The sequence below is a fragment of the Streptomyces capparidis genome (assembly GCF_054782095.1).
The window spans coordinates 57,672-103,326 of record NZ_BAAGTD010000031.1; the positions used below are offsets into that span (position 1 = coordinate 57,672).

Genomic DNA, 45,655 nt, shown 5'->3' on the forward strand with positions numbered 1-45,655 from the left:
GGGTGATGCTGGTCCACCACGAGCAGGCCCGCCTGCCGGAGCTCGGCACGCTCACCCCCGTCCCGACCGGGGCGGCCAGGGCCGAGCTGACGCTGAGCTTCTACGAGCCGGTGGGCCCGGGCCCGGTGGACTGCGTGCTGACGTACGCGGACGGCCGGGTGGACCGCGCGGCGGCGGAGCGACTGCGGGACGACCTGCTCCGGGTGCTGGGCGCCGCGGTGCGGGCGCACGGCGGCGGTGACGGGACGGCCGACGGGAGGGCCGAGGCGGCCGGGTGAGCCGGAGAACCGGGAAGAGCGATGGAACCGAGGAAACCGAGGAAGAGGACCGACCCATGACGAACCCGTTCGAGGACAAGGACGCCGCCTACCTGGTGCTGGTCAACGACGAGGACCAGCACTCCCTGTGGCCCGCGTTCGCCGAGGTGCCCGCGGGCTGGACGGTGGCGTTCGGCGAGGCGCCCCGTGAGGCGTGCCTGGAGTACGTCGAGGAGCACTGGACCGACCTGCGGCCCAAGAGCCTGCGCCTGGCCATGGACGGCGGGGCCGCGAAGTAGCCGCCGCCGGGGGGGCGGGCCCGCGGGCCCGCCCCCGGGCTCAGCCCTGGACGGCCATCCGGACGCCGAGGGCCACCAGCACCCCGCCGGAGACCTGCTCCATCCTGCGGCGCACCGAGGCGCGGCTCAGCACCGCGCGCATCCGGCCGACGAACCACACGTAGCAGCCGTAGTAGCCGACCTCGTACACCGCCCACACGGCGGCCAGCAGCACCATGGTGGGCAGTTGCGGGGCGCCCGAGGGCACGAACTGCGGCAGGAACGACATCGCGAACACGGCCGCCTTGGGGTTGGCGAGGTTGACCGCGAGCGCGGACCGGTAGGACCGCCATCCGCCGCCGGGCCCGGGCTGCTCGGCCGCGACGGCCTCGGCGCCGCCGCGCCTGGCGGCGCGCAGCGCCTGCACGCCGAAGACGACGAGGACGACGGCGCCGACGTAGCGCATCACGTCGTAGGCGACCTCGGAGGCGGCCAGCAGGCCGGTGAGGCCGAAGGCGGCGACCAAGCCCCAGACGAACACCCCGGTCTCGTTGCCGAGCACCGCGGCGAACCCGTTCCTCCTGCTGTGCAGGGAGTGCCGGATGATCAGGACGGTGCTGGGCCCGGGGGACGCGGCGACCAGGGTGCAGGCGCCGATGAAGGCGAGAAAGGTGTGCAGCATTGGCCCATCCTGGAACCGGCCGCGGCCTCCTGCCACCGGATTACCGCCGTCCCCTTCCCCGCCCGGCCGGGCGGGGGCCCGCCTCGGGGCGGCGCACCGCCCGCTTTTGTAGGCCACACCAACGGTCTCGCTAGAATCCGCCCATGGAGACGACCGACGAGTACCGCCCGCCCACCCGGCTGCGGACCACCCCGAGCTGGCTGATCACCCACACCGCCACGCACGCCTCCCGGCTCTCCGGCGAGGCGTTCGCCGCCACCGGGGCGCGCCGCTACCACTACGCGCTGCTCTCGGCCCTGGCGGAGTTCGGCCCGTCCAGCCAGGCCGCCCTCGGCCGCAGGTGCGGGATCGACCGCTCCTACGTGGTGGAGGCCGTCAACGAGCTGGCCGCCGCGGGCCTGGCCGTGCGCTCCCCCGACCCGTCCGACCGGCGCCGCAACGTCATCAGCATCACCGCCGCCGGGCAGGAGCAGTTGCACCGCATCGGCGAGGCCGTGGCCAGGGCCCAGGACGAGCTGCTCGCCCCGCTGTCCCCCGGGGAGCGGGAGCAGTTGACGGAGCTGCTGGGGCGGGTGCACGAGCATCTGACGCGCCACTGAACGCTCCCACCCGTCGCATCGCCCGCCACTGGGGTGGCGGGCGGGGCGACGGGTGGGCGGGCGGGGCGACGGGCGGGCGGGGCGGCAGGTTCACCGCTGCGCCGACCACGCCCCCCACAGGGTCGCGTAGCGGCCGCCCGCGGCCACCAGGTCGTCGTGGGTGCCCGTCTCGACCACGCGGCCCTCGTCCAGGACCACCACCCGGTCGGCGGTGACGGCCTGGGTGAGCCGGTGGGCGACGATCAGGGCGGTGCGGCCCTCGAGGGCGGCGGTGGCCGCCCGCTCCAGCACCCGCGCGCCCGCGCTGCCCGCCTCCGCGGTCGCCTCGTCCAGGATGGCGACCGGCGGGTCGGCCAGCACCAGCCGGGCCAGGGCGAGCTGCTGGGCCTGGGCCACCGTCAGACGGTGGCCGCCGTCGCCGACCACGGTCGCCAGGCCCTCGGGCAGCTCGAGCGCCCACTCCAGCGCGCCCACCCGGTCCAGGGCGGCCCGCAGCTCGTCGTCGGACGCCTCGGGGCGGGCGAGCCGCAGGTCGTCGGCGAGCGGGCCGGCGAAGACGTGCACCTCCTGGGTGATCAGGGCGACGGTGCGCCGGGTGGCCGAGGGGCCGAGCGCGGCGGGCTCGCGGCCGCCGAGCAGCACGGTGCCCCGGGTGGGCTCCTGCACGCCCGCGATCAGCTTCGCCAGGGTGGTCTTGCCCGCGCCGCTGCCGCCGACCAGCGCCACCTTCTCGCCGGGCGCGATGCGCAGCCGCACGTCGCTCAGCACCTCGTGGCCGGGCACGTAGGCGTGGCCGAGGTCCACCACCTCGACGGAGGCGTCATCGGGCGCCGCGGGCCGCTCCGGCTCGGCGGGCGGGGCCAGGTCGGCGACGCCCACCAGGCGGGCCAGGCCCGCCGTCGCGGTCTGGGCGTCGTCCAGCAGCGACAGCGCGGCGTTGACCGGGCCGAACAGGCTGTGGAAGTACAGCGCGGCGGCGGTCGCGGTGCCCAGGGAGGCCGAGCCGTCGCGCACCAGCAGGTACCCGGTGACCAGGACGGCGGTGAGCCCGGTGAACTCGGCGATGTGCAGCCGGGAGTAGAACCGCAGCACCAGGCGGATCCCGGCGAGCGCCAGCTCCACCGCGGCCGAGGACCGCTCGGCCACCCGCGCGGTGTGCCGGTCGGCGAGCCGGAACGCCCGCACGGTGGCGGCGCCGCCCACGGTGTCCAGGAGCTGCTGCTGCTGGGCGCCGGTGGCCACCCGCTGACGGGCGTACAGCGGCCCGGCGCGGCGCACGTACCAGCGCGCGGTGTGCAGTTGCACCGGCAGGGCCAGCAGGGCCGCGAGCAGGAACCGCCAGTCGAGCACCGCGAGGCCCGCCAGGGTCAGCAGGATGGTGAGCAGGGAGCGGGCCAGCTCCGGCAGGGCGTTGCGGACGGCCGCCGCGATCAGGGCCACGTCCCCGGTGACCCGCGAGGTGAGGTCGCCGGATCCGGCGCGCTCCACCTGGTGCAGCGGAAGGTGCAGGGCACGGGCGATGAATCGTTCCCGCAGCCGGGCGAGCATGCCCTCGCCGAGCCGGGCCACCAGGGCCAGGCCGAGCACGGTGGCCGCGCCCTGCACCACGGCGACGGCGGCCAGCGCGGCGGCCAGGCCCGCGATGTCGCCGGTCGCCCCCTCGGCGGCGGCGTCCACGACGCGGCCGAGCAGCGGGGCGACCAGCATGCCGGTGGCGGTGGCGGCCACCATGACGCCGAACGCGGCGGCGGCCAGGCCGCGGTGCGGGCGCAGCAGCTCGACGACGGCGGCGCGGGCCCGGGCGGGGGTGGCGGTGGGCAGCAGGGCGCGCTCCGGCTCGCCGGTGCCCGGCTCCCGCGCCGGGTGCGCCGTGGAGGTGTCCGTCATGCCAGGACCGCCGTCCGGTAGTCGTGGTGGCGGGCCACCAGCTCGGTGTGGGGGGCGACGTCGGCGACCGTGCCGCCGTCGAGCAGCACCACGCGGTCGGTCACCGCGAGCAGGGCGGGGCTGCTGGTGACCAGCACCGTGGTGCGGTCCCGGCGCACCCCGCGCAGCCGGGCGGCGATGCGGGCCTCGGTGACGGCGTCCACGGCGGTGGTGGGGTCGTGCAGGACCAGCACGGGCGGGTCGGCGGCGAGCGCGCGGGCGAGGGCGACCCGCTGCCGCTGGCCGCCCGACAGGGACCGGCCGCGCTCGGAGACCAGGGTGTCCGCGCCGTCCGGCAGGACCCGGCACACCTCGTCGGCGCCCGAAGCGGCCAGCACCGCGGCGAGGTCCACGCCGGGGCGGGCGGTGCCGGTGATGTTCTCGTGCACGGTGCCCTCGAACAGGTCGGCGTCGTGCGCCGCCACCAGGACGGCTTCGCGCACGGCCAGCGGGTCGAGCCCGGACAGGGGCGTGCCGTCCAGCTCCACCGCCCCCTCCTCCGGGTCGGCCTCCCTGGCCAGGCAGCGCAGCAGGTCCTTGGCCGCCGCCGGGTCGGTGGCCACCACGCCGATCAGCTCGCCCGGGGCGGCCTCGAAGTCCACCCGGCGCAGTTGCCCGCGGGTGACCTCGCGCAGCCGCAGCCGGCCGCGCACGGGCGGCCGCGGCGCGGCCCGGCCGCCGTCCACCGCCCAGGGCGCGGCGAGCACGGAGGCGATCCGGGCCGCCGAGGCCCGCCCGGCGGCCAGCTCGGTGTTGCACCAGGACAGCACCCGCAGCGGGGAGATCAGGAACTGCGCCAGGCCCACCGCGGCGACCAGTTCGCCGACGCTGATGTCGCCTTCGGCGGCGAGCCGGCCGCCGACCAGCGCCACGGCGGCGATGACCAGCCCGGTCATGAACAGCACCGCGCCGTCGTGCCCGGCCTCGGCGCGGGACGAGCGCAGCGTGGCCGCCAGGGCGTCCTGGCTGGTGCGGCGGTAGCGGGCGACGGCGGCGGGCTCCGCGCCCAGGCCCTTGAGCACCCGCAGGCCCGCCACCAGGTCGGCGGCCACGCCCGAGGCGTGCGCGGCGCGCTCCTGCTCGGCGGCGCTGCGCCGCTCCAGCGGGCGGCCCAGCAGGTGGGTGAGCCACAGCATCAGCGGGACGCCGAGCAGGACCAGCAGCCCGAGCGGCAGCGACACCCGCAGCAGGGCGACGGCGCCGACCAGCAGGCCGGTCAGGGCGGCGACGGCGGCCGGCACGGCCATGGTGGCGCGGCCGACGCGGCGGGCGTCCTCGGTGGCGATGTTGGCCAGCGCCCCGGGCAGCCGCCCGGCTTCGGCGCCGCCGCGGGCGTGCAGCACCCGCCGGGTCAGGCGTATCCGCACGGTGTGCCCGGCCCGCTCGGCCGCCTGCTCCCCGAACCTGATGCCGTACCGGAAGGAGAACGACAGGACGACGAACAGCGCCCCGAGGACCGCGATCCAGGTGAGCAGCCGCTGCCCGTCCCCGGTGGCGACGGCCTGGTCGATGACGACGCCGACCAGGACGGGGACGAGGGCCTCGGCCGCCTGGTGCCCCCCGGCGAGCCCGGCGCCCGCGGCGAGCGGGCGCCACTGGCCCCTGACGGCGCCCGCGAGCAGGGCGGGGCCGGTCGCCGGGAGCGCGGCCCGCTCGTCCGGTGCGGCGTCCACCGGTTCGCCGGGCCGGCCCTGCGGTTCGCCGGGCCGGTCCCGCGGTGACGGCTCGGCGCGCTCCTCGGGATCCCGGTGCTCCCGGGAGACCCGCGTCCCCCCACTGCCCACGTTCGATCCTCCGGTCCCTGCGCCCTCGGCGCCTCAGGCGACTGCACGGAACTTAGGTAAGGCTAGACTAAGCCGGTCTCCGCCGGGGCGGCGGGTGCGGACGGCGGCGGAGCGCACGGCTCGGCGACGGGCGCGCGGGGCGGCGGACACGCCCGGCGAACCGGCCGGGCCGCCGCGGAACCGGCGGCACGTCAGCCCACCGCCCGTCAGGCCACCACCCGTCAGCCCCACCGCCGTCGAGCCCGTGCCCTCCCGCGCCCTCACCCCCGGCCGTCGTCCGCCGCCAGCCCCACGCCGGCCGCCAGGCGGGACACCGCGTCGGCGAAGAACGCGTCCCCGGCCTCCACCACCCTGTTGAACTGCCCGAACACCTCGAAGCCGACGAGGCCGAACAGTTGCGCCCACGCCGCTACCAGCGCGATCGTCGCCGCGGGCGGCAGGGCGGGGTCGCCCTCGTCCGCGAGCCGCACGACGTCCTCGTGCAGCGCCCCGGCCGGCACCGGCCCGTCCGGGACCCGCAGCTCCCCGTCGCGGTGGGCGTCCCGCACCACGCCGATCAGGGCGAGGCCCACCCGGGACGCCGGTCCGACGGTGTCCAGGGGCGCGGAGTAGCCGGGCACGGGCGAGCCGTAGATGAGGGCGTACTCGTGGGGGTGGGCCAGCGCCCAGCTCCGCACGGCGGAGCACACCGCGCCGAAGCGGGCGGCGGGGGCCGCGCCGGACGACGCCCGGGCGGCCCGCTCGGCGGCTTCGCCCACGGCGTCGAAGGCGTCCACGATGAGCGCGGTCAGCAGGTCGTCGCGGCTGGGGAAGTAGCGGTAGAGCGCCGACGAGACCATGCCCAGCTCCCGGGCGACGGCGCGCAGGGACAGCTTGGCCGCCCCGTCGGCGGCGAGCCGCCGCCGGGCCTCCTCCTTGATGGCCCCCGTCACCTCGATGCGGGCCCGTTCCCTTGCTCCTCGGATCGTTGCCATGGGCGGCAGTCTGCCACCGATCAGAGCAATGACCAAAAACAAGAGCACTGCTCTTGCCGCGGAGCGCCGTTCCGTGTCACCATCGCTCCACAACGAGAGCAGTGCTCACACACTGCTCCACCACGACGGGGAGCCTCCCATGAGCAAGCCGAACGAGCGGAACGAGTCCACCCAGCACGCGATCAAGCCCAACTGGGTCATGGTCAACGTCGTCAACCGGTCCATGGCCTGGGTCACCCGCCGGGGCATCAGCCTGCGGGGCTCCCGCATCCTTGCCGTGCGCGGGCGCAGCAGCGGCCAGTGGCGCCGCACCCCGGTCAACCTGCTCACGGTGGACGGGCAGCACTACCTCCTCGCCCCGCGCGGCCACGTCCAGTGGACGCACAACATGCGGGCCGCGGGCGGCGGCGAGCTGAGCCTCGGCAAGCGGGTGGAGGTCTTCACCGCGCGGGAGGTCGCCGACGACGACAAGCCCGAGCTGCTGCGCGCCTACCTCCAGCGCTGGAAGGCCGAGGTCGGCGCCTTCTTCGACGGCGTCGGCCCCACCTCGTCCGACGAGGAGCTGCGCCGCGTCGCCCCGCGGCACCCGGTGTTCCGGATCACCGTCACCGCCACCCGCACCGACGGCTAGGCGGTGTCCGACAATCCGCGTCGGATCAGCGCGCGGCGTCTGGTGCGGTGCCTCGCAAGGCGGAGGATCTCCCGCGTACTGGGCGTACTCGGGTGATCCGACAACGCGGCGAGGCGCCGTGCCAGGCGTCGCGCGCCCGGCGGGGATTGTCGGACACCGCCTGGGGCCTCGACGAAGGGACCGGGGCCCCTCGCTATGCTCGCCGCCCGGGCCGGGCGCGGTGGACGCGGTCGGCGGCGAGGCAGCCAGCGACCCATGAGGGACCCACGTGTTCGAGTACGTCAAGGACGGGGCGGAGATCTACCGCAGGTCCTTCGCCACCATCCGCGCCGAGGCCGACCTGGGCGGGCTGCCCCCGGACGTCGCCCGCGTCGCCGTGCGGATGATCCACGCCTGCGGGATGGTGGACCTCGTCCGCGACCTGGCCTGGTCGCCCGAGGTGGTGGCCCGCGCCGGGGAGGCGCTGCGCGCGGGCGCGCCGGTGCTGTGCGACGTGGCGATGGTCGCCAGCGGCGTCACCCGCTCCCGGCTGCCCGCCGGCAACGAGGTGGTGTGCACGCTGTCCGACCCGCGGGTGCCCGACCTGGCCCGGCGCCTGGGCACCACCCGCAGCGCCGCCGCGCTCGAACTGTGGCGGGACCGGCTCGACGGCGCGGTGGTGGCCGTCGGCAACGCGCCCACCGCCCTGTTCCGGCTGCTGGAGCTGGTCGCGGAGGGCGGGCCCCGGCCGGCCGCGGTGGTCGGCGTGCCGGTGGGCTTCGTCGGCGCCGCCGAGTCCAAGCAGGCCCTGGCCGCCCACCCGGCGCGCCTGGAGCACCTGGTGGTCCACGGCCGCCGCGGCGGCAGCGCCCTGGCCGCGGCGGCCGTGAACGCCCTGGCGAGCGAGCAGGAGTGAGCCCGGCGGGGGCCGGGGACTCCTGCCGGCCCGCGTGCGGGCGGGTCAGCGTCCCAGCAGCGCGCGCAGCCACGCCACCGCGCCCGCCACGTCCGGGGTCACCGCGGTGCCCGGGGGCGCGGGCGGGCGGCGGATCACCACGACGGGCAGGCCCGCGGCGCGGGCGGCGGTCAGCTTCGCGGCGGTGGCCGCGCCGCCGCTGTCCTTGGTCACCAGCACCTCGATGCGGTGCCTGCGCAGCAGCTCCGCCTCGCCCTCCACGGTGAACGGGCCCCGCGCGAGCAGCACCCGGGTGCGCGGCGGCACCGGCGGCTCGGGCGGCTCCACGCTGCGCACCAGGAACCACTGCCGGTCCAGGCCCGCGAAAGCGGCCAGGCCGAGCCGTCCCGTGGTGAGGAACACCCGCTCCCCCAGCGAGGGCAGCAGTGCGGCCGCGGCATCGGCCGAGGCCACCGGGTGCCACCGGTCGTCCTCGCCCGGCACCCAGCCGGGGCGGCGCAGGGCGAGTAGGGGAACATGGACCGACGACGCGGCGAGGGCCGCGTTGCGGCTGATCACCTCGGCGAAGGGATGGGTGGCGTCGATGAGCGCGTCCGCCTGGTGCTCGCGCAGCCAGCGGGCCAGGCCCTCGGCTCCCCCGAACCCGCCGGTGCGCACCTCGCCCGCGGGCAGCCGGGGCCGGGCGACCCGCCCGGCGAGCGAGGTGGTGACGCGCACCGGGCCCGCGGCGCCCGCGGCGAGCTCGTCCGCGAGGCGGCGGCCCTGCGCGGTGCCGCCGAGCACCAGCACGTGCGGGGCCCTCACCGGGCACGCTCCCGCGGGGGCGTGCGGTGGCTGAGGACGCGCGGCGCGGGCTGCGGTACGGCTGGACCACGGGCGCCTGCGCGACCGCCGCGGCGAAGGCCGCCTGCACGGCGCTGCTCGGCGGGGACTTCCCCGACCCGGTGGTGATCACCCTGCCGAAGGGGCAGCGCCCGGCGTTCGCCCTGGCCGTGGAGGAGCGCGGGGAGAACTGGGCGATGGCCGGGGTGGTCAAGGACGCGGGCGACGACCCGGACGTCACCCACGGCGCGTTGGTGCGGGCCACGGTGCGGCCCGCGGCGCCGGGGGCGGGCGTGGTGTTCCGGGCGGGCCCCGGCGTGGGCACCGTCACCCGGCCGGGGCTGCCGCTGGCGGTCGGCGAGCCCGCGATCAACCCGGTGCCCCGGTCGATGGTGCGGCAGGCCGTCGCCGAGGTGGCGGCGCGGCTCGGCGGCACGGGCGACGTGGAGGTGGAGATCGCGGTGGACGGCGGCGAGGAGCTCGCCCGCCGCACCTGGAACCCGCGCCTGGGCATACTCGGCGGCCTGTCGATCCTGGGCACTACGGGTGTGGTGGTGCCGTACTCGTGCTCGGCGTGGATCGACAGCATCCGGCGCGGCGTGGACGTGGCGCGGGCGGCCGGGCGCACCCATGTCGCGGGCTGCACCGGTGCCACCTCCGAGCGGGTGGCCGCCCGCCTGCACGGGCTGCCGGAGGACGCCCTGCTGGACATGGGGGACTTCGCCGGGGCGGTGCTGAAGTACCTGCGCCGCCACCCGGTGCCCCGGCTGACCGTGGCCGGGGGCTTCGCCAAGCTGTCCAAGCTGGCGGCGGGCCATCTCGACCTGCACTCCTCACGCTCCCAGGTGGATCGGGGCCTGCTCGCCGACCTGGCCAGGCGCGGCGGCGCGGACGAGGAGCTCGCCGCGGCCGTGGCCTCGGCCAACACCGGCCTGGAGACCGTACACCTGTGCGCGGCCAGGGGGGTGCCGCTGGGTGACCTGGTCGCCGAGGCGGCCCGCGGGACGGCGCTCGGGGTGCTGCGGGGGGCGCCGGTGGCGGTGGACGTGCTGTGCGTGGACCGTGCGGGCGCGGTGGTGGGGCGGGCCGCGCCGCGGGGTCCCGGCGGGGTCGTGAATCGGTAGACGGTGCCGTCCGGCGGCGGACGGTGCCGTCCGCGGGAGGGGGCAACGGGACGCGGCGGCCCCGCTGTCCCCGAGGGTGCGCGCGCCTCAGGCCGGGTGGGGGCGGCGGGCGGGCACCAGCGCGTTGTACAGCTCGGTGACCTTCGTGTCGAAGGGCGGCGCGCCAATGTCCTGGGCGGCGGGGATCACCTTCTCGCGCAGGAAGCGCTGGTGCAGGTCCGCGGACTCCCAGACGTCGATCACCTGCCAGCCGCCGTCCTCCCGGGGCGCGGCGTAGTGGGCGATGAGCCCGGTCGGCGGGGTGTCGGGATCCGGTATGACCCGGTCCAGGCACGCCTGGTAGAGCTCCTGGTTCCAGTCGGGGCTGTAGTGGACTGCCAGAATCGACATGGTCGGCACTCCTTCCGGTGCGCTGGTCGCGTCTTTGCTGGCGACGCTAGGCCGGAGGGGCGGGGGCGGCGACCTGGGCTACGCCATGTGAGTGACCCCCGGGCCCGGGGGCGGCCGGACCGGGTCACCCCGCCGCGCCGTCCGGCTTGGCCACCGCCCACTGCGTCACCGGCATCGCCTGCCGCCACCCGGTGAACTCCCCCACCGGCACGGCCCTGGCCACCGCGATCCGCACCAGCTCTCCCCCGTGGGCGGCGTGCCAGCGGGCGAGCAGCGCCTCGGACTCCAGGGTCACCGTGTTCGCCACCAGACGGCCCCCGGGCGGCAGGGCGTCCCAGCAGGCGGACAGCAGGCCCGGCTCGGTGAGGCCGCCGCCGACGAACACCGCGTCCGGCGCCGGGAGCCCGGCCAGGGCCCCGGGCGCGGACCCGGTGACCACGCGCAGACCGGGCACGCCCAGCGCGGCGGCGTTGCGGACGATGCGCGCGGCGCGCTGCGGGTCGCGTTCGACGGACACCGCGCGGCAGGAGCGGTGGGCGCGCATCCACTCCACGGCGACGCTGCCCGAGCCGCCACCGACGTCCCACAGCAGCTCGCCCGGCGCGGGCGCGAGCGCGGCCAGGGTCGCCGCGCGCACATGGCGCTTGGTCAGTTGCCCGTCGTGCTCGTACGCCTCGTCGGGCAGCCCGGGCACGGCGGGCAGGCGCGCGGCGCCGGGGGCGGCGCGGCACTCCACGGCCACCACGTTGAGCGGGTCGCCCGGCGGGTGGTCCCAGGTGTCGGCGGCGCCGGTCAGGCAGCGCTCGCGGTCCGAGCCGAGCTGCTCGTACACCCGCATCCGGCTGGGCCCGAAGCCGCGGTCGCGCAGCAGCTCGGCGACCTGGCCCGGGGTGGCGGCTCCCGAGCTGAGGACGAGCAGGCGCCGCCGGTCGTGCAGCGCGGCGGCGAGCGTGGGCACCGGCCGCCCCACCAGGCTGACCACCTCGGTGTCCTCCAGCGGCCAGCCCAGCCGGGCGCAGGCGTGGGAGACGGACGAGGGGTGGGGCAGCACCCGCAGCCGGTCGGCCCCCAGCTCCTCGGCCAGCGCCCGCCCGATGCCGTGGAACATGGGGTCGCCGCTGGCCAGCACGGCCAGGCGCCGCCCGGCGTGGGCGGCGAGCAGCCCGGGCAGGGCGGGGCGCAGCGGGGAGGGCCACGCGACGCGCTCGGCGGTGCACGACGCCGGGAGCAGGGCGAGCTGGCGGGGGCCGCCGAGCACCACCTCGGCCCGGAGCAGACGCGTCTGCGCGGCGGCCGTCAGGCCGGTCCAGCCGTCGGCCCCGATCCCGACGACGGTCACGGGGGCGGCGTCACCTGGCGGCGGGGCGGAGCTCACGGGGCACCTCGGGGTGGGGCGGCGGGGCGGCAGTGCACGGACCGGCGCACTCTACTCAACGGCGCGCCGTGCGCGGCCCTCGGGCCGGTCGCGGCGCAGGCCGCAGTCGCCGCACAGGGCGCCGCCCGGCACCCGGTAGTACAGGCAGCAGCTCCGGCGGCGGAAGACGGGGCCGGGCAGCAGCGCGCCGGTGCCGCGCAGCTCGGGTTCGGCGAGGAGGGCGCGGGTGAGCGCGACGGCGCGGTCGGCGGCCCGCGGGCGGCCCGTCCCGCGGCACCAGCCGCCCAGCACCCAGGCGCTGCCGACGAGCGCGGACGCGGCGTTGCCCCACAGCAGACCGGGCGCGACGGGGCAGACCTGCCGGACGGCGCGGTGCAGCGGCAGCAGGTGGGCGTCGAGGACGGCGGCGCGCAGGGCGGCGGCGGTGCCGCCCGGCGCCCCGGGCCGTGCGGCGGGCCGGGGCAGCCACAGGTCGTCGGGGGCGGCGCCGTCCGGGTCCCAGTGCAGGCGGGCGGGGTCGAGGTCGGGCACCAGGCCGGTGAGGGCGGCGGGGCCGAGGGCGACCGACCACAGGCGCCCGGCCAGGCCCTGGAAGGCGACGGACGCGGCGACCCGGGTCTCGTCGTGGCGCAGTCGGGCGCCTACGGACGCGATGTGCCGGGCGAGCCTGCCGGGGTGCCGGTGGTCCTCGGCGAACGGCCGGAGGCCGCGGCCCGCGCCGGGCGGGGCCGCGCGGACGGCGAAGAACGGCCCGGCGGCCGCGGCCGCCTCGAGGGCGGCGGCCATGGAGGTCGTCACGACTGGCGGGCCTTCCTCCTTCGGCGCGGCTGCCCGCCCGAGCCTACGCCGCGCGGCTCCCCGGGCACCCGGCGGGCGGGACCGTTCACACCGGGAGGCGTAGGGCAGGGTCCCGTCCGCCGGGCACGAAAGAGGGGTGCCGCGGTCTCATGTGGCCAGCATCACCGAGCGTGCGCGCGACCGCCAGAGGTCGAACGGAAGGAACGTGGCCGGTTTTCCCGGCGCCGCCTCACGGCTTCACGGCCACGGCCGCGTAGCAGGCGGCCTCCGTGTCGGTGACGGCGGCGTCGCGGGGGTCGTCGGGGCGCCAGCGGTGGGAGAGGGTGACGCCGGGGGCGGTCAGCCGCCAGCCGTCGAAGAAGCGGGCGACCTCCCGCTTGGTGCGGAAGCGCAGCGGCGTGCCCGCGTCGGCCCGGTAGACGGCGGCGACGCGGGCCATGGCCTCGGGGGCGAAGTCGCAGGTGGCGTGGGTGATGGTCAGGGCGCTGCCGGGGGCAAGGGCGGCCTTGAGGTGCTCGACGATCTCGTGGGCGTCCTCGGGGACGAAGTGCAGCAGGGCGTTGAGGCTGAGCGCGACGGGCTCGCCGAGGTCCAGGGTGTCGCGCACCCGCGGGGTGGCGAGGACCGCGGCCGGGTCGCGGACGTCGGCCTCGGCGTAGGCGGTGCGCCCCTCGGGGTGGCTGCGGAGCAGGGCCCGGGCGTGGGCCAGGACGATGGGGTCGTTGTCGGTGTAGACGACGCGGCACGCCGGGGCGACGGCCTGGGCGACCTCGTGGAGGTTGGGCGAGGTGGGGATGCCGGTGCCGATGTCGAGGAACTGCCGGATGCCTCCGCCGGCGAGGTGCCGGGTGGCGCGGTGCATGAAGGCCCGGTTGAGGCGGGCGGCGACGGGGGCGGCGGGGAAGACCGCGAGGACCTTGGCGACGGCCTCCCGGTCGGCGGGGAAGTTGGTGGTGCCGCCGAGGCAGTGGTCGTACATGCGCGCGGGGTGCGGCCGGTCGAGGTCCAGCTCCACCGCGCTGTCGTCCGTGCCCATGTGCCGACTCCCCCCTCGTCCCGTCGCGCCGCCGCGGCGCGCCCCCCGGTCCGCCGGGGTGCCTGCCCACCGCCCGCCGCGCCCAACCCCCTCGCCCCGCGCCGGAGCGGGCCGCACGGCGCCCGCACGCCCCCGCGCCGCCCGCCGCCGGACCGCCCCGAACCGCACCGCCGTCCCGCACCCCGCCGCGCCCGGAACCACCGCTCCGAACCACCGCTCCGGACCACCGCGTCCGGCCCGTGCCGCCGCCCGGCCGGACTCCCGTGCCGGGCCCGGCTCACCTCGCCGCACCGGGCCCTCGTACCGGACCCGGAACCACCAGTACGGTAATCACTCCATTACGGTACGGAATAATTCATCGAGTGCACGTTGCACGACGGCCCCCTTTGTCCGGTTGGGTGACAGGTGACGCACATACGGCTCCCGCACCCTCCCGGCGCCCCACCACGGCGCCAGGGGGCGGTGCCCGACCCCGAGGACGACAGCCCGGTGGACAACGCACCCATCACCCTGGCGGCGCCCGCGGTCGCCCGGCGCGCCTCCGGCGGCGCCATACCGCAGGCCGGCCCCGGCGCGCGAGGCGCGGCGGCCCGTCCGGCGCCCGCGCCGGCGCGCGACGACGGCACGACGGGTGCGGCGGCCCCGGGCCGGCCCGGCGGGAGGCGCACCCCGTGACGGACGCCCGGCGCACCGGGGACCGGGCGGTGCCGGTGCGCGTCCCCGACCGGCGCCTGTCCCTGACCTTCGAGGCGTTCCACGACGCCCACCACCGGGCCTGGCTGCGCTTCGCCCACCTCCAGGTCGGCGACCGCTCCGCCGCGGAGCACGTCGTGGAGGCCGCCGCCGCGCGGCTCGCCGAGAACTGGACGCACGTGCTCGGCCAGGAGGCCATGCAGGCGTACGCGTGGGGCGTGCTCAAGGAGCACGTCGCCGAGTGGCTTCAGGCGCGCGGGCGCCCGTCGGCGATGGTGGAGACCGCCGCGTTCGCCGCCGCCGTCTCCCGGATGCTGGACGTCTCCCGGGAGCGGTTCGCGGTCCTGGAGAGCCGGATTGGCCTGTACTCGGCGATCTCCCGGCTCCCCGAGCGCCAGTACGACGTGATCGTGCTCCGCTATGTGCTGGGCTACTCCGATCCGAAGGTGGCCTGGTTCCTCGGCATCCAGGAGAACACGGTCCGCTCGCACGCGCGGTGGGCCAAGCGGCGGCTGTCGAAGGAGCTGGGCGTGGCCTGGCGGGACGGCGAGCCGGACGGGCGCCCCGGGGCGGGGCGCGACGGCGGGCGGACGGAGGAGCGGTGAGGGTGCGCGGGGGCGGCCGGGCGGGCGGGGCCGGGATCGAGGCTGCGCTCGAGGAGGCGGAGGTGCTCTCCGAGGAGTACCGCGACCACGACGCGGCCGCGGCGCGGGAACGCCTCGCCCGGCGCCTGGCCCGCCCGCTGGCGCCCCGCCCGCCGTCCCCCTTCGTCTCCGACCAGGAGCGGGCCGGGCACGAGCTGGGCCTGGCCTGCACCCTGGTGGTCCGCGCCCCGGGGGCGGCGCGCAGCCTCGCCCGCCTGATGGACACCCGGCACCCCGAGCCCGCGGGCGCCCTGGTGTTCGCCTGCCTGCTGCACCTGGCCGGACGCGGGGAGGCGACGCGGTTCTGGTGGCAGTTCGCCGCGGGAGGCGGCAGCCGCACCGCGGCGTACTGCCTGTACCTGTACCACCGCGGGCGCGCGGAGTTCCGCGACGCCGGCCACTGGCGGGCCCAGGCCCGCGCCTTGGACCCGCCGGGCGGCGAGGCGGCCGGCGGCGACGGCGGGGACCGGCCGCTGCTGCCGCCCCGGGTCAGCGACGACCTGCTGGAGCGGTGCCACCGCGGCAAGCCGCCGCGCCTGCCCGTGGGCCTGGCGGAGATCCTCGACCGCCTCCAGGCGCACGGGGTGGACGAGTACCTCGGCGCGATCCCGCGGCCGTCCGCCCACCTGGCCGCCGATCTCACGAACTGCCCGCCCCGGCCGGACTGCCCCTGCTGAACCGGGTACCCGGTCCTCCGCGCGGACGCCGTCCGGCACCGGAGGTCCTCATGCCCGAACCCGTCACCGCGGGCGTCGACGGAACGCCCGAGAGCCTGGCCGCCGCGGACTGGGCGGCCCGGGAGGCGCTGCGGCGCGGGCTGCCGCTGCGCCTGCTGCACGTCGTGCCGGAGGAGGGCGCCGGGCCCGGCGGCGACCCGCTGCCGCAGGCGGCCGGGGAGCTGCGCAGCCTCTACCCGGGTCTGCCGGTCGGGACTCGGCAGGCGGCGGGACGGCCGGAGCGGGTGCTCGCGGAGGTCACGGAGGGCGGCGGGACGCTGGTGCTGGGCTCGCGCGGGCTCGGGGCCGTGACCGGGTTCCTGCTGGGCTCCGTCGGCATGCACGTGCTGGCCAGGGCGCACGGCCCGGTGGTGCTGGTGCGCCCCGGGGAGCGGGCCGCGGTGGAGCGGCCCGGGGAGGAGGTCGTGGTCGGGGTGGGCGAGCTGCGGGAGGCGGGCGGGCCCGTGCTGGGCTGGGCGTTCGAGGCCGCGCGGGCGCGCGGGGCCGCGGTGCGGGCGGTACGGGCGTGGAACCTGCCGCCGGTGCTGGGGTACGACCCGCTGGCGCTGCGGCTGCTGACCGAGCAGGGCGCGCTGGACGCGAACGAGCGGCAGGCCTTGGCGGAGGCGCTGCTGCCGTGGCGGGAGGGGTACCCGGGGGTGCCGGTGATCGAGCAGGTGGAGCTGGGCAGCGCGTCGGCGGCGCTGCTGCGGGCCGCCACGGGGGCGGACCTGGTGGTGGTCGGGCGCCGCTCCCGGCACTTGGGGCCGCGGATCGGCCCGGTCGTCCACGCCGTCGTCCACCACGCGGCCTGCCCGGTCGCGGTCGTGCCGCACGGGTGAGGGGCGGGGCGGCGCGACCCCGGACACCGCCGCTGTCATGGCGACGACATGCGCGCCGGCACGCGCACCGGCGCGGGAACGGCCGCCCGGCGCCGCAACCGCGGGGAAGCGGAACGCGTCACCACCAAGTGATCGACGTCCACCTATGATCAAGGACGCCGTCCCGGCCGGACCGGGGCGGCCACGGGTGGAACACGGGGGAAAGGCGCAGGACATGTCCAGGACACGCGGTTCCCGCTCCCGGCCGGCGCTCGCCGCCGCGGCGCTGCTGTGCGCGGCGGTGCTCACCGGGTGCGGCGGCGACTCGGGCGGCGAGGACGCCGGGACGGGCGGCTCGCCCGAGGAGCGGCAGACGGCCCGGCAGGACCGGGCGGACGGGGAGCAGGGCCAGCGCGACGGGCAGGACGAGCGGGACGGGCAGGACGAGAAGGGCAACCCCCTCACGTCCGGCGGCGAGGAGCCCGCGGGCGGCCCGGAGGTCGCCGAGCCCGAAGGGCCGAAGGCGCGCGGGCCCGTGCTGCACGTCAAGGAGGGCGACTACCCGCACACCGTGCAGATCGTGGACGCGGAGACCGCTCCGAGCGTCCCCATGGACGGCGACGAACCCGCGCCGTCGGGCCTGACGTACATCCAGTTGGTGGTGAAGGTGCAGGCGGCGGAGCCGGGCCGGGACATCAAGGCGCCGCACCCCTCCCACTGGATCGTCAGGTACCCCGGGTGCGAGGAGGACAGGAAGGAGACCTACAAGATCAGTTGCGGTGTGATGGACGGCGGCAGCGACTACTGGACCGCGGCCGGTCTCGACTCCGGGGCCGAGGGCGGCGTGGGCCTGTTCGGCACCCTGCGCGCGGACACCCCGTACTACTCCCGCGCCTGGCAGCTCGCCTCCGAGGACGCCGACCTGTCCGGCGCCGAGCTGTGCGAGGCCGGGGCGGAGGACAACTGCATCCCGGTGGGGGAGATCCGCGAGGGCACCCTCCCTCCCGGCGACCCCGGCGCTCCCGCGGCCGGCTAGCTCCCGGGCCCGCCCGCCGCGGGCGTCACCGGCCGCCCGCGGCGCGGCGCCCACCGGCCAGCGCGACCGCGGCGGCGGCCGCGGCGCCCACCGGTGCCGCGGCGGCGGCAGTGGCAGTGGCGGTGGCGGCCCGGGACGGCCGCGGGGGCCGCTCGGCCCGCGGCACCCGGCCGCGCAGCCCGGCCGCCAGCACCTCGGCGAGGTGGACCGGCACCGCGCCCGGGCCGAGCTGCTCCACCTGGGTGCGGCAACTGAAGCCGTCGGCGACCACCAGCGCGCCGTCGCCCGCGGCGCGCACGGCGGGCAGCAGGGCGTGCTCGGCGCAGGCCGCGGACACCTCGCGGTGGCCGCGGACGAACCCGAAGTCGCCCGCGAGGCCGCAGCAGCCCGCGTCCAGCACCCGCGCCCGCAGCCCCGCGCGGTCCAGCAGCGCCCGGTCGGCGTCGAAGCCGAGCACCGCGTGCTGGTGGCAGTGGCGCTGGACCAGCGCGGTGGCGTCCACCGGCGGGGGCGCCCAGTCGGGGGCGCGCGCGGTGAGCAGCTCGGCCAGGGTGTGGGTGCGGGCGGTGAGCCGCCGGGCGCCGGCGTCGCCGGGCAGCAGGTTCGGCAGGTCGCCGCGGAAGACGGCGGCGCAGCTCGGTTCGAGCACGGCCACCGGCACACCGCGCCGCAGGTCGTCGTCCAGCACGCGCAGGTCGTCGTCCAGCACGCGCAGGGTGCGGCGCAGCACCCGCCGGGCGACGCCGAGCTGCCCGGTGGAGATCCAGGTCAGGCCGCAGCACACCGGTCGGCGCGGCACCCTGACGTGGAAGCCCGCCGCCTCCAGCACCTCGACGGCGGCGCGGCCGACCGCGGGCTGGAAGGCGTTGGTCCAGGTGTCGGGCCACAGCAGCACCTCGCCGCGCCGGCCACCGCCCCGGGTGCCGCCGCGCGAGGCCCACCAGCGGGTGAACGGCTCCCCGGCGAACACCGGGATCTCCCGGGCGGGGTCCACCCCGGCGAGCCGGCGCACGGCACGGCCGGGCAGCCCGGCGTGGGTGACGGCGTTGACCGGGCCGGCCGCCCGGGTGGCGCCGCGGGCCCACAGCGGCAGCCAGCCCATCGACCAGTGGGCGGCGGGGCGGGGCCGCCCGGCGTAGTGGTGGTGCAGGAACTCCGCCTTGTAGGTGGCCATGTCCACGCCGACCGGGCAGTCCTTCGCGCAGCCCTTGCAGGCCAGGCACAGGTCCAGGGCGTCGCGGACCTCGGTGGAGCGCCAGCCGTCCCGCACCGGCGAGTCGCCGCGGACCATCTCGAACAGCAGTCTGGCCCGGCCGCGGGTGGAGTGCTCCTCCTCCAGCGTGGCCCGGTAGCTGGGGCACATCACCCCGCCCTGGAGGGAGCGGCACTTGCCGACGCCGACGCACCGCCCGGCGGCCCTGCTGAACCGGCCGTCGTCACGCGGGTAGGCGAACGCGGTCGGCGGCTCCCACGGGTCGTGCCCGGCGCGAAGGCGCAGGTTCTCGTCCAGCCGGTAGGGCGCGACGACCTTGCCGGGGTTCATCCGGTCGTCCGGGTCGAACAGGGCCTTCAGCCGCCCGAACGCCTCGACAAGCTCGGGCCCGAACATCCGCGTCAGCAGCTCGCCGCGGGCCTGCCCGTCGCCGTGCTCCCCCGAGAGGGAGCCGCCGTACCGGGCGACCAGGTCGGCGGCCCGCTCCAGGAACTCCCGGGTGCGGGCGACGCCCCGCGGCGAGGCGAGGTCGAACGGGATCCTGGTGTGCACGCAGCCCTGCCCGAAGTGCCCGTACAGCGAGGGCTCGCCGTACCCGGACTCGGCCAGCAGGGCCTTCAGGTCGCGCAGGTAGTCGCCGAGGCGCTCGGGCGCCACCGCGGAGTCCTCCCACCCCTCCCAGGTGTCGGGCATGCCGGGGACGTGCGCGGTGGCGGCGAGCCCGGACTCGCGGACGGTCCACAGCTCCCGCTCCCGCTCCGGGTCGTCGTACCGGGCCGCGGTGGCGCCGCCCGGCGGGTCGTCCAGCAGGGCCCGCGCCCGGTCGCGCGCCTCGTCGCGGTCCTGCCCGGCGAACTGCACCATCAGCCAGGCCCTGCCCTCGGGCAGCAGGGCGAGTCCCTCCGGGTTGAGGCGGCTTCCGCTCTCGAAGCCGACCAGGCGGTCGTCGATGCCCTCCAGGGCGTGCGGCCGGTGCCGGACGACCGCGGGGACGTGGTCGCCCGCGGTGGCCACGTCGGGGAAGCCGAGGACGACCAGCGACAGGTGCTCGGGCACGGGCACCAGCTCGAGCTCCGCCCGCAACACCGTCACCAGGGTGGACTCGGAGCCGACGAGCAGGGCGGCGAGGTCGGGCCCCGCGTCGGGCAGCAGCGCGTCCAGGTTGTAGCCGGACACCCGGCGCGGGATCCGCGGGAAGCGCCGCCGCACCAGGTCGCCGTACGCGTCCCGCAGCGCGGCGAGACCGCGGTGGATCTCCCCGGCGCGGCCCGGCTCGGCGCACCGCCGCGCCCACTCCCGCGGGTCGGTCCTGCCCACCCACATCCGGGTGCCGTCGTAGGTGAGCACCTCCAGGCGGCTGACGTTGTCCGCGACCTTGCCGTACGCCTGGGCGGTGGCGCCGCAGGCGTTGTTGCCGACCATGCCGCCGACGGTGCAGTTGGCGTGGGTGGAGGGGCGCGGCCCGAACTGGAGGCGGTGCCCGGCGAGCGCGCGGTTCAGCTCGTCGAGCACCAGCCCCGGCTCGGCCACGCAGCGGCGCCGCCCGGGGTCCACGGACACCAGGCGGTGGCAGTACTTGCTCCAGTCGATGACCACCCCGGTGTTGCAGCACTGCCCGGCCAGGCTGGTGCCGCCGCCCCGGGACAGCACCGGCGCCGCGTACTCGCGGCACACCGCGACGGCGGCCACGGCGGCGTCCACGGTGCGGGGCAGCACCACGCAGAGGGGCACCTGGCGGTAGTTGGAGGCGTCGGTGCTGTAGACGGCGCGGCTGCCGCGGTCGAACCGCACCTCCCCGTCCACCCGCCGCCGCAGCTCCCGCTCCAGCCCTCGCGTGTCCACCTCCGGCGCCCGTTCCCGCCGCACCACGGGCATGGGCAGATCGATCGCGGCCAACCGCTCGCTCCCTCCTGATCGGCCCCCGTGCCCCCGCACCCCGGCCTCCGGACCGGGGCGCGGTGCCGGGTAACCCGGAGCGGGCGGGCGGAAACGTGACGGGGCGGCGGGCGGGGGCGGCTCGCGGCGCGGCGGGCGGCGCGCGGGGGGCGTACGTCCCGCGGGCCGGTGCCGGACGGCCCGCGGAAGCGGGCGCCCGTCCCGCCGCCCCGGCGCCTTCCCGGCCCCCGCTCCCCCGCCCCCGTCTCCGCGCCGGGCCCGCTCACCCCCGGCCGACTCCCGCCGGCCGGCGGGGCTCCCCCTGCTCGTGGTCGTAGAGCTGGGTGGCGATGGAGTTCAGGGCGCGGTCCAGGACGCGGCGGTCCTCGGCCTGCGGGTAGTCGCGGCCCAGGCGGCGGGAGAGCCAGTCCTTCCAGGCGGCGCTGATCCGGTCGGCCTCCCACCGGCCGCGGGTGGTGAGGGTCACCCGGTCCCCGTCCAGGCCGAGGAACCCCTCCCGCTCCATCGCGGCGAACGCGGGCCGCAGCACGTCGGGCGGCAGGTCGTGGTGGTCGGCGACGGCCCGCAGGGAGGCGTGGCCGCCGACGGTGGAGCGCCAGTGGACCTCGCGGATCACCCACGCCTCGCCGAGGCCGAGCGCGCTGCCTGAGGCGGCCAGCACCTCGGGGGCGGCCCGGCGGCGCTCCCGGAACAGCAGGGCGGCCACGGCCTGCTCGAGCTGCCGTTCCGAGTCGGCGGTGGTGGGCGCGGAGAAGCCCTCGCCGATGTCGGAGGCGGCGGACTGGAACGGGTCGCGCAGCGCCACCTGCTTCAGCATCAGGGCGACCACGAGGCCGAGCAGCGCCACCGGCGTCACCCACTGGAACACCGACGCGATGGTGTCGGCGTACGCCTCGATGACCGGGCGGGCGGCGGCGGCCGGCAGGGTGTGCAGCGCCTCGGGGTCCTGCGCCTGCTCGGCGGTGACGCCGGGGGTGCGGGCGAGGGCGTCGTCCAGGTTGGGCTCCAGCCGGGAGGCGTACAGGGTGCCGAAGACGGCGGCGCCGAAGCAGTTGCCGAGGGTGCGGAAGAACGCCACGCCCGAGGTGGCCACGCCCAGGTCGTGGTAGGGCACGGTGTTCTGCACGGTGATGGTGAGCACCTGCCCGGCGCAGCCGATGCCGAGCCCGAGCACCAGGATGTACAGCGCCTCGGTGAGGGGCGTGGTGCCGACGTCCATGGTGGACATCAGGAACAGCCCGGCCGCCATGACGGCCGTGCCGAGCACGGGGAACACCTTGTACCGCCCGGTGCGGCTGACCAGGACCCCGCTGACGAAGGACGTGGCGAGGATCCCGGCCTCCATCGGCAGGATCCTGACCCCGGACATGGTCGCCGTGTCGCCGTCCACGAACTGGAGGAACGTCGGCAGGTAGGTCAGGGCGCCCAGCATGGCGAAGCCGACGACGAAGCTGAGCACGGCGCACACGGCGAACACCGGGTTGGCGAACAGGTGCATGGGCAGGGTGGGTTCCCTGGCCCGCAGCTCGACGGCGGCGAACACGGCGAGGATCACCGCGGCGGCCGCGAACAGGCCGATGATCACCGGGGAGTTCCACGGGTGGATGGTGCCGCCCCAGCTCGCGGCGAGGATCAGCGCGGCCGTGCCCGCCGCGATCAGGGCGATCCCCGGGTAGTCGATCACCGGTTTGCGGCCGGTGCGGATCCGCGGCAGCCACCGCTCGGTCATGGCGAGCATGACCACGGCCATGGGGACGTTGACGTAGAAGCACCACCGCCACGACAGGTTGTCGGTGAGCACACCGCCGAGCAGGGGCCCGCCGACCGTGGCGGTGCCGAAGACCGCGCCGATGGCGCCCTGGTACCTGCCGCGCTCCCGCAGCGGGATGATGTCGGCGATCAGCGCCATGGCGGTGACCATGAGGCCGCCGCCGCTCAGGCCCTGGACGACGCGGGCGCCGATGAGCACGGGCATGCTCTGGGCGAGCCCGGCGACGACGGATCCGGCGACGAACACCAGGCCGTTGACCTGGAACACCGGTTTGCGCCCGAGCAGGTCGCCGAGCCGGCCGACGAGGATGGTGCCGACGGCCTCCGCCAGCAGGTAGGCGGTGACGACCCAGGACATGTGCCCGCCGCCGCCGAGGTCGCCGACGATGCTCGGCAGCGCCGTGGACACGATCGTCGTGTCGATCGCGGCCATCAGCATGCCCGCGGCGATGGCCACGAACACGATGTTGGCGCGGCGCCGGTCGAACTCCGGCGGGGCGTTGCGGGCCGGTGCCGTCCCGGTGGTCATGGTCATTGCGGTTCACGCTCCTCGGGAGCGGGCACTGGTCGGCGTGGCGGTGGCGCCGGGCCGGGGGCCGCCGGTCAGAACCGGTCGGCGTCCCACAGGACCCAGTCGCGGGCGGGCAGCAGGGCGCGCAGCGGCTCGGGGGCCGAGTCCGGCGCGCCGCCGAGCATCAGGCGGGCGAGCCCGGCCGGGGAGCAGTGCAGCGGGTCGGTGACGGCGGGCTCGGGCAGCAGCCGCACACCGCTCGGCGCGGCCCGCAGGAACAGCAGGGCCGGGGTGGGCGGGAGGGGATGGGCCGGGGTGGGCGGGAGGAGAGGGGCCGGGGTGGGCGGGCCGACGGCGATGTCCAGGGCGGGCATGCCGGTGTCGGCCATCCGGGCGCTGAGCACGCTCGCGAGCGCCCCGGTGAGGGCCTGGGGGCTGAGCACGCGCAGCATCGGTCCCGGGACGGTGGTGGTCAGCGGGTTTCCGTCGGGTTCGAGCAGCAGCCGCTGGGACGGCGGGAACGGGCCGCGCACCGCGCCGCCGGGCGCGACGGCGGTGAGCAGGGCGCGGGCGGTGTCCCGGTCGCCGCGCAGCACGGCGAGCTCCCGCACGTCGGTGTGCGGCCCGTCCGGGGTGCGGCGGGCGCGGACGTAGCCGGTGAGGGCGCCGGAGCGGTCGTGGGCGAGCAGGAAGCCCGCGGTGTCCTCGCCGGGGCCGCAGAGCTGGGCCCGCCACAGGGCGGTGTCGCGGACGGTGGTGCCGGACAGGGCGGCGCCGTAGCGGCGGGCGAAGCGCTCCACCCGCGGCAGGTCGCGCTCGGCGTGGAACGCGGTGACGGACTTGCCCCGGGCGCGGTGCGGCGGCAGGCGCGCGGTGGTGGTCTCCAACTGGAGGGTGTCGAAGCCGTGCGCGGTGTACGGGTCCGGCCGCTCGGGCCACACCAGGGCGAACGCGTGCCGCCGCGCGGCCGCGCAGGCGGCGAGCGCGGCGGCGAGCAGCCTGCCGGTGTGGCCGTGCCCGCGGTGCCCGGCGGCGGTGACGGCGTCGCCGATCCCGGCCACCGGCAGCCGTCCGCCGCCCACCCGCAGCACACGGGGGTGCAGCCGCAGGTGGGCGACGAGGGAGCCGTCGTCGGCCGTGGTGATCCAGGAGTGCTCGGGCCGGTACCCGCACTCGGGCAGGTAGCGGGGTTCGACGTGGGAGCGCGGCGGGCCGTGCCGGGTGAGCAGGTCCACGATCCGCTCCACATCCTCGGCGCGCGCCGGGCGCGGTCCGCCGGTCAACCCGCGCCCCCGGGGGCGGGGCCGTGCCGGGCCGGGGCGGGCGGCGCCGGGGTCCGTGCGGCGCCGCCCGGCGGGGCGGGTTCCCGGGTCGGACGGGCCATGGCTGCTGCTCCCTCGCTCGTCGGCCGGTGCGGTGTGCGCCACCGCCGGGTCGCCGCCAGGTCGGGCCGGCACCTCGTCGGGGCGTGGAGTCGCCGGGCCGGGGCGGCCGTGCGGGCGTGCGGTGTTCCCGCCCGGGGCGGCTCCGGCGCGCGGGGCTACGCGGCGGCCACCGGCGCGGCGTGTCCCGGCCGCCCGTGTCCCGCCGCCCGTGCCCCGGCACCCGGCGTCGCGCGCCGGGCCCGGCACCGCCGTCGCGGCGGCGGCCCGCCGCCCGCCGGTGCGCACCGGCCAGGGCTCTTCCCCAGCAGTACAGCAGAGATCCCGCGACTTCGCCGCGCGCGGCGAGCCCCGCGGGCGGCGCCCGGATCGGCCAGCGCGCCGCCGCGTCCGGCCGCCGCCCGTCCTCCGGCCGGCGGGGCGGCTCGCGGGGCCGCCCCCGCCCGCCCTCACCCGTTCGGGCGAACCGGCCGCCGTCGCGGCGTCAGCCGGGGTGCGGCCCCGTGCGGTTCTCGGCCGGCTCCCGCGCCCCCGGGGGCGCCGCGGGCTGCGGGGTCCGGGGTCCTGGCGGGGCCGGGGCGTGGCGGGCGGCGGGTGCCCGGGTCACCGTTCGAGGACGAGGGCCAGGCCCTGGCCGACGCCGATGCACAGCGCCGCGAGCCCGGTGCCGGAACCGGCGGCGGCCAACTGGTGGGCGACGGCCCCGGCGAGGCGGGCGCCGGACGCGCCCAGCGGGTGGCCGAGGGCGATGGCGCCGCCGCGGGGGTTGACCACGGCGGGGTCCAGGTCGGGCCAGTGGGCCAGGCAGCCGAGCGCTTGGGCGGCGAACGCCTCGTTGAGCTCGAAGGTGGCCAGGTCGCCGAAGCCGGCGCCGGCCCTGGCCAGCGCCCGCCGGACGGCCTCCACCGGGCCCAGGCCGAAGAGCTGCGGCTCGACGCCGGTGACCGCGCTCGCCCTGACCCGGGCCAGCGGCTCGCGTCCGACGGCGCGCAGCCCCGCCTCGTCGCACAGCAGCAGCGCGGCGGCGCCGTCGTTGAGCGGCGAGGAGTTGCCCGCGGTGACGGTGCCGCCCTCGGCGCGGAAGGACGGCTTGAGCTTGGCGAGCTTCTCCGGCGAGGTGTCGTCGCGGATCGACTCGTCCCGCGCCGACTCCACGCCCGGGTACGGCACGACCTCGTCCGCGTAGGCGCCCTCGGCCCAGGCCCGCGCCGCCTTGCGGTGGCTGTCCAGCGCGAACGCGTCCTGCTCCGCCCGGCCGATGCCGTGCTTGTCGGCGATCAGCTCGGCGCCCTCCCCCAGTGGGACGGTCCACTCGGCGGGCATCCGCGGGTTGGTCATCCGCCAGCCCAGGGTGGAGGAGTACAACTGCTGGTGGCCCGCGGGGAAGCCCTTCTCCGGCTTGGGCAGCACCCACGGGGCGCGGCTCATCGACTCCACTCCCCCGGCCAGCACCACCGACGCGTCGCCGACCGCGATCGCGCGGGCCGCCTGGATCACCGCCTCCAGGCCAGAGCCGCACAGCCGGTTGACGGTGGTGCCGGGCACGGTGACGGGCAGGCCCGCGAGCAGCACCGCCATCCGGGCGACGTCCCGGTTGTCCTCGCCCGCCCCGTTGGCGTTGCCGAACACCACGTCGTCGATCCGCTCCGGGTCGAGGGCGGGGCTGCGCCCGACCAGCGCCCCGACCACGTGCGCGGCCAGGTCGTCCGGACGGACCCCGGCGAGCGCGCCGCCGTACCTGCCGATCGGGGTGCGGACGGCGTCGACGATGTACACGTCGCGGAGCCGGTCCTGGTCACTCATCGGGTTCCTTCCGTCGTGGCGGCCTTCAGCGCGCGCAGGTGCGCGAGCTCTTCCTGGGTGGGCGGCGGGGTGGTGCCCACGGTGGCGGCGCACCTCAGCTCCCAGCCGGTGGCGGCCCGCACCCGCTCCACGGTGACACCGGGGTGCACGTCGGTGAGGACCAGCTCGGCGGTGGCCGGGTCGGGCCGCAGCACGCCGAGGTCGGTGATGACGGCGACGGGTCCGGCGCCGGGCAGCCCCAGTCCGGACCGGTCCCGCGGCCCGGAGCCGTGGCCCGGCGTGGTGACGAAGTCGATCCGCTCCACGAAGCCGCGCCGGGAGTGGCGCAGCACCATCAGCACCTTCCCGCAGTTCGCGGCGATCTCCGGGGCACCGCCCGCGCCGGGCAGGCGTCCCTCGGGCCGGTCCGGGCCGCGGTCGATGACGGTGGTGTTGATGTTGGCGAACCGGTCCACCTGGGCGGCGCCGAGGAAGCCCACGTCGATCCGGCCGCCCTGGAGCCAGTAGTTGAACATCTCCGGGACGGAGACCACGGCGTCGGCGGTGTCGGCGAGCTCGCCGTCGCCGATGGACAACGGCAGCCGGGTCGGCTTGGAGCCGATGGCGCCGGACTCGTAGACCAGCACCAGGCCGGGGTTGACGGTGCGGCGGGCCAGGTTGGCGGCGGTGCTCGGCAGGCCGATCCCGACGAAGCAGGTCCGCGCGCCCGCCAGCGCGCGGGCGGCGTTCACCTCCATGACCTCGTCGGGGGTGACCTCCTCCGCCGCCAGCGGGCCTGTTATCCGCGTCATCTCGGGGTCGCTCCCGCCGCCTCGCGCACGTGCTCCTCCAGCCAGGCGGTGAACGTCTCCCGATCCCGGGAGATCGCGTCCCACTGCCGGTAGAAGGCGTTGTCCCGCACCGAGTACCCGCTCGCGTACGAGGGGGCGGCCCCGCCCGGCACCACGGCGACCGCGGTGACCACCCAGCCCGGCAGCACGATCGCGCCGGGCACCGGCCCCAGGTCGTCCACGAGCTCCTCCACGGTCACCAGCACCCGCCGCGCGGCCAGCGCGGCCTCCTTCTGCACCCCGAGCAGCCCCCACAACTGCACATTCCCGCGGCGGTCGGCGCGCTGGGCGTGGATCACCGTGACGTCCGGGTTGACCGCCGCCACCGCGGCCAGCTCCTCGCCGGTGAACGGGCAGGTCACCGTGGCGACGGTGTCCGTGCGCCCGGGGATGTCGCTGCCCCGGTACCCGCGCAGCACGGCGAACGGCAGCCCGGAGGCACCGGCCACATACCTGTTCGCCATCCCGGCGTGGCTGTGCTCGTCCAGCTCCAGGGGCCGGGGCCACCCGTTCTCCACGGCGTCCCTGAACCGGTGCAGGGACCCGACGCCCGGGTTGCCGCCCCAGGAGAACACCAGCTTCCCGGCTGCCCCCGCCCCGATGAGCTGGTCGTAGATCACGTCCGGGGTCATCCGGACCAGGGTGAGATCCGTGATCCGCTGCCGGATCACCTCGTGCCCCGCCGCGAAGGGGATCAGGTGCGTGAACCCCTCCATCGCGACGGTGTCCCCGTCGTGGACCAGCTCGGCGACGGCGTCGCGGAGCGTACAGATCTCAGCCATCGGCCACTTCCGTTCCCGGTTCCCTCTCGCGCTCGCCGGTGGCGAGGCTCCCGGTCGCGCGGTTCTCGGCGGCGCGGGCCTCGGTCACGCGGTTTCCGGTCGCACGACTTCCGGTCGCACGACTTCGGGCCCCGTTCGCCCAGTGAACTTAAGTTCACAACATGCGGGAGCCAGTCTCGTCCGGCCCGACGCCCCTGTCAACGCCCCACACCCGAAACCGGCCCACCGCGCCGGACGGCGACCGCCCGCGCCCCGGGCGCGGGCCCACCCGCACGAGCGGCCGGCAGGCGCGCCCCCGCTCGAACATCCCAGCGCCCCGGACCCCCTCCGAGCGGATTTCGGGGGTGGCGGGCTTTGTTCGTTCTTGACGGTCGCTTGACCCGGGTATGAATGGGCGGGCTGCCGCGGGAAAGGCGTCCCTCAGGCGGCCAACACCCCAGCGAAAGAGGGAGAGCATGCCCCCTGGCGTCACCGTCACGCGGTCAGTGATCGACTCCGGGCCGGGCCGGGCGCCCTGTGTCGGGTATCTGTTCCTCCCCCGGGAGGCCCCCGCGCCGGTGCCGTGCGTGGTGCTGGGGCACGGCTTCACCGGCACCCAGGACCGGCTGCGCGGCAGCGCCGAGCACTTCGCCGCCCGCGGCATGGCGGCGCTGACCTTCGACTACCGGGGCTTCGGCGAGAGCGGCGGCGAGCCCCGCCAGGTCGTCAGCGTCAAGGCCCAGCTCGCGGACTTCCGCGCCGCCGTCGCCCACGTCCGCGGCCTTCCGGGGATCGACCCGGACCGGGTCGGCGTGTGGGGCAGCTCCCTGGGCGGCGGCCACGCGATCACGCTCGCCGCGGAGGACCCGCGGATCGCCGCGGTGGTGGCGCAGGTGCCGTTCAACGGGTTCCCGAAGCGGGTGGAGGGCCGCCCGGCGGCGTCCACCGCGAAGCTGCTCGCGGCGATGGTCAGGGACGCGGTGCGGGGCCGGCTCGGCCGTCCCCCGCTGTATGTGAAGGCCGTCGGGTCGGAGGGCGAGCCGGCGGTGATGGCCGGTTCCGAGGCGCGGCGGACGATCGAGGCGATGGACAGCGAGCAGTGGGAGAACCGGGTCGCCCCGCGGTCCCTGCTGGAGATGATGCGGTACCGGCCGGGCCGGGTGGCGCGCCGGATCACCGCGCCCGCGCTGGTGTGCGTGGGCGAGTTCGACCGGGAGACCACGAGCCGGTCGCAGCGGCAACTGGCCGAGGGGCCGCGGGCGGAGCTGAGGCGGTACCCGGTCGCCCACTTCGACTTCTACCGGCCGGATATGCGGGAGAGGCTGCTGGAGGAGCAGGCGGACTTCTTCGCGAAGGCGCTGCTGGCGTGAGCCGCGCCGCCGGCGTGCGGTTCGCCGCTCCCGCCCTGCGCGCCCGCGGGGGGCCGGCCGCGCAGGGGTGCGCGGCCGGCGGGTCACCGTGCGGCGCGCTCGGCCCGGTGCTTGCGCCACTCGACCACGATGTCGTCGAGCTTGGGCATGACGAACAGCGCGAAGTCCTGGATGTCGGTGAGCCGCTGCCTGGCCCCGGGGCCGAGGTCCCCGATCTGCTCGATGTCGCGCAGGGCGCCCTCGGCGAAGTCGCGCATCCAGCGGCTGCGGATGCCGAGGACCGCGGGCCAGGGGTCGTCCCTGAGGCAGTACAGGTCGCGGCGCGACCCGGGCACGGTCTCCCGGGTGATCAGGCCGATGCGCACCAGGGTCTGCACGGCGGTGGAGACCGTGCCGGAGCTGATGGACAGCCGCTCGCCGATCTCGGCGGCGGTGAGCGCGCCGTCGGGGGAGGCGATGAGGGCGGCGAACACCCGGGCCGACATCCTGGGCAGGCCGACCTCGGCGAACCTGCCGCCGAGGTACTCCACGGCCCGGCTCTCGCCCTTGGCCGGCGGCTCCGCCTCAGGGCCGGCGGGCCGCTGCCCTGCTCTGTTCGCTCGGCTGTTCGCCTGACTGCTTGTGGACACGGTGCCACCTCCTGCCCCACACCCTAACCGACGCTTCGATCTCTTCGAATTCTCGCAGATTTCTGAAAGCTCCACTATGCTGCGGCCATGACGACGCCCATCTCCATATCCTCACTGGTCAAGGCGTTCGGCCCCACGCGGGCGCTTGACGGCCTGGATCTGACGGTCCGGGCCGGTGAGGTCCACGGCTTCCTCGGGCCCAACGGCGCCGGCAAGACCACGACGATCAGAATCCTGCTCGGGCTGCTGCGCGCCGACTCCGGGAGGGTGTCGCTGCTCGGCGGCGATCCGTGGCAGGACGCGGTGGAGCTGCACCGGCGGCTGGCCTACGTCCCGGGGGACGTCACGCTGTGGCCGAACCTGTCGGGCGGCGAGGTCATCGACCTGCTGGGCCGGCTGCGGGGCGGGGCCAGCGCGCAGCGCAGGGACGAGCTGATCGCGCGGTTCGAGCTCGACCCCACCAAGAAGGGCCGCGCCTACTCCAAGGGCAACCGGCAGAAGGTCGCCCTGGTGGCCGCCCTCGCCTCCGACGTGGAGCTGCTGATCCTGGACGAGCCGACGTCGGGGCTCGACCCCCTCATGGAGTCGATCTTCCAGGACTGTGTCGCGGAGGAGCGGCGCAGGGGCCGGACGATCCTGCTGTCCAGCCACATCCTGTCCGAGGTGGAGAAGCTCTGCGACCGGGTGAGCATCATCCGCGGCGGCCGGACCGTCGAGTCGGGCACCCTGACGGAGCTGCGGCACCTGACGCGGACGTCCATCCAGGCCGAGCTGGACGGGCCGGCGGACGACCTGTCGCGGCTCCCGGGGGTGCACCAGGTGCACGTGGACGGCAACCGGGTGAAGTTCGACGTCGACTCCGGTGAGCTGAACAACGCCGTGCGGCACCTGACGACGTTCGGCCTGCGCAGCCTGGTCAGCCAGCCGCCGACGCTGGAGGACCTGTTCATGCGCCACTACAGCACCGCGGCCGACGAGCCCGCCCGTGACGTGGAGGCGGCGCGTTGAGCGGGGACTACGCCGGCACGGCCGCGCTGCTGCGGCTGGCCGTGCGGCTGGACCGGGTGCGGGCGACCGCGTGGATCTGCGGCATCACCCTGTTCACCGTCGCGTCGGCCTCCAGCAACAACGACCTGTACGCCACCGCGGAGGAGCGGGCGGAGTTCGCCGAGAGCGTGGAGGCCAACCCGGCCATGCTGGCGCTGGGCGGGCGGGCCTTCGACCTGTCCACCGAGGGCGGCATCAACGCCTATCAGCTCGTCGCGTTCATGGGGACGCTGATCGGTCTGATGAGCGTGCTGCTCGTGGTGCGGCACACCCGCGCCGAGGAGGAGAGCGGCCGGGCGGAGCTGGCCGGGTCCGCCGTCGTCGGCCGCAAGGCGTGGCTGGCCAGCGCGCTGCTGCTGGTGACGGGCATCAACCTGGTGATCGCGCTGCTGACGGCGCTCGGGCTCATCGGCATCGGCCTGCCCGCGGGCGGGTCGTTCGCGTACGCGGCGGGGTGCGCGGGCATCGGCGTGTTCTTCGCCGTCACCGCGGGCGTAACCGCCCAGCTCACCGACCACGGGCGGGCCGCCAACGGCCTGGCCTGCGCGGTGCTGGGCCTGGCGTATCTGCTGCGGGCGACGGGTGACGCGGCCAGCGGGTCGGACAACGGGGTCCTGTCCTGGCTGACCTGGCTGTCCCCCGTGGGCTGGGCGGAGATGGCACGCCCCTACGCCGACGAGCGCTGGTGGGTGCTTGGCCTGTTCGCCGTGGCGGTGGGCGTGCTGGTGGCGGCGGTGGGGGTGCTCGCGGACCGGCGGGACATCGGCGCCGGGGTGCTGCCGCCGAAGCTGGGCCCGGCGACGGCGGCGCCTTCGCTGAACGGCCCGCTGGCTCTGGCGTGGCGGCTCCAGCGCGGCTCGGTGCTGGGCTGGGCGGCGGGCTTCGCGGTGGTCGGCGCGGCCTTCGGGGCGGTCGCCGACAGCATGGTGAACATCGCCGAGGACAACCCGGACATCGACGAGCTGCTGCGGGACCTCGGCGGCAGCGGCGACATCGTGGACGTCTTCCTGGCGACCATCGCGTCCCTGATCGGCATCGTCGCGGGCGCCTACGCGGTGCAGTCCGCGCTGCGCCTGTCCGGTGAGGAGTCCACCCACCGGGCGGACCCGATCCTCACCACCCCGGTCCGGCGGGTGCGCTGGGCGGCGAGCCATCTGGTGGTGGCCGCGCTGGGCACGGTGGTGATGCTCACCGTCGCGGGTCTCGCCGCCGGGCTCGCGCACGGCCTCAACAGCGGTGACCTGGGCGGTGAGCTGCCTCGGCTGCTCGGGGCGATGCTGGCGCAGGTGCCCGCGGTGTGGACGCTGGTCGGCCTGTCCGCGCTGCTGTTCGGGTTGCTGCCGAGGTATGCGGCGGTGAGTTGGGCGGTGCTGGCGGTGGTGCTGGTGATCGGCCAGTTCGGTGAGCTGCTCCAGTTGGACCAGGCGGTGCTGAACCTGTCGCCGTTCACCCATGTGCCGGACCTGCCCGCGGCGGACTTCGACACCGTGCCGCTGCTGTGGCTGACCCTGCTGGCGGCGGCGCTCACCGCGGCCGGGCTGGGCGGCTTCAGGCGGCGCGACGTCGCCTGACGGCCCGCGATCACCTGTGGTCGCGGGAGGGCCCCGGTCCCGGCGGTGTGTCACCGTCCGGGACCGGGGCCCTCGCCGTGTGCGGGCGGCGGGTCAGCGGGCGACGGTGCCGCCCGCCTTGACGAACTGCCGCATCTGCGCGGCGATGGCCCGGCTGATCCGCCGGTCGTGCTCGGTCTCCGGCGGCAGCGCGGTGAACAGCGCCTTGGCGCGGGCGGCGAGCGGCTCGGCCATGCTGCGGTCGGTGATGATGTGCAGCTTGCCCGCCTTCACTCCGGCGACGAGCATCGCCCCGACCTCGTCCGGCGGCAGCCCCAGGTGCCGCAGGTAGTTCTCCTGCTCGGCCAGCAGGGCCTCCCGCGCCGCGGCCTGCTCCTCGCTCAGCCCCGCCACCGGGACCCTGCTGCCCGCGGCGCGCCCGGTAGCCACCATGTTGGACGCCACCGGCCCGGGGCACAGCACCGACACCCCGACGGGCAGGCCCTCGTGGTGCAGTTGCTTGGCCAGGGCCTCGGACAGGCCGATCACCCCGGCCTTGGACCCCTCGTACATGTAGCCGGTCTGCCCGCCGGTGGGGGCGAGCCCCGCGGCTGAGGCGGTGTTGACGACGTGTCCGGGCCCGCCCCGCCGGATCATGCGGGGCAGGAACGTCTGGATGCCGTTGACGACGCCGCCGAGGTTGGTGCCGAGGATCAGGTCCCACAGCTCGTAGCTCATGGCCGACACCGGGTAGCCGCCGCCCACTCCGGCGTTGTTGCACAGCAGCGCCACCGGGCCGAGCCGTTCCTCGGCCGCGTCGGCGGCGCGGGCCCAGGCGGCCCGGTCGCCGACGTCCAGGGTGAACGTCTCCACCCGGGTCACCGGGGCCAGCTCGGACCTCGCCGCCTCCAGCGCCGCCTCGTCGATGTCCGCGAGGGCCAGCCGCATGCCCTCCCGGGCGAGGTTGCGGGCGATGCCCAGGCCGATGCCCTGGGCGCCGCCGGTGACGAAGGCGGTCCTTCCAGCGAGATCCTGCACGTGTCGCTCCTCTTCGTTCCGTCCTGTGTCGGTCAGCCGTGGGACCGCTCGGTGAGCCACTGGTCGACGGCGTGGGCCGCGCCGACCGCGTTGTGCCCCTCCATGACCGTGAAGTGGTCGCCGGGCACGTCGGCCGCGGTGTGCGGGAACGGCCACTGCGCGCGCCGCCCGGCCACGTCGGCGTCCTGGCTCAGCGGGTCGGCGGCCCGCACCAGCAGGGTGGGCGCCGCCACCTGCCGCTGGGCGAAGTCCATGGCCAGGTAGCGGGCGCGGGCGGTCACCCAGGCGTCGCCCCAGTTCTCGCCCTGCCGGTCCTCCTGCCCGATGCGGTCGAGCAGCCCGGCGAGGATGGTGGACGACCAGGTGTCCAGGTCGAAGCCGCCGGCGGTGTCCCACCAGTGGGTGTCGATCATCACCAGGCCCGCGGGCCCGTGCCCGGTCTCCTCCAGGTGCCGGGCGACGGCGGCGGCGATCAGGCCGCCGCTGGAGTAGCCGAGCAGCGCGAACGGCTCGTCGCCGGTGTTCTGCCGGATCGCCTCCGCCTGGACGCGCACCAGCGCGTCCAGGTCCGCGGGCAGCGCCTCCCCGGTGGTGAACCCGGGCAGGGTGGCCACCGACACCGTCCTGCGGTCGGCGAACGCGGACGCGAACGTGACGTACTGGTAGGCGCTGGGCTTCCACGCGAACGAGGGGAAGCACACCAACTGCGGCGCGGCGGAGCCCCTGGCCAGCCGGACCAGTTGCGGCAGTTTCGTCAGCTCCTCGGGCGAGGAGAACGACGGCCGGAACTCGGCGGCGGTCCGCAGCACGGCCCCGATCTCCGGGAACCTGCCCTCCCGGCACGCCTGGAGGAACAGCCCGCTGAGCGAGTCGGGCGCGGTGCCCTCGGCGGGCGCGGCGACCGGCGGCGCCGCGGCGGCGGGCCCGCCCGCGGGCGCGGCGCCGCCCAGTTCGCGGCCCAGGTGGTCGGCCAGGGCGGCCGGGGTGGGGTGGTCGAAGATCAGCGTCGCGGCCAGTTCCAGGCCGGTGGCGGCCTTCAGCCGGTTGCGCAGCTCGACCGCGGTCAGCGAGTCGAAGCCCAGCGACAGGAACTCCCGGCCGGTGTCGAGCGCCGCCGGGTCCGGGTGGCCGAGCACGGCTGCGACGTGGTCCCGGACCAGGGTGAGCAGCGCCCGCCCCCGGTCGTCCGCGCCGAGCCCGGCGAGCCGCCCGGCCAGGTCGGACGGGGACTCGGCCGCGCCGGTCGCCACCACCGCCCGCCGCCTGGCGGGACCGGCCAGCTCCCGCAGCAGCGGCGGCACCGCCCGCCCGCCGGGACCGCCGCGCAGCGCGGCCACGTCCAGGGCGGCGGTGACCGCGCACGCCTCGTCGGAGCGCACCGCCGCGTCGAACAGGGCGAGCCCCCGCTCCGTGGTCAGCGGCAGCAGCCCGCCCCGCGCCATGCGCGCCTGCTCCTGCCGACCCACCTTGTCCGTCATGCCGCTGGCCTGCTCCCAGTAGCCCCAGGCGAGGGACGTGGCGGGCAGGCCGTGGGCGCGGCGGTGGTGGGCGAGGGCGTCCAGGAAGACGTTGGCGGCGGCGTAGTTGGCCTGCCCGGGCCCGCCGAAGACACCGGAGGCGGAGGAGTACAGGGCGAACATGCCCAGGTCGGCGTCCCGCGTCAGCTCGTGCAGGTTGACGGCGGCCTCGACCTTGGGCCGCCACACGCGGGCGAGCTGGTCGGGGGTGAGGGAGGTGAGCACACTGTCGGCGAGGACGCCCGCGGCGTGGACGACACCGGTGAGGGGACGGTCGTCGGGGATGGCGGCAAGGAGGGCGGCGAGCCGGTCGCGGTCGGCGGCGTCGCAGGCCACCACTTCCGCTCGGGCTCCCGACGACGCGAGTTCGGCGACGAGCTCCGCCGCGCCCGGCGCGTCCGGGCCGGAACGGCTCGTCAGCAGCAAGTTCCGCACCCCGTGCTCGGTGACCAGGTGCCGGGCCAGCAGCGAGCCCAGGGTGCCCGTCCCGCCGGTGACCAGCACCGTCCCGTCCGGGTCCAGCGCACGCGGCATCGTCAGCACGACCTTGCCCACATGCCGGGCCTGACTCATGAACCGGAACGCCTCAGGCGCCCGCCGCACGTCCCACGTCCGCACCGGCAGCGGGGTCAGCACACCCCGCTCGAACAGGTCGGTGAGTTCGCGCAGGGTCTGCCGGATCCGCTCCGCGCCCGCCTCGCTCAGCTCGAACGCGGTGTAGGCGACGCCGGGGTGGTCCTGGGCGACCTGCGCGGGGTCGCGCAGGTCGGTCTTGCCCATCTCCACGAACCGGCCGCCGCGCGGCAGCAGGTCCAGGGAGGCGTCCACGAACTCCCGGGCCAGGGAGTTGAGCACCACGTCCACCCCGCGCCCACCGGTGGCGGCCAGGAACTTCTCCCGGAAGTCCACATCCCGCGAGTTGGCGATCTCCGACTCGGCCAGGCCGAGCGAGCGCAGAACGTCCCACTTGCCGGGGCTGGCCGTGGCGAACACCTTCGCACCGAAGTGCCGGGCCAACTGGATCGCCGCCATGCCCACCCCACCGGCGCCCGCGTGCACCAGCACCGTCTCCCCGGCCTTGACGCCCGCCAGGTCCACCAGGCCGTAGTACGCCGTCAGGAACACCACCGGCACCGACGCGGCCTGCTCGAACGACCAGCCGTCGGGCACGGGGACGACGACGCGCGGGTCCGTCACCACCAGGGGGCCGTAGCCCTGTGTCATCAGGCCCATCACGCGGTCCCCCGGCGCGAAGTCGGTGACGCCCTCGCCGACCTCCACGACGACACCCGCGCCCTCGCTGCCCAGCACCGGCTTGCCCGGGTACATGCCCAGGCTCAGCAGGACGTCGCGGAAGTTCACGCCCGCGGCCCGTACCGCCACCCGGATCCGGCCGGGGGCCAGTGGCGCCGCCGCCTCGGGCGCGGGCACCAGGGCCAGGCCCTCCAGGGTGCCGGAGCCGGTGGTGTCCAGCCGCCAGGCGGGCTCGCCCGCGGGCGGCGCCAGGGCGCCCCCGGAGGCGGCCCGCGCCAGCCGGGGCACCAGCACCTCGCCGCCCCGGATCGCGGCCTGCCACTCCCCGGTGTCCAGCGCGGCCGTGACCGCGGCGGGCACCAGGTCGGCGGCCACCCCGCCGTCCTCGGCCGGGTCCAGGTCCACGAGGACGAACCGGCCCGGGTGCTCCGAGTGCGCGGAGCGCAGCAGGCCCCACACGGGAGCCGCGGCCAGGTCCGTCACGTCGGCGCCGCCGCTCGCGGCGACCGCGCCCCGGGTGACGACGACCAGCCGCGACTCGGCGAGGCCCTCCTCGGCCAGCCACTCCTGGAGGACGCCGAGCACCTGCGCCGTGACCTGCTCGGCGGCCTGGGCGGTGCCGTGCTCGCCGGACGGCGCCGCGGGCACGTACAGCGCCACCTGCGGCGCGGGCACGCCCCACTCCAGCACCTCCCGGACCCCGGCGACGTCCGGGTAGGCGTCCAGCGCGAGGCCCGCCCCCTGCACGGCGGCGCCCAGGCCGAACGCGTCGTCGCCCAGCACCGCCCAGATGGCGTGCCGCACCGCCTCCGGGTCGCAGAGGGCCGGCGCCCACCTGACCCGGAACAGCGCGTCCCGCTCGGGCGCGCCGGCCGCCGCCAACTGCCGTGCCGTGACCGGGCGGACCAGCAGCGACTCCACGGCGGCGACCGGGGCGCCGGTGCCGTCGGCCAGGTCCAGCGCGAGCGCGTCGGCGCCGGTGGCCCTGATCCGCACCCGCAGCCGGTCGGCGCCGGTGGCGAACAGGGTCACGCCGGTCCAGGAGAACGGCAGCCTGAGCGTGCCGCTGCCCGCCGCGCCGCCGAACCCGTTGGCCTGGAGCGCCGCGTCGAGCAGCGCCGGGTGGAGGCCGAACCGGCCCGCCGACTCCCCGTGCCGCCCCTCGGGCAGGGCGACCTCGGCGAAGATCTCCGCGCCGCGCCGCCACACGGCCCTCAGCCCCTGGAACGCCGGGCCGTAGCCGTAGCCGGCCGCCTCCGCCGCCGCGTAGAACCCGGAGACGTCCTGCGCCTCGGCCCCGGACGGCGGCCACTGCTCCAGGACGGCCGCCGGGGCGGGCGGGTGCTCGGCGGTCAGCGTGCCCTCGGCGTGGCACGTCCAAGGGCCGCCGGTGCCCGCCGCCTCGGGGCGGGAGTGCACGGTGAGCTGCCGCCGCCCGGTGTCGTCGGGGGCGCCGACGACGACCTGGAGGTGCACGGCGCCCTGCTCGGGCAGGATCAGCGGGGCCTGGAGGGTCAGCTCCCGCAGGTGCGGGCAGCCCACCTCGTCCCCGGCGCGGACGGCCAGCTCCACGAACCCGGTGCCGGGGAACAGCACGCTCCCGGCCACGGCGTGATCGGCCAGCCACGGGTGGGTGCGGGTGGACAGCCGCCCCGTGAGGATGAGCCCGCCGTCGGCGGCGAGGCTGATCGCCGCGCCCAGCAGCGGGTGATCAGCCGCGCCCTGGCCGAGCCCGGACGGGTCACCGGCACCGGTCCGGCCCTGAAGCCAGTAGCGGCGGCGCTGGAAGGCGTAGGTGGGCAGGTCAACGGGGTTGACGGGGCGACCGGCGTAGACGGCCGTCCAGTCGACGGAGGTGCCGCGCACCCACAGCTCGGCCGCGTTGGCGATCAGCCGGGCGGGCTCGTCCTCCTCACGGCGCAACGAGCCGACAACCACGGCCCTGGCTCCGGCGGCCTCGGTGATGGCCTGGATGCCCATCACCAGCACCGGGTGGGCGCTGACCTCGACGAAACGGCTGTGGCCGGAGGCGAGAGCCTGCTCGACGGCATCCGTGAAGCGGACCGGCTGACGCAGGTTGGTGAACCAGTACTCCGCGCCCATCGCGGTGGTGTCCAGCACCTCGCCGGTGACGGTGGAGATCAGGGGCACTCGGGCGGGCTGCGGGGAGACCTCCGCCAAGGCGGCCAGAAGGCGGTCCTTGATGTCCTCCACGTGCGGGGAGTGGGACGCGTAGTCCACCGGGACCATCCGCGCCCGCACCCCGGCCGCCTCAGCGGTGGCCGCGATCTCCTCCAACGCCGCAGGCTCACCGGCGACGACGGTGGCGGCAGGGCCGTTGAACACCGCCACCGACACCCGGCCCTCATACGCCTTCAGCCAGGTCTCCACCTGATCGGCGCCGGTGGCGATCGACAGCATCCCGCCCCGACCGGCCAACTCCTCACGGATCGCCGCCGACCGCAGAGCAACGACCCGGGCCCCGTCCTCCAGGCTCAGGGCACCGGCCACCACAGCGGCGGCGATTTCACCCTGCGAATGCCCGACCACGGCAGCGGGCTTCACGCCGAGCGACTCCCACACGGAGGCGACCGACACCATCACGGCCCACAACACCGGCTGAACAACGTCCACCCGCCCCAACCAGGCGTCATCGTCCCCGGCCAGCACCTCACCCAACGACCAGTCCACAAACGGCCGCAGAGCAGACTCGCACTCCGCCAACCGAGCCGCGAACACCGGCGAGGAGGCAAGCAGACCCCGCCCCATCCCCAACCACTGCGACCCCTGCCCCGGAAACACGAACACCGCACCGGAACCGGCCTCGGCCTCCGCGGCGCCAGTGACCACGTTGGCCGCCACGCTGCCGGACGCCAGGGCGTCGAGGCCGGAGCGCAGTTCCCCGGTGGCGCTCCCCCACACCACGGCCCGGTGGTCGAGCACGGCGCGGGAGGACACCAGGGACCATCCGACGTCCACCGGGTCGGCGGTGGCCGCTTCGGAGCCGGACAGACGGTCGGCCTGGGCGGCCAGCCCGTCCGCGGTGCGCGCCGACACCGGCCACGGGATCGTGGCGGAGCCGGACAGCACGGCATCGCCGGGGGCCACGGCCGGGCCCGGCTCGGCGTCGGCGGCCGGGGGCTCCTCCAGGATGACGTGCGCGTTGGTGCCGCTGATGCCGAAGGACGACACCCCGGCGCGGCGCGGGTGGTCGTCGGCCGTCCACTCGCGGGCCTCGGTGAGCAGAGAGACGTGCCCCGCCGACCAGTCCACGTGCGGGGTGGGCTCGTCCACGTGCAGGGTCGGCGGCAGCACCCCGTGCCGCATCGCCATCACCATCTTGATCACACCCGCCACACCGGCGGCGGCCTGGGTGTGACCGATGTTGGACTTCACCGAGCCGAGCCACAGCGGCCGGTCCTCGTCCCGGCCCTGCCCGTACGTGGCCAGCAGCGCCTGCGCCTCGATCGGGTCGCCCAGCGTCGTGCCGGTGCCGTGCGCCTCCACCGCGTCCACCTCGGACGCGGACAGACCGGCGCTGGCCAGCGCTTGGCGGATGACGCGCTGCTGGGAGGGGCCGTTGGGGGCGGTCAGGCCGTTGGAGGCGCCGTCCTGGTTGACGGCGGAGCCGCGCACCACCGCCAGCACCCGGTGCCCGTTGCGGACCGCGTCGGTGAGCCGTTCCACCACCAGCACGCCCACGCCCTCGGCCGGGCCGAACCCGTCGGCGGCTCCGGCGAACGCCTTGCACCGGCCGTCGGCGGCCAGGCCCCGCTGGCGGCCGAACTCCACGAACGTCGCCGGTGTGGGCATCACCGTGACCCCGCCGGCGAGCGCCAGGGAGCACTCGCCCTGCCGCAGTGACTGGATGGCGAGGTGCAGCGCCACCAGCGACGACGAGCACGCCGTGTCGACGGAGACCGCCGGGCCCTCCAGGCCCAGGGTGTAGGCGACGCGGCCGGACGCCACGCTGATCGCGTTTCCGGTGCTGAGGTAGCCCTCGAGTCCTTCGGGGACACGGCCGAGGGCGGAGACGTACTCGGAGGAGGGCGAGCCGGTGAAGACGCCGGTCTGGCTGCCGCGCAGTGACGCCGGGGCGATACCGGCGCGTTCGACCGCCTCCCAGGAGGTCTCCAGCAGCAGCCGCTGCTGCGGGTCCATCGCCAGGGCCTCACGCGGGGAGATCTCGAACAGCTCCGCGTCGAAGTCGGCGACGGACCGCAGGAAACCGCCGCCCTTGACGTAGGTCTTGCCCTGCGCGTCGGGGTCCGGGTCGTACAGGCTCTCCAGGTCCCAGTCCCGGTCGTCGGGCAGGGGCGAGATCGTGTCGACGCCCTCGGCGACGACCCGCCACAGGTCCTCGGGCGAGGAGATCCCGCCCGGGTAGCGGCAGGCCATGCCGACGATCGCGATCGGCGGCTGCTCCTCCAGTTGCTTCACCCGGCGCCGCGCCTGGCGGAGGTCGGCGGTGGCCCGCTTGAGGTACTCCCGCAGCTTCTGCTCGTTGTTCATTCCCGCGTCATCCATCCAGGCTTGTGGTCGAGGTCGAGAAGTCGGTCACGGGGTCCCCAGCTCTTCGTCGAGGAGGTCGAACAGCTCGTCGTCGGAGGCGCTCAGCAGGTCCTCGTCGTCGGCCGCCTCCGCCGCCGGGGCGGCGCCGTCCAGCCTGGCGAGCAGTGCCCGGAGGCGGTCGGTGATGCGGTTGCGGGCGATGTCGTCCGCGGTGGCCGAGGCGATGACCCCTTCGAGCCGCTCAAGCTCGGTGGCCAGCGACGGTGTGTCCACCGTCTCGGAGACCAGCACCTGGGAGCGCACGTGCTTGGTGAGCGCGGCGGGCGTGGGGTGGTCGAAGACGAGGGTGGCGGGCAGGCGCAGGCCGGTGGCGGTGTTGAGGCGGTTGCGCAGTTCCACCGCTGTCAGGGAGTCGAAGCCGAGGTCCTTGAACGGGCGTTCGGCGTCGATGGACTGCGGGTTGGTGTGGCCGAGGACCGCGCCGACGTGGCCGCGCACCAGGTCGAGCAGGAACCGCTCCCGGTCCGCCTCGGCGAGCCCCGCCAGCCGCTGCTCCAGGGACGGCCCGTCCGTCCCGGGCCGCGAGGCGCTGACCACGCGGCGGCCGGACACCCGCACCAGGCCCCGCAGCAGCGGGGGCACCCCGGCGGAGGCGGCCTGGGTCCGCAGCCCCCGCAGGTCGATGGGGCTGGCGAGCAGGACCGGCTCGTCCACCGTCAGGGCCTGGTCGAACAGGGCCAGTCCGGATTCGGAGGTGAGCGGGACCAGTCCGCCCTGGGAGAGCCGGGCCTGGTCCTGGCGGCCCATGTGGCCCGTCATGCCGCTGGCCTGCTCCCAGTAGCCCCAGGCGAGGGACGTGGCGGGCAGCCCGTGGGCGCGGCGGTGGTGGGCGAGGGCGTCCAGGAAGACGTTGGCGGCGGCGTAGTTGGCCTGCCCCGGGCTGCCGAGGATGCCCGCGCCGGAGGAGTAGAGGGCGAACAGGGACAGGTCGGTGTCGCGGGTGAGCTCGTGGAGGTTGACGGCGGCGTCGGCCTTGGGCCGCCAGACGCGCTCCAACTGCTCGTCGGTCATGGATTCGACGACGCCGTCGGCGAGGACGCCCGCGGCGTGGACGACACCGGTGAGGGGACGGTCGTCGGGGATGGCGGCCAGGAGGGCGGCGAGCCGGTCGCGGTCGGCGGCGTCGCAGGCCACCACTTCCGCTCGGGCTCCCGACTCGGCCAGCTCGGCCACCAGCTCCGCCGCGCCCGGGGCGTCCGGGCCGGAGCGGCTCGTCAGCAGCAGATTCCGCACCCCGTGCTCGGTGACCAGGTGCCGGGCGAGCAGCGCGCCCAGGGTGCCCGTCCCGCCGGTGATCAGCACCGTCCCGTCCGGGTCCAGGGATCGCGGCATCGTCAGCACGACCTTGCCCACATGCCGGGCCTGACTCATGAACCGGAACGCCTCCGGCGCCCGCCGCACATCCCACGTCCGCACCGGCAACGGAGCCAGCACACCCCGCTCGAACAGCTCCAGGATCGTGCCGAGGATCTCCCCCATCCGCTCAGGACCGGCCTCACCGAGTTCGAACGCGGAGTAGGTGACGCCGGGGTGGTCCTGGGCGAGCTGCTCGGGGTCGCGCAGGTCGGTCTTGCCCATCTCCACGAACCGGCCGCCGCGCGGCAGCAGGTCCAGGGAGGCGTCCACGAACTCCCGGGCCAGGGAGTTGAGCACCACGTCCACCCCGCGCCCACCGGTGGCGGCCAGGAACTTCTCCCGGAAGTCCAGGTCGCGCGAGTTGGCGATCTCCGACTCGTCCAGGCCGAGCGAGCGCAGAACGTCCCACTTGCCGGGGCTGGCCGTGGCGAACACCTTCGCACCGAAGTGCCGGGCCAACTGGATCGCCGCCATGCCGACCCCACCGGCGCCCGCGTGGACGAGCACGGACTCGCCCGCCCGCAGCCCACCCAGGTCCACCAGGCCGTAGTACGCCGTCAGGAACACCACCGGCACCGACGCGGCCTGCTCGAACGACCAGCCCTCCGGCATCCTGGCGAGCATCCGCGCGTCGGTGACGACCGTCGGGCCGAAGCTGCGCGGGATGACGCCGAGCACCCGGTCGCCGGGCGTGACGTGGGTGACGCCCTCGCCGACCTCGACCACCACGCCGGCGCCCTCGCTGCCGAGGATCGGGTGACCGGGGTACATGCCCAGGCTGATCAGCACATCGCGGAAGTTGACCCCGGCGGCCCGGACGGCGACCCGTACCTGCCCGGCGGCCAGCGGCGCGGCGGCCTCCGGCACCGGCAGCAGGGCCAGCCCCTCCAGGGTGCCCGAGCCGGTGACGTCCAGGCGCCAGGCGGGCTCGCCCGCGGGCGGCACCAGGGCGCCCCCGGACGCGGCCCGCGCCAGCCGGGGCACCAGCACCTCGCCGCCCCGGATCGCGGCCTGCCACTCCTCGGCGTCCAGTGCGGCCGTGACCGCGCCGGGCACCGGCTCGGCGTCCGCCTCCGGATCCAGGTCGAGCAGCATGATCCGACCGGGGTTCTCCGACTGCGCGGAACGCAGCAGACCCCACACCGGAGCCGCCGCCAGATCCGCCACATCCCCGCCGTCGGTGGCCACCGCACCACGCGTCACCACCACAAGACGCGACTCCGACAGGGCATCGAGAGCCAACCACTCCCGCACCACACCCAACACTTCACCCGTCACCCGCCGCGCCGCATCCGCCTGCCCCACGCCGGAGACGGCCGACGGGGAGAAGAACACCACGTCGGGGGCGGGCACCCCGGCCTCCAGCACGGAGCGCAGCGCCGCCAGGTCCGGGTAGGCGTCCACCGGGACACCGGCGCCCTGCACCTCGGCGCCGACACCGAACCGGTCGTCCTCGCCGAGCACGGCCCAGGCGCCGACGGCCGTCACCTCGGCGGCGGCCGGGAGCGCCGTCCAGTCCAGGCGGAACAGCGCGTCCTGGCCGCTGCCGCCGCCGTGCAGTTGCTCGGCCGTCACCGGGCGCAGCACCAGGGACCGCACCTGGGCCACCGGCTGCCCGAGGGTGTCGGCGGCATCGACGGTCAGCGCGTCGTCCCCGGCCGCGGCGATCCGCACCCGCAGCCGGTCCGCGCCCGCGGCGAACAGCGACACTCCCGTCCAGGCGAACGGCAGCCGCAGCGTGTCGTGGGCCTCGCCGAAGCCGCCGTAGCCGTTGGCGTGCAGGGCGGCGTCGAGCAGCGCCGGATGGATGCCGAACCGGGCCGCGTCACCGCGCTGCCCCTCCGGCAGCTCCACCTCCGCGAACACCGCGTCGTCCCGCCGCCACACCGCCTTCAACCCCCGGAACGCCGGACCGTACCCGTAACCGGCCGCCTCCGCGTCCGCGTAGAACCCGGTCACGTCCACCGGCTCCGCACCAGCGGGCGGCCAAGCCACCAGCTCAGCCGCGGGCTGGGGCGCGGGCTCCGGGCTGAGGACACCGTCCGCGTGCCAGGTCCACGGCTGGTCCTGCTCGGCGCCCTCGGGGCGGGAGTGCACGGTGACGGTGCGCTGCCCGGTGTCGTCGGGGGCGCCGACGACGACCTGGAGGTGCACGACGCCCTGCTCGGGCAGGATCAGCGGGGCCTGGAGGGTCAGCTCCCGCAGGTGCGGGCAGCCCACCTCGTCCCCGGCGCGGACGGCCAGCTCCACGAACCCGGTGCCGGGGAACAGCACGCTCCCGGCCACGGCGTGATCGGCCAGCCACGGGTGGGTGCGGGTGGACAGCCTGCCGGTCAGGACCAGGCCGCCGTCCGCGGCCAGGCTCACCGCCGCGCCCAGCAGCGGGTGACCGGCCGCACCCAGGCCCAGCTCGGCGGGGTCACCGGAGCCCGCGGGCGCCTTGAGCCAGTAACGCTGACGCTGGAAGGCGTAGGTGGGCAGGTCAACGGGGTTGACGGGGCGTCCGGCGTAGACGGCCGTCCAGTCCACGGAGGTGCCGCGCACCCACAGCTCGGCCGCGTTGGCGATCAGCCGGGTGGGCTCGTCCTCCTCGCGGCGCAGGGAACCCACCACGACGGCGTTCGATCCGGCGGATTCGGCGATGTCCTGGATGCCCATCACCAGCACCGGGTGGGCGCTGACCTCGACGAAACGGGTGAGGCCGGAGGCGATGGCCTGCTCGACGGCGTCGGTGAAGCGCACCGGCTGACGCAGGTTGGCGAACCAGTACTGGGCGCCCATGACCGTGGTGTCCAGCGTCTCGCCGGTGACCGTGGAGATCAGGGGCACTCGGGCGGCCTGCGGGGAGACGTCGGCGAGTGCGGCCAGGAGGCGGTCCTTGATGTCCTCCACGTGCGGGGAGTGGGACGCGTAGTCCACCGGGACCATCCGCGCCCGCACCCCGGCCGCCTCGGCGGCCTCGGCGATCTCCTGCAACGCCGACGGCTCACCGGCCACCACCGTCGCGGCAGGGCCGTTGAACACCGCCACCGACACCCGGTCGCCGTAAGCCTTGAGCCACTCCCGGACCCGCTCCGCACCGGCGGCGATCGACAGCATCCCGCCCCGACCGGCCAGCTCCTCACGGATCGCCGCCGACCGCAGGGCGACGACCCGGGCGCCGTCCTCCAGGCTCAGGGCACCGGCCACCACAGCGGCGGCGATTTCACCCTGCGAATGCCCGACCACGGCAGCGGGCTTCACGCCGAGCGACTCCCACACGGAGGCGAGCGACACCATCACGGCCCACAGCACCGGCTGAACGATGTCCACCCGCCCCAGCCAGGCGTCGTCGTCCCCGGCCAGCACCTCACCCAACGACCAGTCCACGAACGGCCGCAGCGCCGCCTCGCACTCGGCCAACCGAGCCGCGAAGACGGGCGACGACGCGAGCAGCCCGCGGCCCATCCCCAACCACTGCGACCCCTGCCCCGGGAACACGAACACCGCACCGGCATCCGTGCCCGCCGTCCCCGTGACGGCGTTCCCCGCGACACCGCCGGAGGTGAGGGCGTTCAGCCCCGACACCAGTTCGCCGGTCCGGCTCCCCCACACCACGGCCCGGTGCTCGAACACCTGCCGCGACGACAGCAGCGCCCATCCGACGTCCACCGGGTCCGCGTCGCCGGCTGCCTC

At 76.4% G+C, this 45,655-nt stretch carries 30 protein-coding genes and 2 pseudogenes (1 of these 32 running past the window's edge); 13 read left to right on the forward strand and 19 right to left on the reverse strand.

Annotation, left to right across the window (positions count from 1 at the left end; all coding sequences use genetic code 11):
* Window positions 1–278, forward strand: partial view of an amino acid adenylation domain-containing protein gene (locus tag ACYVO2_RS23790; protein WP_461009985.1) — the end only. Its footprint begins 14,440 nt before the window's first position; only the last 278 of its 14,718 coding nucleotides appear in the window; the start codon falls outside the window, past its left edge; the stop codon is at window positions 276–278.
* A 56-nt stretch (window positions 279–334) separates the two neighbouring features.
* Window positions 335–556, forward strand: coding sequence for an MbtH family protein (locus ACYVO2_RS23795; protein WP_461009986.1), 222 nt, complete (start codon window positions 335–337; stop codon window positions 554–556).
* A gap of 40 nt (window positions 557–596) precedes the next feature.
* Here ACYVO2_RS23795 and ACYVO2_RS23800 read toward each other — a convergent pair whose 3' ends face one another.
* The gene (locus ACYVO2_RS23800; protein ID WP_461009987.1) at window positions 597–1,217 is read right to left on the reverse strand and encodes a LysE family translocator; all 621 of its coding nucleotides are present in this window, start codon (window positions 1,215–1,217) and stop codon (window positions 597–599) included.
* Window positions 1,218–1,360: 143 nt separating this feature from the next.
* Between ACYVO2_RS23800 and ACYVO2_RS23805 the strand changes: the two genes are divergently transcribed.
* On the forward strand, window positions 1,361–1,816 hold the full coding sequence (locus ACYVO2_RS23805; RefSeq protein WP_461009988.1) for a MarR family winged helix-turn-helix transcriptional regulator: 456 nt from the start codon (window positions 1,361–1,363) through the stop codon (window positions 1,814–1,816).
* A 90-nt stretch (window positions 1,817–1,906) separates the two neighbouring features.
* On the opposite strand, the gene ACYVO2_RS23810 is transcribed toward ACYVO2_RS23805, so the two are convergent.
* The 3 genes from ACYVO2_RS23810 to ACYVO2_RS23820 all read right to left on the reverse strand — a co-directional run bounded on the left by ACYVO2_RS23810 (window position 1,907) and on the right by ACYVO2_RS23820 (window position 6,500).
* Window positions 1,907–3,703 carry an ABC transporter ATP-binding protein gene (locus ACYVO2_RS23810; RefSeq protein ID WP_461009989.1) on the reverse strand — a complete coding sequence of 599 codons (1,797 nt, stop codon included), beginning with the start codon at window positions 3,701–3,703 and terminating at the stop codon, window positions 1,907–1,909.
* Window positions 3,700–5,364: an ABC transporter ATP-binding protein gene (locus tag ACYVO2_RS23815; RefSeq protein WP_461010016.1), complete on the reverse strand. Its 1,665-nt coding sequence runs from the start codon at window positions 5,362–5,364 to the stop codon at window positions 3,700–3,702. Before ACYVO2_RS23815 ends, ACYVO2_RS23810 begins: the two co-directional genes overlap by 4 nt.
* Before the next feature lie 422 nt (window positions 5,365–5,786).
* Window positions 5,787–6,500 carry a TetR/AcrR family transcriptional regulator gene (locus ACYVO2_RS23820; RefSeq protein WP_461009990.1) on the reverse strand — a complete coding sequence of 238 codons (714 nt, stop codon included), beginning with the start codon at window positions 6,498–6,500 and terminating at the stop codon, window positions 5,787–5,789.
* 139 nt (window positions 6,501–6,639) lie between these two features.
* Here ACYVO2_RS23820 and ACYVO2_RS23825 point away from each other — a divergent pair, with 139 nt between their 5' ends.
* Both ACYVO2_RS23825 and ACYVO2_RS23830 read left to right on the forward strand, forming a co-directional pair.
* Window positions 6,640–7,131 carry a nitroreductase family deazaflavin-dependent oxidoreductase gene (locus ACYVO2_RS23825; protein ID WP_461009991.1) on the forward strand — a complete coding sequence of 164 codons (492 nt, stop codon included), beginning with the start codon at window positions 6,640–6,642 and terminating at the stop codon, window positions 7,129–7,131.
* Window positions 7,132–7,399: 268 nt separating this feature from the next.
* Window positions 7,400–8,026 (forward strand): precorrin-8X methylmutase, encoded by a 627-nt coding sequence (locus tag ACYVO2_RS23830; protein WP_461009992.1) that lies wholly within the window; start codon window positions 7,400–7,402, stop codon window positions 8,024–8,026.
* A 45-nt stretch (window positions 8,027–8,071) separates the two neighbouring features.
* Here ACYVO2_RS23830 and ACYVO2_RS23835 read toward each other — a convergent pair whose 3' ends face one another.
* Window positions 8,072–8,830, reverse strand: a complete 759-nt coding sequence (locus ACYVO2_RS23835) for a cobalt-precorrin-6A reductase (RefSeq protein WP_461009993.1) — start codon at window positions 8,828–8,830, stop codon at window positions 8,072–8,074.
* 26 nt (window positions 8,831–8,856) lie between these two features.
* Between ACYVO2_RS23835 and ACYVO2_RS23840 the strand changes: the two genes are divergently transcribed.
* Window positions 8,857–9,972 carry a cobalt-precorrin-5B (C(1))-methyltransferase gene (locus tag ACYVO2_RS23840; protein WP_461009994.1) on the forward strand — a complete coding sequence of 372 codons (1,116 nt, stop codon included), beginning with the start codon at window positions 8,857–8,859 and terminating at the stop codon, window positions 9,970–9,972.
* Between the two features lie 87 nt (window positions 9,973–10,059).
* On the opposite strand, the gene ACYVO2_RS23845 is transcribed toward ACYVO2_RS23840, so the two are convergent.
* The 4 genes from ACYVO2_RS23845 to ACYVO2_RS23860 form a co-directional block, all read right to left on the reverse strand.
* The gene (locus ACYVO2_RS23845) at window positions 10,060–10,362 is read right to left on the reverse strand and encodes a hypothetical protein (protein WP_461009995.1); all 303 of its coding nucleotides are present in this window, start codon (window positions 10,360–10,362) and stop codon (window positions 10,060–10,062) included.
* A gap of 124 nt (window positions 10,363–10,486) precedes the next feature.
* A complete protein-coding gene (gene cbiE, locus ACYVO2_RS23850) occupies window positions 10,487–11,701 on the reverse strand; it encodes a precorrin-6y C5,15-methyltransferase (decarboxylating) subunit CbiE (RefSeq protein WP_461009996.1) in 1,215 nt (404 codons plus the stop codon).
* A gap of 87 nt (window positions 11,702–11,788) precedes the next feature.
* On the reverse strand, window positions 11,789–12,535 hold the full coding sequence (locus tag ACYVO2_RS23855; RefSeq protein WP_461009997.1) for a (2Fe-2S)-binding protein: 747 nt from the start codon (window positions 12,533–12,535) through the stop codon (window positions 11,789–11,791).
* 229 nt (window positions 12,536–12,764) lie between these two features.
* On the reverse strand, window positions 12,765–13,571 hold the full coding sequence (locus ACYVO2_RS23860) for an SAM-dependent methyltransferase (RefSeq protein ID WP_461009998.1): 807 nt from the start codon (window positions 13,569–13,571) through the stop codon (window positions 12,765–12,767).
* 671 nt (window positions 13,572–14,242) lie between these two features.
* Between ACYVO2_RS23860 and ACYVO2_RS23865 the strand changes: the two genes are divergently transcribed.
* The 4 genes from ACYVO2_RS23865 to ACYVO2_RS23880 all read left to right on the forward strand — a co-directional run bounded on the left by ACYVO2_RS23865 (window position 14,243) and on the right by ACYVO2_RS23880 (window position 17,481).
* A complete protein-coding gene (locus ACYVO2_RS23865) occupies window positions 14,243–14,869 on the forward strand; it encodes an RNA polymerase sigma factor (RefSeq protein ID WP_461009999.1) in 627 nt (208 codons plus the stop codon).
* Entirely contained in the window at window positions 14,866–15,585 is a 720-nt protein-coding gene (locus ACYVO2_RS23870; protein WP_461010000.1) for a hypothetical protein, read from the forward strand. The genes ACYVO2_RS23865 and ACYVO2_RS23870 overlap by 4 nt, the downstream gene beginning before the upstream one ends.
* Window positions 15,586–15,635: 50 nt before the next feature.
* Window positions 15,636–16,466: a universal stress protein gene (locus ACYVO2_RS23875; RefSeq protein ID WP_461010001.1), complete on the forward strand. Its 831-nt coding sequence runs from the start codon at window positions 15,636–15,638 to the stop codon at window positions 16,464–16,466.
* A gap of 214 nt (window positions 16,467–16,680) precedes the next feature.
* Entirely contained in the window at window positions 16,681–17,481 is an 801-nt protein-coding gene (locus tag ACYVO2_RS23880) for a hypothetical protein (RefSeq protein WP_461010002.1), read from the forward strand.
* A gap of 25 nt (window positions 17,482–17,506) precedes the next feature.
* Here ACYVO2_RS23880 and ACYVO2_RS23885 read toward each other — a convergent pair whose 3' ends face one another.
* The 6 genes from ACYVO2_RS23885 to ACYVO2_RS23910 form a co-directional block, all read right to left on the reverse strand.
* Window positions 17,507–20,569, reverse strand: a complete 3,063-nt coding sequence (locus tag ACYVO2_RS23885; RefSeq protein ID WP_461010017.1) for an FAD-binding and (Fe-S)-binding domain-containing protein — start codon at window positions 20,567–20,569, stop codon at window positions 17,507–17,509.
* 283 nt (window positions 20,570–20,852) lie between these two features.
* Complete coding sequence (locus ACYVO2_RS23890; protein ID WP_461010003.1) at window positions 20,853–22,895, reverse strand: MDR family MFS transporter; 2,043 nt, start codon at window positions 22,893–22,895, stop codon at window positions 20,853–20,855.
* Window positions 22,896–22,963: 68 nt separating this feature from the next.
* On the reverse strand, window positions 22,964–24,706 hold the full coding sequence (locus ACYVO2_RS23895; protein ID WP_461010004.1) for a GNAT family N-acetyltransferase: 1,743 nt from the start codon (window positions 24,704–24,706) through the stop codon (window positions 22,964–22,966).
* Between the two features lie 150 nt (window positions 24,707–24,856).
* Window positions 24,857–26,056, reverse strand: coding sequence for a thiolase family protein (locus tag ACYVO2_RS23900; protein ID WP_461010005.1), 1,200 nt, complete (start codon window positions 26,054–26,056; stop codon window positions 24,857–24,859).
* Window positions 26,053–26,847, reverse strand: a complete 795-nt coding sequence (locus ACYVO2_RS23905) for a CoA-transferase subunit beta (RefSeq protein ID WP_461010006.1) — start codon at window positions 26,845–26,847, stop codon at window positions 26,053–26,055. Before ACYVO2_RS23905 ends, ACYVO2_RS23900 begins: the two co-directional genes overlap by 4 nt.
* Window positions 26,844–27,668, reverse strand: a complete 825-nt coding sequence (locus ACYVO2_RS23910; RefSeq protein WP_461010007.1) for a CoA transferase subunit A — start codon at window positions 27,666–27,668, stop codon at window positions 26,844–26,846. Before ACYVO2_RS23910 ends, ACYVO2_RS23905 begins: the two co-directional genes overlap by 4 nt.
* Window positions 27,669–28,123: 455 nt before the next feature.
* On the opposite strand from ACYVO2_RS23910, the gene ACYVO2_RS23915 reads away from it, so the two are divergent.
* Window positions 28,124–29,017, forward strand: coding sequence for an alpha/beta hydrolase (locus ACYVO2_RS23915; RefSeq protein ID WP_461010008.1), 894 nt, complete (start codon window positions 28,124–28,126; stop codon window positions 29,015–29,017).
* A gap of 83 nt (window positions 29,018–29,100) precedes the next feature.
* Here ACYVO2_RS23915 and ACYVO2_RS23920 read toward each other — a convergent pair whose 3' ends face one another.
* Window positions 29,101–29,646, reverse strand: a complete 546-nt coding sequence (locus ACYVO2_RS23920; RefSeq protein ID WP_461010009.1) for a GbsR/MarR family transcriptional regulator — start codon at window positions 29,644–29,646, stop codon at window positions 29,101–29,103.
* Between the two features lie 87 nt (window positions 29,647–29,733).
* Here ACYVO2_RS23920 and ACYVO2_RS23925 point away from each other — a divergent pair, with 87 nt between their 5' ends.
* Both ACYVO2_RS23925 and ACYVO2_RS23930 read left to right on the forward strand, forming a co-directional pair.
* Entirely contained in the window at window positions 29,734–30,654 is a 921-nt protein-coding gene (locus ACYVO2_RS23925; protein ID WP_461010010.1) for an ABC transporter ATP-binding protein, read from the forward strand.
* Window positions 30,651–32,264: an ABC transporter permease gene (locus tag ACYVO2_RS23930; protein ID WP_461010011.1), complete on the forward strand. Its 1,614-nt coding sequence runs from the start codon at window positions 30,651–30,653 to the stop codon at window positions 32,262–32,264. The genes ACYVO2_RS23925 and ACYVO2_RS23930 overlap by 4 nt, the downstream gene beginning before the upstream one ends.
* A gap of 93 nt (window positions 32,265–32,357) precedes the next feature.
* On the opposite strand, the gene ACYVO2_RS23935 is transcribed toward ACYVO2_RS23930, so the two are convergent.
* The 3 genes and pseudogenes from ACYVO2_RS23935 to ACYVO2_RS23945 form a co-directional block, all read right to left on the reverse strand.
* Window positions 32,358–33,281: an SDR family NAD(P)-dependent oxidoreductase gene (locus tag ACYVO2_RS23935; RefSeq protein ID WP_461010012.1), complete on the reverse strand. Its 924-nt coding sequence runs from the start codon at window positions 33,279–33,281 to the stop codon at window positions 32,358–32,360.
* 32 nt (window positions 33,282–33,313) lie between these two features.
* Window positions 33,314–40,546: pseudogene (locus tag ACYVO2_RS23940) on the reverse strand (SDR family NAD(P)-dependent oxidoreductase); the annotation flags it as partial.
* A gap of 63 nt (window positions 40,547–40,609) precedes the next feature.
* Window positions 40,610–45,631 (reverse strand): annotated as a pseudogene (locus ACYVO2_RS23945) (SDR family NAD(P)-dependent oxidoreductase); the annotation flags it as partial.
* Window positions 45,632–45,655 lie beyond the last annotated feature (24 nt).

Excerpts from the sequence above, each read along its gene's own strand:
- ACYVO2_RS23795 (WP_461009986.1), top strand. The coding sequence starts at position 335 with ATGACGAACCCGTTCGAGGACAAGGACGCCGCCTACCTGGTGCTGGTC.
- ACYVO2_RS23800 (WP_461009987.1), bottom strand. The coding sequence starts at position 1,217 with ATGCTGCACACCTTTCTCGCCTTCATCGGCGCCTGCACCCTGGTCGCC.
- ACYVO2_RS23805 (WP_461009988.1), top strand. The coding sequence starts at position 1,361 with ATGGAGACGACCGACGAGTACCGCCCGCCCACCCGGCTGCGGACCACC.
- ACYVO2_RS23810 (WP_461009989.1), bottom strand. The coding sequence starts at position 3,703 with ATGACGGACACCTCCACGGCGCACCCGGCGCGGGAGCCGGGCACCGGC.
- ACYVO2_RS23820 (WP_461009990.1), bottom strand. The coding sequence starts at position 6,500 with ATGGCAACGATCCGAGGAGCAAGGGAACGGGCCCGCATCGAGGTGACG.
- ACYVO2_RS23825 (WP_461009991.1), top strand. The coding sequence starts at position 6,640 with ATGAGCAAGCCGAACGAGCGGAACGAGTCCACCCAGCACGCGATCAAG.
- ACYVO2_RS23845 (WP_461009995.1), bottom strand. The coding sequence starts at position 10,362 with ATGTCGATTCTGGCAGTCCACTACAGCCCCGACTGGAACCAGGAGCTC.
- ACYVO2_RS23860 (WP_461009998.1), bottom strand. The coding sequence starts at position 13,571 with ATGGGCACGGACGACAGCGCGGTGGAGCTGGACCTCGACCGGCCGCAC.
- ACYVO2_RS23875 (WP_461010001.1), top strand. The coding sequence starts at position 15,636 with ATGCCCGAACCCGTCACCGCGGGCGTCGACGGAACGCCCGAGAGCCTG.
- ACYVO2_RS23880 (WP_461010002.1), top strand. The coding sequence starts at position 16,681 with ATGTCCAGGACACGCGGTTCCCGCTCCCGGCCGGCGCTCGCCGCCGCG.
- ACYVO2_RS23885 (WP_461010017.1), bottom strand. The coding sequence starts at position 20,569 with ATGCCCGTGGTGCGGCGGGAACGGGCGCCGGAGGTGGACACGCGAGGG.
- ACYVO2_RS23890 (WP_461010003.1), bottom strand. The coding sequence starts at position 22,895 with ATGACCATGACCACCGGGACGGCACCGGCCCGCAACGCCCCGCCGGAG.
- ACYVO2_RS23900 (WP_461010005.1), bottom strand. The coding sequence starts at position 26,056 with ATGAGTGACCAGGACCGGCTCCGCGACGTGTACATCGTCGACGCCGTC.
- ACYVO2_RS23905 (WP_461010006.1), bottom strand. The coding sequence starts at position 26,847 with ATGACGCGGATAACAGGCCCGCTGGCGGCGGAGGAGGTCACCCCCGAC.
- ACYVO2_RS23910 (WP_461010007.1), bottom strand. The coding sequence starts at position 27,668 with ATGGCTGAGATCTGTACGCTCCGCGACGCCGTCGCCGAGCTGGTCCAC.
- ACYVO2_RS23915 (WP_461010008.1), top strand. The coding sequence starts at position 28,124 with ATGCCCCCTGGCGTCACCGTCACGCGGTCAGTGATCGACTCCGGGCCG.
- ACYVO2_RS23925 (WP_461010010.1), top strand. The coding sequence starts at position 29,734 with ATGACGACGCCCATCTCCATATCCTCACTGGTCAAGGCGTTCGGCCCC.